55 protein-coding genes (2 of these 55 cut by a window edge) are annotated in these 55,673 nt (G+C 72.2%); 37 read left to right on the forward strand and 18 right to left on the reverse strand.

The features are described from left to right. On the reverse strand, positions 1-563 hold the 5' portion of the coding sequence (locus ACQPZ4_RS20595) for an alpha/beta fold hydrolase (RefSeq protein ID WP_433063480.1). The gene continues 220 nt to the left of window position 1, outside the view; 563 of the gene's 783 nt are visible here — the first part of the coding sequence; its start codon is at positions 561-563; its stop codon lies beyond the left edge, outside the window. Between the two features lie 138 nt (positions 564-701). On the opposite strand from ACQPZ4_RS20595, the gene ACQPZ4_RS20600 reads away from it, so the two are divergent. Next, a complete protein-coding gene (locus ACQPZ4_RS20600; protein WP_433063483.1) occupies positions 702-1,250 on the forward strand; it encodes a class I SAM-dependent methyltransferase in 549 nt (182 codons plus the stop codon). Here ACQPZ4_RS20600 and ACQPZ4_RS20605 read toward each other — a convergent pair. Beyond that, positions 1,240-3,723: a 2Fe-2S iron-sulfur cluster-binding protein gene (locus ACQPZ4_RS20605; RefSeq protein ID WP_433063486.1), complete on the reverse strand. Its 2,484-nt coding sequence runs from the start codon at positions 3,721-3,723 to the stop codon at positions 1,240-1,242. The two genes, ACQPZ4_RS20600 and ACQPZ4_RS20605, sit on opposite strands and share 11 nt — an antisense overlap. A gap of 142 nt (positions 3,724-3,865) precedes the next feature. On the opposite strand from ACQPZ4_RS20605, the gene ACQPZ4_RS20610 reads away from it, so the two are divergent. Then, on the forward strand, positions 3,866-4,117 hold the full coding sequence (locus ACQPZ4_RS20610) for a 2TM domain-containing protein (RefSeq protein ID WP_433063489.1): 252 nt from the start codon (positions 3,866-3,868) through the stop codon (positions 4,115-4,117). Here the strand turns inward: ACQPZ4_RS20610 and ACQPZ4_RS20615 are convergent. Both ACQPZ4_RS20615 and ACQPZ4_RS20620 read right to left on the reverse strand, forming a co-directional pair. Continuing rightward, positions 4,054-5,229, reverse strand: a complete 1,176-nt coding sequence (locus ACQPZ4_RS20615) for a PLP-dependent aminotransferase family protein (protein WP_433063491.1) — start codon at positions 5,227-5,229, stop codon at positions 4,054-4,056. The two genes, ACQPZ4_RS20610 and ACQPZ4_RS20615, sit on opposite strands and share 64 nt — an antisense overlap. A 3-nt stretch (positions 5,230-5,232) precedes the next feature. Next, on the reverse strand, positions 5,233-8,670 hold the full coding sequence (locus tag ACQPZ4_RS20620; RefSeq protein WP_433063494.1) for a BTAD domain-containing putative transcriptional regulator: 3,438 nt from the start codon (positions 8,668-8,670) through the stop codon (positions 5,233-5,235). A gap of 44 nt (positions 8,671-8,714) precedes the next feature. Here ACQPZ4_RS20620 and ACQPZ4_RS20625 point away from each other — a divergent pair, with 44 nt between their 5' ends. After that, on the forward strand, positions 8,715-10,169 hold the full coding sequence (locus ACQPZ4_RS20625) for an MFS transporter (protein WP_433063497.1): 1,455 nt from the start codon (positions 8,715-8,717) through the stop codon (positions 10,167-10,169). On the opposite strand, the gene ACQPZ4_RS20630 is transcribed toward ACQPZ4_RS20625, so the two are convergent. From ACQPZ4_RS20630 to ACQPZ4_RS20640, 3 genes are read right to left on the reverse strand one after another with little or no spacing between them, the layout of a single operon-like run. Then, positions 10,116-10,631, reverse strand: coding sequence for a flavin reductase family protein (locus ACQPZ4_RS20630; RefSeq protein ID WP_433063500.1), 516 nt, complete (start codon positions 10,629-10,631; stop codon positions 10,116-10,118). The two genes, ACQPZ4_RS20625 and ACQPZ4_RS20630, sit on opposite strands and share 54 nt — an antisense overlap. Then, complete coding sequence (locus ACQPZ4_RS20635) at positions 10,628-11,443, reverse strand: VOC family protein (protein WP_433063503.1); 816 nt, start codon at positions 11,441-11,443, stop codon at positions 10,628-10,630. The genes ACQPZ4_RS20630 and ACQPZ4_RS20635 overlap by 4 nt, the downstream gene beginning before the upstream one ends. After that, on the reverse strand, positions 11,440-12,165 hold the full coding sequence (locus tag ACQPZ4_RS20640; protein ID WP_433063506.1) for an enoyl-CoA hydratase/isomerase family protein: 726 nt from the start codon (positions 12,163-12,165) through the stop codon (positions 11,440-11,442). Before ACQPZ4_RS20640 ends, ACQPZ4_RS20635 begins: the two co-directional genes overlap by 4 nt. Positions 12,166-12,358: 193 nt before the next feature. On the opposite strand from ACQPZ4_RS20640, the gene ACQPZ4_RS20645 reads away from it, so the two are divergent. From ACQPZ4_RS20645 to ACQPZ4_RS20700, 12 genes are read left to right on the forward strand one after another with little or no spacing between them, the layout of a single operon-like run. Beyond that, positions 12,359-13,882: an ABC transporter substrate-binding protein gene (locus ACQPZ4_RS20645; protein WP_433063509.1), complete on the forward strand. Its 1,524-nt coding sequence runs from the start codon at positions 12,359-12,361 to the stop codon at positions 13,880-13,882. 15 nt (positions 13,883-13,897) lie between these two features. Next, a complete protein-coding gene (locus tag ACQPZ4_RS20650) occupies positions 13,898-14,743 on the forward strand; it encodes an ABC transporter ATP-binding protein (protein WP_433063512.1) in 846 nt (281 codons plus the stop codon). Then, complete coding sequence (locus tag ACQPZ4_RS20655) at positions 14,740-15,720, forward strand: ABC transporter permease (protein WP_433063515.1); 981 nt, start codon at positions 14,740-14,742, stop codon at positions 15,718-15,720. The genes ACQPZ4_RS20650 and ACQPZ4_RS20655 overlap by 4 nt, the downstream gene beginning before the upstream one ends. A 4-nt stretch (positions 15,721-15,724) precedes the next feature. After that, positions 15,725-16,600 (forward strand): ABC transporter permease, encoded by an 876-nt coding sequence (locus tag ACQPZ4_RS20660; RefSeq protein WP_433063518.1) that lies wholly within the window; start codon positions 15,725-15,727, stop codon positions 16,598-16,600. Next, complete coding sequence (locus ACQPZ4_RS20665; protein WP_433063521.1) at positions 16,597-17,388, forward strand: ABC transporter ATP-binding protein; 792 nt, start codon at positions 16,597-16,599, stop codon at positions 17,386-17,388. Before ACQPZ4_RS20660 ends, ACQPZ4_RS20665 begins: the two co-directional genes overlap by 4 nt. An 8-nt stretch (positions 17,389-17,396) precedes the next feature. Beyond that, a complete protein-coding gene (locus tag ACQPZ4_RS20670; RefSeq protein WP_433063524.1) occupies positions 17,397-18,767 on the forward strand; it encodes a zinc ribbon domain-containing protein in 1,371 nt (456 codons plus the stop codon). Then, a complete protein-coding gene (locus ACQPZ4_RS20675; RefSeq protein ID WP_433063527.1) occupies positions 18,757-19,941 on the forward strand; it encodes an acetyl-CoA acetyltransferase in 1,185 nt (394 codons plus the stop codon). Before ACQPZ4_RS20670 ends, ACQPZ4_RS20675 begins: the two co-directional genes overlap by 11 nt. Next, a complete protein-coding gene (locus ACQPZ4_RS20680; protein WP_433063530.1) occupies positions 19,938-20,834 on the forward strand; it encodes an SDR family NAD(P)-dependent oxidoreductase in 897 nt (298 codons plus the stop codon). The genes ACQPZ4_RS20675 and ACQPZ4_RS20680 overlap by 4 nt, the downstream gene beginning before the upstream one ends. Positions 20,835-20,849: 15 nt before the next feature. Further along, complete coding sequence (locus ACQPZ4_RS20685; protein WP_433063533.1) at positions 20,850-21,344, forward strand: VOC family protein; 495 nt, start codon at positions 20,850-20,852, stop codon at positions 21,342-21,344. Position 21,345: 1 nt separating this feature from the next. Continuing rightward, on the forward strand, positions 21,346-22,827 hold the full coding sequence (locus ACQPZ4_RS20690) for a class I adenylate-forming enzyme family protein (RefSeq protein WP_433063536.1): 1,482 nt from the start codon (positions 21,346-21,348) through the stop codon (positions 22,825-22,827). Beyond that, positions 22,824-24,356 carry a class I adenylate-forming enzyme family protein gene (locus tag ACQPZ4_RS20695; protein WP_433063539.1) on the forward strand — a complete coding sequence of 511 codons (1,533 nt, stop codon included), beginning with the start codon at positions 22,824-22,826 and terminating at the stop codon, positions 24,354-24,356. The genes ACQPZ4_RS20690 and ACQPZ4_RS20695 overlap by 4 nt, the downstream gene beginning before the upstream one ends. A 26-nt stretch (positions 24,357-24,382) precedes the next feature. Further along, entirely contained in the window at positions 24,383-24,994 is a 612-nt protein-coding gene (locus tag ACQPZ4_RS20700) for a YdeI/OmpD-associated family protein (protein ID WP_433063542.1), read from the forward strand. 68 nt (positions 24,995-25,062) lie between these two features. Here ACQPZ4_RS20700 and ACQPZ4_RS20705 read toward each other — a convergent pair whose 3' ends face one another. Together ACQPZ4_RS20705 and ACQPZ4_RS20710 are read right to left on the reverse strand one after the other, a co-directional pair. Continuing rightward, complete coding sequence (locus ACQPZ4_RS20705) at positions 25,063-25,737, reverse strand: hypothetical protein (protein ID WP_433063545.1); 675 nt, start codon at positions 25,735-25,737, stop codon at positions 25,063-25,065. Between the two features lie 61 nt (positions 25,738-25,798). Beyond that, positions 25,799-26,779, reverse strand: a complete 981-nt coding sequence (locus ACQPZ4_RS20710; RefSeq protein ID WP_433063548.1) for an MBL fold metallo-hydrolase — start codon at positions 26,777-26,779, stop codon at positions 25,799-25,801. A gap of 88 nt (positions 26,780-26,867) precedes the next feature. Between ACQPZ4_RS20710 and ACQPZ4_RS20715 the strand changes: the two genes are divergently transcribed. From ACQPZ4_RS20715 to ACQPZ4_RS20775, 13 genes are all read left to right on the forward strand, one after another. Further along, on the forward strand, positions 26,868-28,400 hold the full coding sequence (locus tag ACQPZ4_RS20715; RefSeq protein ID WP_433063551.1) for an AMP-binding protein: 1,533 nt from the start codon (positions 26,868-26,870) through the stop codon (positions 28,398-28,400). Next, complete coding sequence (locus ACQPZ4_RS20720) at positions 28,387-29,538, forward strand: acyl-CoA dehydrogenase family protein (RefSeq protein ID WP_433063554.1); 1,152 nt, start codon at positions 28,387-28,389, stop codon at positions 29,536-29,538. Before ACQPZ4_RS20715 ends, ACQPZ4_RS20720 begins: the two co-directional genes overlap by 14 nt. A gap of 13 nt (positions 29,539-29,551) precedes the next feature. Continuing rightward, complete coding sequence (locus ACQPZ4_RS20725) at positions 29,552-30,484, forward strand: acyl-CoA dehydrogenase family protein (RefSeq protein ID WP_433063557.1); 933 nt, start codon at positions 29,552-29,554, stop codon at positions 30,482-30,484. 72 nt (positions 30,485-30,556) lie between these two features. After that, on the forward strand, positions 30,557-31,618 hold the full coding sequence (locus ACQPZ4_RS20730) for an LLM class flavin-dependent oxidoreductase (protein WP_433063559.1): 1,062 nt from the start codon (positions 30,557-30,559) through the stop codon (positions 31,616-31,618). After that, positions 31,615-32,595 (forward strand): LLM class flavin-dependent oxidoreductase, encoded by a 981-nt coding sequence (locus tag ACQPZ4_RS20735; RefSeq protein WP_433063562.1) that lies wholly within the window; start codon positions 31,615-31,617, stop codon positions 32,593-32,595. The genes ACQPZ4_RS20730 and ACQPZ4_RS20735 overlap by 4 nt, the downstream gene beginning before the upstream one ends. Beyond that, positions 32,592-34,025 (forward strand): class I adenylate-forming enzyme family protein, encoded by a 1,434-nt coding sequence (locus ACQPZ4_RS20740; protein WP_433063566.1) that lies wholly within the window; start codon positions 32,592-32,594, stop codon positions 34,023-34,025. The genes ACQPZ4_RS20735 and ACQPZ4_RS20740 overlap by 4 nt, the downstream gene beginning before the upstream one ends. Then, a complete protein-coding gene (locus tag ACQPZ4_RS20745) occupies positions 34,022-35,011 on the forward strand; it encodes an LLM class flavin-dependent oxidoreductase (protein WP_433063569.1) in 990 nt (329 codons plus the stop codon). Before ACQPZ4_RS20740 ends, ACQPZ4_RS20745 begins: the two co-directional genes overlap by 4 nt. A gap of 10 nt (positions 35,012-35,021) precedes the next feature. Next, a complete protein-coding gene (locus tag ACQPZ4_RS20750; protein ID WP_433063572.1) occupies positions 35,022-36,002 on the forward strand; it encodes an enoyl-CoA hydratase/isomerase family protein in 981 nt (326 codons plus the stop codon). Next, positions 35,999-36,982 (forward strand): LLM class flavin-dependent oxidoreductase, encoded by a 984-nt coding sequence (locus tag ACQPZ4_RS20755; RefSeq protein ID WP_433063575.1) that lies wholly within the window; start codon positions 35,999-36,001, stop codon positions 36,980-36,982. Before ACQPZ4_RS20750 ends, ACQPZ4_RS20755 begins: the two co-directional genes overlap by 4 nt. Next, positions 36,979-37,302: a VOC family protein gene (locus ACQPZ4_RS20760; protein ID WP_433063577.1), complete on the forward strand. Its 324-nt coding sequence runs from the start codon at positions 36,979-36,981 to the stop codon at positions 37,300-37,302. Before ACQPZ4_RS20755 ends, ACQPZ4_RS20760 begins: the two co-directional genes overlap by 4 nt. After that, on the forward strand, positions 37,299-38,027 hold the full coding sequence (locus tag ACQPZ4_RS20765) for an enoyl-CoA hydratase/isomerase family protein (protein ID WP_433063580.1): 729 nt from the start codon (positions 37,299-37,301) through the stop codon (positions 38,025-38,027). The genes ACQPZ4_RS20760 and ACQPZ4_RS20765 overlap by 4 nt, the downstream gene beginning before the upstream one ends. Continuing rightward, positions 38,024-38,674: an NADPH-dependent F420 reductase gene (gene npdG / locus ACQPZ4_RS20770; protein ID WP_433063582.1), complete on the forward strand. Its 651-nt coding sequence runs from the start codon at positions 38,024-38,026 to the stop codon at positions 38,672-38,674. Before ACQPZ4_RS20765 ends, npdG begins: the two co-directional genes overlap by 4 nt. Before the next feature lie 14 nt (positions 38,675-38,688). Continuing rightward, positions 38,689-39,423, forward strand: coding sequence for an SDR family NAD(P)-dependent oxidoreductase (locus tag ACQPZ4_RS20775; protein ID WP_433063585.1), 735 nt, complete (start codon positions 38,689-38,691; stop codon positions 39,421-39,423). A 34-nt stretch (positions 39,424-39,457) separates the two neighbouring features. On the opposite strand, the gene ACQPZ4_RS20780 is transcribed toward ACQPZ4_RS20775, so the two are convergent. Together ACQPZ4_RS20780 and ACQPZ4_RS20785 are read right to left on the reverse strand one after the other, a co-directional pair. Next, a complete protein-coding gene (locus tag ACQPZ4_RS20780; RefSeq protein WP_433063588.1) occupies positions 39,458-40,054 on the reverse strand; it encodes a hypothetical protein in 597 nt (198 codons plus the stop codon). Between the two features lie 109 nt (positions 40,055-40,163). Then, entirely contained in the window at positions 40,164-40,661 is a 498-nt protein-coding gene (locus tag ACQPZ4_RS20785; protein WP_433063590.1) for a hypothetical protein, read from the reverse strand. Positions 40,662-40,738: 77 nt separating this feature from the next. Between ACQPZ4_RS20785 and ACQPZ4_RS20790 the strand changes: the two genes are divergently transcribed. Continuing rightward, the gene (locus ACQPZ4_RS20790) at positions 40,739-41,068 is read left to right on the forward strand and encodes a hypothetical protein (protein ID WP_433063592.1); all 330 of its coding nucleotides are present in this window, start codon (positions 40,739-40,741) and stop codon (positions 41,066-41,068) included. A 146-nt stretch (positions 41,069-41,214) separates the two neighbouring features. Here ACQPZ4_RS20790 and ACQPZ4_RS20795 read toward each other — a convergent pair whose 3' ends face one another. Both ACQPZ4_RS20795 and ACQPZ4_RS20800 read right to left on the reverse strand, forming a co-directional pair. Further along, positions 41,215-41,475 (reverse strand): hypothetical protein, encoded by a 261-nt coding sequence (locus ACQPZ4_RS20795; RefSeq protein ID WP_433063595.1) that lies wholly within the window; start codon positions 41,473-41,475, stop codon positions 41,215-41,217. Positions 41,476-41,710: 235 nt separating this feature from the next. After that, entirely contained in the window at positions 41,711-42,742 is a 1,032-nt protein-coding gene (locus tag ACQPZ4_RS20800) for a LacI family DNA-binding transcriptional regulator (protein ID WP_433063598.1), read from the reverse strand. A gap of 146 nt (positions 42,743-42,888) precedes the next feature. Between ACQPZ4_RS20800 and ACQPZ4_RS20805 the strand changes: the two genes are divergently transcribed. From ACQPZ4_RS20805 to ACQPZ4_RS20820, 4 genes are read left to right on the forward strand one after another with little or no spacing between them, the layout of a single operon-like run. Further along, positions 42,889-43,785 (forward strand): carbohydrate ABC transporter permease, encoded by an 897-nt coding sequence (locus tag ACQPZ4_RS20805; RefSeq protein WP_433063601.1) that lies wholly within the window; start codon positions 42,889-42,891, stop codon positions 43,783-43,785. Beyond that, on the forward strand, positions 43,782-44,621 hold the full coding sequence (locus ACQPZ4_RS20810; protein WP_433063604.1) for a carbohydrate ABC transporter permease: 840 nt from the start codon (positions 43,782-43,784) through the stop codon (positions 44,619-44,621). Before ACQPZ4_RS20805 ends, ACQPZ4_RS20810 begins: the two co-directional genes overlap by 4 nt. 15 nt (positions 44,622-44,636) lie before the next feature. Continuing rightward, a complete protein-coding gene (locus ACQPZ4_RS20815) occupies positions 44,637-45,926 on the forward strand; it encodes an ABC transporter substrate-binding protein (RefSeq protein WP_433063607.1) in 1,290 nt (429 codons plus the stop codon). Positions 45,927-45,947: 21 nt separating this feature from the next. Continuing rightward, on the forward strand, positions 45,948-47,570 hold the full coding sequence (locus ACQPZ4_RS20820) for a hypothetical protein (RefSeq protein WP_433063609.1): 1,623 nt from the start codon (positions 45,948-45,950) through the stop codon (positions 47,568-47,570). A 57-nt stretch (positions 47,571-47,627) separates the two neighbouring features. Here ACQPZ4_RS20820 and ACQPZ4_RS20825 read toward each other — a convergent pair whose 3' ends face one another. From ACQPZ4_RS20825 to ACQPZ4_RS20835, 3 genes are all read right to left on the reverse strand, one after another. Then, complete coding sequence (locus ACQPZ4_RS20825; RefSeq protein ID WP_433063612.1) at positions 47,628-48,533, reverse strand: hypothetical protein; 906 nt, start codon at positions 48,531-48,533, stop codon at positions 47,628-47,630. A 155-nt stretch (positions 48,534-48,688) separates the two neighbouring features. Continuing rightward, positions 48,689-49,363, reverse strand: a complete 675-nt coding sequence (locus tag ACQPZ4_RS20830) for a dienelactone hydrolase family protein (protein WP_433066588.1) — start codon at positions 49,361-49,363, stop codon at positions 48,689-48,691. 116 nt (positions 49,364-49,479) lie between these two features. Next, positions 49,480-50,658 carry an FAD-dependent monooxygenase gene (locus ACQPZ4_RS20835; RefSeq protein ID WP_433063615.1) on the reverse strand — a complete coding sequence of 393 codons (1,179 nt, stop codon included), beginning with the start codon at positions 50,656-50,658 and terminating at the stop codon, positions 49,480-49,482. 128 nt (positions 50,659-50,786) lie between these two features. Between ACQPZ4_RS20835 and ACQPZ4_RS20840 the strand changes: the two genes are divergently transcribed. Beyond that, entirely contained in the window at positions 50,787-51,326 is a 540-nt protein-coding gene (locus ACQPZ4_RS20840) for an ArsR/SmtB family transcription factor (protein ID WP_433063617.1), read from the forward strand. After that, complete coding sequence (locus tag ACQPZ4_RS20845) at positions 51,323-52,597, forward strand: MFS transporter (RefSeq protein WP_433063620.1); 1,275 nt, start codon at positions 51,323-51,325, stop codon at positions 52,595-52,597. Before ACQPZ4_RS20840 ends, ACQPZ4_RS20845 begins: the two co-directional genes overlap by 4 nt. Before the next feature lie 321 nt (positions 52,598-52,918). Here the strand turns inward: ACQPZ4_RS20845 and ACQPZ4_RS20850 are convergent, their stop codons facing one another. Continuing rightward, on the reverse strand, positions 52,919-53,338 hold the full coding sequence (locus tag ACQPZ4_RS20850) for a hypothetical protein (protein ID WP_433063623.1): 420 nt from the start codon (positions 53,336-53,338) through the stop codon (positions 52,919-52,921). Positions 53,339-53,933: 595 nt separating this feature from the next. Here ACQPZ4_RS20850 and ACQPZ4_RS20855 point away from each other — a divergent pair. Then, complete coding sequence (locus ACQPZ4_RS20855; protein ID WP_433063626.1) at positions 53,934-54,422, forward strand: hypothetical protein; 489 nt, start codon at positions 53,934-53,936, stop codon at positions 54,420-54,422. Positions 54,423-54,644: 222 nt separating this feature from the next. Here the strand turns inward: ACQPZ4_RS20855 and ACQPZ4_RS20860 are convergent, their stop codons facing one another. After that, positions 54,645-55,418 (reverse strand): hypothetical protein, encoded by a 774-nt coding sequence (locus tag ACQPZ4_RS20860; RefSeq protein ID WP_433063629.1) that lies wholly within the window; start codon positions 55,416-55,418, stop codon positions 54,645-54,647. 182 nt (positions 55,419-55,600) lie between these two features. Between ACQPZ4_RS20860 and ACQPZ4_RS20865 the strand changes: the two genes are divergently transcribed. Beyond that, positions 55,601-55,673 carry the beginning of a hypothetical protein gene (locus tag ACQPZ4_RS20865; RefSeq protein ID WP_433063632.1) on the forward strand. 554 nt of this gene lie beyond the right edge of the window, so 73 of the gene's 627 nt are visible here — the first part of the coding sequence; its start codon is at positions 55,601-55,603; the stop codon falls past the right edge of the window.

The following is a 55,673-nucleotide window of genomic DNA, read 5'->3' on the forward strand; positions in this document are numbered from 1 at the left end:
GCCGGCCGCTGCCCGGCCCACATCACCTCGGCGGTGCCCCGGTGCACGTCCCCGGCGAAGACCGGCGGGAACGCGTCGCGCTTGATGTAGGCGTCGATGAGGCCGTCGCCGTACGGGCGGAAGTCCAGCGCGGACTCGTCGAGCCGGCTGCCGGGGAACCGGGTCTGCATCCCCAGCAGGTTCTCGCCCTGGTCCGGGGCGAACGCGGCGACGTAGACGAGGGCCTTGACGTTCGGGTTGCCGGCGGCGGCGTTGGTGATGACGATCCCGCCGTACGAGTGGGCCGCGAGCACCACCGGCCCGCCGATCGTGGCGAGGATGCTCGCGAGGTACGCGGCATCGGAGGCGACCCCGCGCAGCGGGTTGGCCGGGGCGACGACGGGGTAGCCGTCGCGCAGCAGGCGCTCGGCGACGTCGTTCCAGCCGGACGCGTCGGCGAACGCGCCGTGCACGAGCACGACGGTGGGCTTGGGGCGGTGCGCCTCCGCGGCCGCCGGGTTCAGCATGGCGCCGGTGGCGATCGCGGCGGTTCCGGTCAGCACGGTGCGACGGGTTGGCATCATCAGGACCTCTCCTTGGAAGCTGTTGCCGCAGACCGTACGATCGCCCAGTTGACGCCCAGTGGACGCGGCGATTCAGTGCCCGTCCACTGCGCGGATCCAGCCTGAGCCATGTTTCTTTCGGAGTTTGTTCGCGATCCGATGACGGTCGCGGCCGTCGCACCCAGCGGTCCGGCCCTCGCCCGGCTGGCCACGGCGGCCGTGCCCCGCACCGGCGATCCGCTCGTCGTCGAGCTGGGCCCGGGCACCGGCGCCTTCACCGGCGTCATCCAGCGGCGCCTGGCGGGCCGCGGCCGCCACGTCGCCGTGGAGCTCAACGCCCGGTTCGCGCAGCACCTGGCCGACCGGCACCCCGCGGTCGAGGTGGTGATCGCAGATGCCCAAGACCTGGCGACGGTACTGTCCGAGCGCCGCCTCCCCCGCGCCGACGTCATCGTCAGCGGGCTGCCGTGGGCCGCGTTCGCCCGGGCGCAACAGCGCGACGTGCTGTCGGCCGTCGCCGCGACCCTGGCCCCGGACGGCGTGTTCACCACGTTCGCGTACGTCCACACCCGCTGGGCCGCCCCCGCCCGCCGGCTGCTGCGCGCGCTGCGGGCGGGGTTCGACGAGGTGCTGGTGACCAGGACGGTGTGGGCGAACCTCCCGCCCGCCCTGGTCTACTGCTGCCGGCGGCCGATCGTCACCGGCTGATCGTCAGGTCCCCGGTGGGCAGGGTCTGGCACGCCAGCCGCCACCCCGCGGCCAGCTCGCCGGCGGAGAACAGGCCGCGGCTGTCGGTCTCGTACCCGCCGGCCAGCACCCGCACCCGGCACGTCCCGCACGAGCCCTCCCCGCACGACTGCGGCAGGTCGACCCCGGCCGCGTTGGCCGCGTCGAGCACGGTCTGCCCGGGCCGGCACGGGAACGCGCGGTCGCCCGCCACGCCGATCGTGAACGTCGAGGCCCCGGCGGCCAGGGCGATCGCGTGCGCCCGCTCCCGGCGGGTCTGCGCGCTGCGGCCCGACACGAACGCCTCGGTGTGGATGGCCTCGCGCGGCACGCCCAGGTCGGTCAGGTGCCCGATCAGCTCCTGCATCATCCCCGCCGGCCCGCACAGGTGCACCCGGGTCGCGCCGGCGAACGGCCGCAGCGCCTCCAGCCCGATCCGGCCCGTCTCCTTGGTGACGAACTCGTGCACCCGCAGGCCGGGCAGCCGCTCCCGCAACGCCACCAGCTCCGCCGCGAACAGCACGTCCTCCGCGGTCCGGTAGCTCACCAGCAGGTCGATGCGCCCGGTCGCCCCGGCCAGCATGCCGAGCAACGGGGTGACGCCGACCCCGCCGCCGATCAGCAGCGTGTGCTCCGAGGGCTCCAGGGTGAACGCGCCGTGCGGGCCGCTGACCCGCAGCACATCGCCCGGTGCGAGGTCGGTGTGCAGGAAGCCGGAGCCGAGCCCGTCCGGCTCGTGCTTCACCGCGATCTCCAGCGCGTCCGGGCCGCTGCAGATGGAGTACGAGCGCTCGATCGGCTCGACGGCCACCGGCAGCTCCAGCTTCACGTACTGCCCGCCCGCGAACGTGAACGGCAGCGGGCCGCCGTCCAGCGATTCGAGCCGGATCCGCCGGACCTGCGGGGTCAGCGCCTCGACCGCCGCCACGCGCAGGAAACCCTCCCACGGCACGGCGGCGTCCCGGGCCGCCGGCCGCGCCCGCACGGTCCGCCACATGGTGCCGAGCTGCGACGGGCGCAGCACCGCGTTGGCCGCCATCAGCCCGCCGGCGAGGGCGCCGACCACCCCGGAGCCCCAGGCGTCCTGCCCGGCCACGAACAAGCCCTTCACGGGTGTACGGCAACCCGCCCGCGCCGACCGCAGCCGCTGCGGGGTCGCGGCGAGGCCGTAGAAGGAGCCGCGGGCGCTGTCCTGGTAGTGCTCGAACGACAGCGGCGTGCCCAGCTCGGCGAACGCCACCGCGGAGCGGAACCCGGGCCACTGGCGTTCGAGCCGGTCGAGCAGCCGCGCGGTCACCGCCGCCTTGAACTCCCGGTACCCGTCCTCCTTCGCGCCCCGCCACCGGTCCACGACGGCCGGGTCGACGAGTTCGAGGACCTCCACGGTGTGGTGGCGGGCGGCCGGGTTGTTCAGCGACGGGAACGACACGTACAGCGTGCCGTCGTACGCGTCGAGGCCCGGCATGAACCAGTGGTTCTCGCCGCGCACCCCGAACTCGGCGGGGGAGCGGTCCAGGCCGAGGAACAGCATGAGCGCCGACGGTTCGGCGGGCAGGTCGTTCAACCGTCCACTTTGGCCGATCAGCGCGTAGGTGTTGCGGACCCCGGCGGCGGAGACGACTGCGGCCGTTTTCACGCGATAGCGGCCGCCGGTGCCGGTGTCCTCGACGTCGACCCCGGTCACCCGGCCGCGCTCGACGAGCACCTCGTGGACGAGCTGGCGGGGACGGAGCTCGACACCGTACCGGCGCAGAATCTGCACGATGATCCGGCCGAGCTCTGCCGGGCCGCCGACGGGGTGTGCGGTGCCGTCCATGAAGAACGTCAGCGGCACGGCGGCGTGGTAGCCGAACGCGCTCGCGGTCGGAGGAATGCCGTAGAGGCCCCACCGGGCGGCCAGGATCGCGCGCAGGCGCGGATCGCGGACGCTGCGGGCCACCTGCTCGGCCGAGGACCGGAAGGTCGACGGGTAGAGCCGCTCGACGAGCGGCGCGCCGATCGCCCGGATGCCGGCCGGGAGCGAGGCGAGGACGTTGCGCGCCGCCAGCCCGGTCATCGCCCGGCGGACGGTCCGGAAAAAGCCGTCGATGGCGCCGGCCTCGTCCGGGAACCGCTCGACGAGCCGGGCCCGGAACCGCTCGGGCCCCGACGGGACGGCGAAGTCGAAGTCCGGGAAGTGCAGGATGTCGTACTCGTCGGGCAGCGGGGCCAGCTGCGCCCGCCCGTCGGTCATGAACTCCAGGAACGGCCCGGCGCTCGCGCTCATGTAGTGCAGTCCCGTCCCGAACCTGAAGCGCCCGGCCCGGGAGAACTCGTGCGTCATCCCGCCGAGCGTGTAGTGCTGCTCGAGCACCAGCACGCGCCTGTCCCCGAACTGCGCGATCGCGCGCGCGGCGGCCAGCCCGCCCATGCCCGAGCCGATGACGACGACGTCGGCTTCCTCGTGTTCAACCATGCCCGCAGGGTGACGAAGCGGAGTTGACGGCCACTGGACGGCCCGTGGATCCGCGGCTCACGCGCGTCCACTGCCCGTGCAGTGCGCCCTCCTAGCGTTTGCCGCACACCGCAGATGTGGTACCGAACGAGAGGCCGACGCCATGCACAAGAACACGAACGCCATGCGCTGGGGCGTGCGCATCCACGCCCTGTGCTACCTCGCCGCCAACCTGATCCAGGTTCTGGTCTGGTGGCTGTTCACCCCGGAGCTGCACTTCTGGCCGATCTGGTCGATCCTCGGCTGGGGGGTCGGCCTGGTGGTGCACGTCTGGGCGGTCCGCGCGGCCGTTCAGAAGACCGACGCCAGCCGGCCCACCGCCTCCACCAGCTCCGCCGGGGTGCGGTCGCTGTAGGCGAAGCGCAGGTGGCGCTCCGACGGGGACGGCCGGGTCCGGTCGGCCGCGAACGACACCCCTGGCTGGTACAGCACGCCGGCGGCGGCCGCCCGCCGGCACAGGGCCGCGGGGTCGAGGCGGTCGTCGGTGAGCCGCGGCCACAGGAACAGCCCGCCCTCGGGCTCATCGATCGCGAAGGCGCCCGGGAGCTGCTCGCGCAGCGCGCCGGCGAGCACCCGGGCGCGCTCGCGGTAGAGGGCGGCGGCCGCGCCGACCAGGTCGTCGTACCACCGATCGTCCGCCGTCACGAGCCGCTCGACGATCGCCTGGGTCACCGACGACGTGTGCACGTCGAGCCGCCCGCGCAGCCCGGTCACCGGCGCGACGAGGTGCTCGGGCAGGACCAGCCAGCCGACCCGCCAGCCGGGCCCGAGCGTCTTGGTGAAGGAGTTGACGTGGATCGCCCGGTCCGAGTCGTGGAACGCCGCCGTGCCCTGGTCGCGGCCGGCGAAGCGGAGCTCGCGGTACGGGTCGTCGACGAGCACGTAGAACCCGTGCCGCTCGGCCAGCCGCATCAGCTCGGCCCGCTTCGCGGCGGACAGGCTCACCTGGGCCGGGTTGTGGAAGTCGGGCACGGTGTAGGCGGCCGCGATGTGCTCCCCGGCGGCGAGGCGCGCGGCGAGGTGCTCGACGTCGAATCCGTCCGCCCGCACCGGGACCGGCAGGATCCGCGTGGTCGCGACCTCCAGGGCCCACAGGAAGCCGGGAAACACCGGGTCGTCGACGGCGACGGTCGCGCCGCGCTCGACGACGGTGAGCACGGCGAGGGTGAGGCCGTGCATGCCGCCGTTGGTCAGCACGATGCGGGCCGGGTCGACGCCCTCCCGCGCCGCGATCCACTCCCGCAGGCGGGGGAGGCCTTGGCCTTGGGAGTACTGCAGGGCGGCGGTCGCGGCCGCGGGGTCCGACCACAGCGCCGCCGAGGCCTTCGCGATCGCCTCGACCGGCAGCGCCTCGGGCGCGGGCACGCCGCTGGTCAGGCTGATCGCCGCGACCGCGGGGGCATTGAGGCTGGCGTCGACGAACGCCTTCGGGGGCGCCAGGCCGCGGGCCAGTTCGGAGAGCGTCACGCTTCACTCCTTCTCGAGCTCGGCCAGGAACCGCTCCGCGCGGGCGGCGAACAGGTGCGACCCGACGGCGGCGGAGCGCTCGCGGGCCTGCTCGGCGGCCTGGCGGACCGCGCCGGCGGGCTCGCCGCGGGCCTGGGCCAGCCGCGCCCGGACCAGCAGCAGCAGCCCCTCCGCGTAGCGCTGGCCGTGGTCCCACAGGGCCGCGTCGGCGCGGGCGAGCGCGTCGGCGGCCCGGTCCGGCATCCCGGCGGCGAGCCACATCTCGGCGATCAGGCCGTACTGGTACGCGACGCCCCACTGCGGAGGGTCGAGCAGGCTCGCGGCCAGCAGCTCCTCCGCCTCGGCCGCCGCCCCGGCCGGGTCGTCGCCGGTCAGGGCGCGGGCCCAGCACCAGTTCTGCCGGATGTAGTGGTCGATCTGCGAGCGCAGCCGGTCCAGGCCGGCGGCGACCCAGCGCTCCCCGGCCCGGCGGGCCCGCCCGGCGTCCCCGGCCATCGAGGCGATCATCGTCGTGTAGTAGACCCAGACCGAGGCCGCGTACGGGTCGCCCGGCGCGTCCCACGAGTCGACGAAGGCCAGCGCGGTCTCGACGTCGCCGTGCAGGGCGGTGGTCACGGCGCGCCAGCCGGGCCCCTCGCCGGGGATGGCACCGTCGCGCCGCAGCGGGGTGTCCGCGGAGGTGGAGGAGTCGTCCTCGGCGGTGAAGGACCGGTGCGCCTCGCCGATGTTGCCGATGTCCCACTGGTGCAGGCCCCACGCCTGGCGGCCGTACCGCCGGATGGCCGGATCGCTCGACGCCTCGCCCCGCTCGTGCATGCGCTTGGCGAGCCGGCCGCGCTCGCGCTCCATCGCCGTGTACGCGCCCATCACGCGGATGAACAGGAAGTCGGCCGCCTCGGCGTCCCGGCCCAGGGCCATGGCCAGGTACTCGGCCCGCTCCAGCAGGTCGAAGATCGAGGCGTCGTAGCCCGCCTGGCGCCGCAGCACGATCGCGAGCAGGGTGAGGGCGTCCAGCTCCAGCTCGGTCCGGCCGGTCGTGCGGGCGACCTGGACCGCCGAGCGCAGGTGCCGGTCCGCCGACTCGAACGCGAGCCGGTTCGCGGCGCGGCGCCCGGCCCGGATCAGCGCCCCGGCGGTCCGCTCCGGGTCGGCGAGCGGCCCCGCGGCCCACAGGTGGAACGCGAGGCGCTCGGCCGCGGCCTCGTCGTCGGCGTGGACGGCCTCGAGGGCGTCGGCGACCCGCAGGTGCAGCCGCACCACCTTCGGCGCCGCCGTGGTCTCCGACACCGACTCGCGCACCAGGTCGTGCGCGAAGCGCAGCGCCGACGGGTCCGCGGGCCCCGCTTCGAGCAGCCCGAGGGCCTGCAGCGGTTCGAGCCGATCCAGACAGTCCGCCACCGGTACTCCGCTCGCCCGCGACAACAGCCGCAGGTCGACGTCCCGGCCGATGAGCGCGGCCACCTGCAGCAGGTCGCGGGCGCGCTCGTCGAGGCCGGCCATCCGGTCGCGGACCACGTCGCGCACGGTCGACGGCACCCGGGCCGGGGCGTCCGCGTCGCCGCCGCGCAGCGCGCCGGCCTCGTCGAGCAGCCGGGACAGCTCGCGCACGAAGAACGGGTTGCCGGCGGTGCGGGCGTGGATGGCCCGCGCCACCCCGGCGTCCGGGTCGAGCCCGGCCTCGCGGCGGACCAGCTCGGTGACGTCGGCCAGGCCGAGCGGGCCGAGCCGGAACCGCCGGTGGCCCGGCACCCGGCTCGCCTTGGCCAGCACCTGGGCGAGCTGCTCGTGCGGCGCCGGCGCCCGGTCCCGCAGCGCGCCGACGATCGCGGCGCCGGCCGGCAGCCGGGTCGCCAGGTGCTGGAACAGCTGCAGCGAGGCCGCGTCGGCCCACTGCAGGTCGTCGAGGATCAGCACGGTGGGCCGCTGCGCCGAGGCCTGCCCGACGAGCGCGACCACCTGCTCGAACAACCGGAACCGGGCGTTGCTGTCCGATCCGCCCCGCACGGCGCTGCCGTCCGATCCGCCCCGCCCGGCGTCGTCGCGGGGTTCTTGTGGCAGTCCGAGTCGGGTGTTGCTGTCCGATCCGTCCCGCACGCGTTCGTTGCCGGGCTCCAGGAGCAGCCCGAGTCCGCGGGAGTCCAGGAGCAGCCCGAGCTCGCCGGCCAGCCGCTGCTCGCGGGCCGCGGCCGGCAGCGCCTCGACGAGCCTTCCCAGCGCCTGCTCCCACGGCCACATCGCCGGCGTGCCGTCGCCCTCCAGGCAGGTGCCCCACACGGTGAGCGCCCCGAGCCGGGCGGCGAGCGCGGCCGCCTCCTCGAGCAGGCGGGTCTTGCCGACACCTGGCTCGCCCTCGACCACGGCGACGGCGGTCCGGCCCGCGACCGCACCCTCCACCGCCTGGCGCAGCATCGCCAGCTCCTCGACCCGGCCGACCAGCGCCGGCCCCGCGCCCGCCCACACCTCGCCGTTGGCCGCCGCGACGGCGACAGTCGCCGCGCCGCGGGTGTCGGCGCCGCGGGTGTCGGCGCCGCTGGTGGCGTGGGCGGCGGTGGTGGTGGCGCCGTGGGCGGTAGTGGCGTGGCCGGTGGCGTCGTGGGCGGCGGTGGTGGCGGTAGCGCCGTGGGTGGCGGTGGTGGCGGCGCCGGTAGTGGCGCCGGCCGCGGGGTCCGGTCCTGCCGCCGTCTGGGCGAGGACGCGGCGGTGGGCGGCCTCCAGTGCCGCGCCCGGGTCGATGCCGAGCTCGTCGGCGAGGCGGCCGCGGACCGTGCGGTACACCGACAGCGCCTCCGCCTGCAGCCCGGCCGCCCCGAGCGCCGCGACCAGCCCGGCCTGCACCGGCTCGTGGAACGGCGCCATCGACGCGGCCAGCCGCAGTGCCGGCAGCACCGGTTCGGGCCGGCCGGTCGCCACGGCGAGCTCGGCCGCGGCGGTGCAGGCGGCGTAGAACTCGTCGTCGAGCGCGGCGAACACGGTGGCCGCCCCGGTGCCGCCGGCGACGCCGTTGCCGGCCGGGCCGCGCCACAGGGCGAGCGCCTCGGCGTAGTGCCCGAGCGCCGTCTCCCGGTGCGGCTCGGCCCCGGCCACGGCGGCGAGCCGCCGGAAGGTGAGCAGGTCCAGCCGGTCGGGCTCGGCGGTGAACACGTAGGCGTTGCCGCGCCGGTGCAGGAACGACCCGTTCTCGCGGGCCGGCAGCAGCGGTTCGAGCGTGCGGCGCAGCGCCCCGACGTACTTGTGGATGACGTTGAGCGCGCTGGCCGGGGCGTCGTCGCCCCAGATGAGGTCGATCAGCTCGCCGGTGCTCGTCGGGCGGCCGGCCCGGGCCAGCAGCAGGGCGAGCAGGTACGCCTGCTGGCGGGGGCCAGGGTCCAGCTCGGCGCCGTCCCGCCACAGCCGGAGCGGGCCGAGCACCTCGAGGTACACCGTGGATCCGCCGACCGGCACGCCCCTATCATCCATGACACTCGGCGAAGTCCCGGAGGCCGCCCATGACGACCGCTCGACTGCCCCTGCGCGCCCTCGCCCCGTTCGCCGCCGGGTCCGTCGGCATGGGGATCTGGGTCACCGTGCCGGGCCTGTTCCTGTTGTACTTCCTGACCGACGTCCTCGCCGTCCCCCCGCTCGCGGCCGGCCTGGTCCTGCTGGTGCCGAACATCGTCGACGTCGTGCTGCACCCGTGGGTCGGCTGGCTCTCCGACGCCGACCGGTCCGCCCGCGGCCACCGGCTCCGGCTGATGCTGGTCGGCTGCCTCGTCGTGCTCACGTTCGTGGCCATGTTCGCGGTGCCGTGGGGCCTGCACGGGATTCCGGCCGCGGTGTGGGTCGCGGTGGTGTTCGTCGCCGGGAACCTGCTCTACGCCTGCTATCAGGTGGCGTACCTCGCGACGCCCGCCGACCTCGGCATCGGCTACCACGAGCGAACCCGCCTGATGGGCTACCGCAACGTGGTCATCACGGTCGGCGTGCTGGTCAGCGGGGTCCTCGCGCCGCTGCTGGCGGGCGAGGACCCGGGCGTCGGCGACTACGCGCGGATGGCCCTGGTCTTCGGGGCGGTCATGCTGCTGGCGATGCTGGCCGGCATCGGCGGCGTCGCACGGCTGAACAGGGTCGCGCCAGGTCCGCGGTCCGCGCCCGGGCCCGGCGGCGGCGAGCGCACCGCGCCCGGGCCCGGCGGCGGCGAGCGCACCGCGCCCGGGCCCGGCGGCGGCGAGCGCACCGCGCCCGGGCATCGCGGCGGCCTGCTCATCGCGCTGCGGGACCGGCAGTTCCGGTGGCTGGCCGGGTCGTATCTCACCGTCGCGATCACGATGAACCTGGTGCTGGCGGGGATGCCGTACTTCGCGGAGTACGTGCTGGGCCGGGCCGCGCTGACCTCGCTGCTCATCGGCGCGTTCATGGCCCCGGCGGTCCTCGCCACGCCGCTGTGGGTGCTGGTCGCCCGGCGGATCGGCAAGCAGCGCGGCCTGCTCGCCGCCCAGGCCGCGTTCGTGGCCGGGTCGCTGGTGCTGGCGCTGGGGAAGGCGGCCGGCCTGCCGGTGCTGATCGGGGCGGTGGCCGTGCTGGGTGTGGCGTTCGCGGCGATGCAGCTGATGCCGCTGTCGATGGTGCCCGACGTCATCGCCGCGAACGGGTCGGGCGGGGCCGCGCGGGCCGGGAGCTACACGGGGCTGTGGACCGCGGCGGAGGCGACCGGGGGTGCGCTGGGGCCGTACGCGTACTCGGCCTGCCTGGCCGTCGGCGGGTTCGTGGCCACCGCGGCCGGCGAGCAGGTCACCCAGTCCGCCGGGGCGATCGCCGCGGTCCGCTACGGGTTCACGCTCGTGCCGGCCGTGCTCATGGCCGCGGCGATCCTGCTGCAGCGGCGGTACACGCTGGACGGCACGGCGCAGTCACTCGGCGACGGGGCCGTTCGGGGCGACGAACCGGCCGCGGTAGAAGGATAGGGCCGGCACCTTCGAGGGCTTCAGATGCACGTGGTCCACGTCCAGCAGGATGATGACGTGGTCACCGCTGGTGATCACCTCGTCCTTGCGCCCGGCGAGCACGGCGGGGGTGCCAGGCAGGAGCGGTACACCATCGGGGCCTGGAACCCAGGCGACCCCGCCGAGCTTCTCGGTGCCGGTCAGGCCCGAGGTGGCGAAGCGGCGGGCCACGTCCTCCTGGTCCTGGCCCAGGATGTGGATCGCGATGCGCTCGGAGTCCATCAGGACCCGGAAGCTCGACGACGACGTGGCCAGGCAGAACAGCACCTTCGGCGGGGTCAGCGAGACCGAGGTGAACGAGTTCACGGTCAGCGCGGCCGTCGCGCCGTCGGGGGTCACCGCGGTCACGGCGGTGACGCCGGTGGGGAAGTGCCCGCACACCTGGCGGAACTCGGCCGAGTCGAAGAGGGGCTCAGTCATCATCGTTGCACCGCCGGGTCGGAGGGGTGATCGGGGCGGAGCCCGCCTTCGAGCTCGATGAGGCACAGCGTGTGGCCGCCGGGGTCCTTGACCAGGTGCAGGCGCCCGTGCGGGCTGTCGACCGGGCCGACCGTGGCCGTGCCGCCGAGCGCGGTGACGCGGGCGAGGGCCGCGTCGAGGGAGGCGACGGAGAAGTACGTGACCCACTTGGACGGCAGCTGGTTCGGCCACTCGTTGTCCAGCTCCAGCACGCCCGCGACCGGGACGTCGCCGAGCATGAGCACGGTGTACGGCCGGGCGGTGGGGGAGTCGTCGCGCTGCTGGGCGGTGTAGCCGAACAGGGTCCGGTAGTACTCGACCGAGCGCTCGGGCTCGCCGGTGTCCAGCTCGTTCCAGCACAGCGCGCCGGCCGAGTTGACCGCCTGTACGCCGGCCCGGGACTCGCCCTGGTAGAGGCCGAAGACCGCGCCGAACGGGTCGATGACGGCGGCGCCGGTGCCGGCGGCCGGGAGGTACCGGGGGCGGGTGACCAGCTCGCCGCCGAGCTCGACGGCCTGGCCGGCGGAGCGCTCGATGTCGTCGACGGCGAAGTAGGTGATCCAGCCGCGCGGTCGGCCGCCGTGCAGGGCGTTGGCGTCCGAAATGCCCGCCACGTCCCGGCCGTCGACGCTGCACATCCGGTACGTCGCGCTGCCCAGCTGCTCGTGCCGGACCTCCCAGCCCAGCAGGGCGGCGTAGAACTGCTCGGCCTTGTCCGGATCGGGGGTGCACAGCTCGACCCAGACGGCCTCGCCGGCGGAGAAGCGGTGACTCATGCGCGGAGCTCCCCGGAGGTGATGGTGGCGGCGGAGATCTGATAGGCCCGCTCGGGGCTGCCGGTGGCCAGGCTCGCCTCGACCACCCCGACCACGCCGCGCAGGGTGTCCCCGGGTACCGCGGCCAGCCCCGCCACCACCGCGTCCACCTCGGCGTCGAGGTCGTCGTCGGGGACCACCCGGGCCACGAGGCCCCAGCCCAGCAGCTGCTCGGCGGTGGCCTCGGTGACCCCGGTGAGCAGCGCGTAGGCGTGCGGGCGGGGCAGCCGGTGGGCGATGGTGAAGCCGACGCCGGCGGGCGCGAAGCCGAAGCGGACCTCGGGCAGCGACAGCCGGGCATTTTGTCCGGCGATGGGCAGATGGAGCGCGGCGAGGAGCCCGGCGCCGAAGCCGATGACCCGGCCCCGGACCGCGGCGACGACCGGGACGGGCAGGTCGCGGACCCGCCCGAGCTGGGCGTCGCTGTCGCGCAGGCCGTCCGCGACCGACTCGGTGGTGGCCGCGCCGAGCCCCGCGAACGAGGCCGTGTCCCAGCCGCCGCAGAAGTGCCGCCCGGCCATGTCCAGGCGCACGACCGCGCAGGCCGGCTCGGCGGCCGCGGCCTCCAGGGTCGCGACCAGCTCGCGCAGGGCGGCGTCGTCGAAGGAATTGCCGCGCCCGGCGTTGTCGAAGCGCACCCGGGCGACGCGGCCGTCGTGTTCGCGGGTCAGTGAGATGGGCACGTGGCGGATCATACATACCAGTCGGTATGAAGACAACGCAGGCCTCTGACCGGCGCTTTGTCATACCGGCGTCATGAGCGGGATACCGATTCGACCTGTTGACTTGATACCGGCTGGTCGGTACTTTGTGGCGAGCGTCACGGGCTCGATTCGCAGTGACACATCAGCCTCATCGCTGTGAAGGACATCCATAATGATGAAGCACCCCCGACGGTCGTTATCGCTGCTCACCACGGTTGCCGTGGCGGCGTTCGGCCTGGCCGCCTGTGGCGGAACGTCAGACTCCGGCGCGAGCGGTGACACCCCGAACACCGCCCCGATCCGCGCCCTGTTGGCCGCTCAGCCGGCCACCCTCGACCCCATCGTCGGCGCGCGCTCCGCCCAGATCGTCTGGGCCACGATGCTCGAGCCGCTCATCAACACCGACGCGTCGCTGAAGCCGATCGACACCGGCATCGTGACGAGCTGGACCCGCACCGACCCGACGACCTGGACCTTCAAGGTCCGCGAAGGCGTCTCGTTCAGCAACGGCGAGAAGGCCGACGCGGCCGCCGTGGCCAACACCCTGACGCTGACCCGCGACGCGCCGTCGTCGCAGCTCAAGTCGTACTTCGCCAACGTCGCCAGCGTCGAGGCGCCGGACGCGACCACGGTCGTGATGAAGACCAAGACCCCGCAGTACAACTACCCCGACCTGTTCACCACCGTGTACCTGGTGCCGCCGGCCTACTACAAGGAGAAGGGCTCGGAGGGCTTCGCCGCCGCTCCGATCGGCACCGGACCCTACGTGTGGGACGGCGCCCACGCCGGGCGGGACATGTCGGTCAAGAAGAACGACAACTACTGGGGCCCGAACAAGGCGCAGAACTCCGGCATCACGTTCACGTGGGCCAACGAGGCGTCGCAGCGGCTGGCCCTGATCCAGAGCAAGAGCGTCGACGTCTCCTTCGACCTGCCGCCCGCGCAGGCGACCGAGGCCAAGAAGGCCGGCGTCAACGTGACGAGCACCGAGACCGCGATCAAGATCATCGCGTTCCTGGACTCGACCCAGGCGCCCTTCAACGACCCGAAGCTGCGGGAGGCGGCCGCCCTGGCCATCGACCGGGACGCGATCGTCAAGGGCATCTTCGACGGCCAGGCCGTCGCCGACGCCGGCCTGCTCAACGTCACGCCGGGCCAGAAGCCGGCCTCCAGCGTGACCGCGGACCCGGCCAAGGCCAAGGAGCTCGTGGGCGCCGCGGGGCCGACCGTGCAGATCACCTACCCGGCGGCGCAGTACACCAACATCGCCGAGGTCTCCCAGGCCGTCGGCGGGGCGCTGGAGAAGGCCGGGTTCAAGGTGAACTACGTGCCGATCGACTACGGCACGCTGGTCAAGCGGGTCGTCGGCCACCAGGTTCCCGGCATCGCGATCTTCGCCGGCGTCCCGAACGTGGCCTCGCCGGACTACTTCGTCAGCGGCTTCATGCGGACGAAGTCGATCACCGGCAACTGCGCCGACCCGCAGATCGACGACCTGGCCACCAAGGCGCTGCAGCAGAACGACGCGGCGGCCGCGGCCCCGATCTACGAGCAGCTCAACACGATCGGCGTGGTCGACAAGCACTGCTACGTCCCGCTGTACCGCCAGATCTTCAACTACGCGACCGGCCCGACGGTCAAGGGCGTGGTGTTCGGCCCCCTGAACACCGTCGACTTCACCAAGACGACCCACTGACGGAACCACGGGAACATGCCTGAGGCAGCGAAGACGGAGGTGGCGGGCGCTGTTGCCCGCCACCCCGGCACCCCCGAGACGGACGCACCCGTCCTGGTGGTCGACGACCTGGTCGTCGAGCACCGCAACCGCACGACCGGCGAGATCTTCCGGGCCGTGGACCACGTGTCGCTGCGCATCGACGCCGGCGAGAGCGTGGCGGTCGTGGGGGAGTCCGGCTCCGGCAAGACGACGCTCGCCCTCGCCGCGACCGGGCTCGGCCCGCGCGGGGAGGGCGACATCCGCCTGCTCGGGCACTCGCTGTCCAAGGTCGGCCGCAAGCAGCTGCGCCGGCTGCGGCCCGAGGTCCAGGTGGTCTTCCAGGACCCGCACGGCTCGCTCGACCCGCGCCAGTCGGTGCGCTCGGGCCTGCGGGAGCTGCGGGCGCTGCAGCCCGAGCGGACCGCCTGGATCACCGACGACGACCTGCTCGGCCGGGTCCGGCTCGCCCCCGAGCTGCTGGAGCGGTATCCGCACCAGCTCTCCGGAGGCCAGGCCCAGCGGGTGTGCATCGCCCGCGCCCTGCTCATGCGGCCCCGGCTCATCGTCGCCGACGAGCCGACCTCGGGCCTGGACGTCTCCGTGCAGGCCGACGTGCTGGCCCTGCTCAAGGAGATCCGCACGGCGACCGGCGCCGCGCTGCTCATGATCAGCCACGACCTGGCCGTCGTGCGCTCGGTGTGCGAGACGGTGCACGTGATGTACCGCGGCCAGGTCGTCGAGTCCGGCCCGTGCGAGCGGGTCTTCGCCGAACCCGAGAACGACTACACGCGCGAGCTGCTGGCCGCCATGCCCGGCGCGAAATGGAGGGCCCGCCGATGAGCTCGACCACCGTGCAGCCTGCACAGAAGGCCTCTCCTCCGAAGGCCCCGTCGCGAAGGGCCGGCACGGTCCGGCGCGTCGCCGGCCGCGTCGGGGCCCTGCTCGCGTCGCTGCTCATCGCGCTGACCGGGGCGTTCCTGCTCGGCCGGCTCTCCGGCGACCCGACGGCCACGATCCTCGGCCCGATGGCCCCGGAGGAGCAGCGCATCGAGCTGCGCCACGAGCTCGGCCTGGACCGGCCGCTGCTCGTGCAGTGGCTGGACTACATGAAGGGCGTCTTCACCGGCGACCTCGGCAACTCGCTGCAGTTCTACCAGCCCAACACCACCATGATCATGGATCGGCTGCCGTTCACGCTGCAGCTGGTCGCGGCCGGCATGGCCCTGGCCGTGCTCGTCGGCGTCCCGCTCGGCGTGCTCGCCGCGACCCGCGAGGGCACCTGGTGGGACCGGGCCGCCTCCACGCTGGCCCTGCTCGGCCAGTCGGTGCCGGTGTTCTGGTTCGGCATGATGCTCGTGGTGCTCTTCGCGGTGAAGCTCGGCTGGCTGCCGGCCGGGCAGTCCGGCACCCCGGCACACCTGGTGCTGCCGGCGCTGACCATGTCGGTGTACCCGATGGCCCAGATCGCCCGCCTCACGAGAGCCTCGATGAGCGACGCGCTCGCCGAGCCCTTCATCGACTCGGCCCGCGCCCGCGGCATCCTGCCCAGCCGGGTCGTGTGGCGGCACGCGTTCAAGAACGCGCTGATGCCGATCCTCACCATCGTCGTGCTGCAGACCGGCATCCTGCTCTCCGGGGCGGTCGCCGTCGAGTACGTCTACTCCTGGCCCGGCCTCGGCCAGCTCGCCCTGCAGGCCATCCAGTTCCGCGACTTCCCGCTCGTGCAGGCGATCGTCGTCTTCGGCGCGCTCGTCTTCGTCGTGCTGAACCTGCTCGTGGACGTCATCCATTCCCTCGTCGACCCCCGGGTGAGGTGACAGCGTGACCGAGGTCGCCATCGCGCCCGCGAGCACCATCACGAAGAAGACCCGGCGGCGGACGTCCGCGTTCTGGCTGGCGGTGCCGATCGCCGTCATCGCCGTGGCCGTGTTCGTCCTGCCGCTGACCGGCCTGCTGCCCGACGGCGGCCAGAACCTCGACGCGACCCGCCGCCCGCCCGGCTGGCTCGGCGGCGGCACCTGGTCGCACCCGCTCGGCACCGACAAGCTCGGCCAGGACGTGCTCACCCAGTTCGTCTCCGCGGGCCGGCTGACCATCGTCATCGGCCTCGTCGGCGCGCTCGTCGCGATCGGGCCCGGCACCCTGCTGGGGCTGCTCGCCGGGTACTTCCGCGGCTGGGTCGACCGGGTCATCTCCATCCTCATCGACGCGCAGCTGGCCCTGCCGTTCATCCTCATCGCGCTCGCGATCATCTCGAACCGGGGCAGCTCCCTGCCGGTGCTGTTCCTCGTGCTGTCGCTGACCGGCTGGGCCATCTGCGCCCGGGTCACCCGCTCGGCCACGCTGGCTATCCGGGAGCGGCAGTTCGTGCTCGGGCTGCGCGCCGCCGGGGCGTCGGAGGGCCGGATCGTCTTCCGGCACATCCTGCCCAACCTGGCCGGCACCATCGTCGCGCTCGGCACGCTCCAGGTCGGCACCGCGATCCTCGTCGAGAGCGCGCTGAGCTTCCTCGGGCTGGGCGTCGTCCCGCCGATGATCAGCTGGGGGTCGCTGCTGGCCTCCGGGCAGAACGAGCTCAGCCAGGCCTGGTGGATCGCGTTCTTCCCGGGCCTGGCCATCACGGTCCTCGTCGTGCTGGTCAACCTGCTCGGCGACGCGCTGCTCACCCACCACGACCCGAGGAAGAGGCGCCGATGACCGGCCTGCTGGACGTCACCGGGCTCTCCATCACCGCGACGGTCGGCGCCGGCGACGTGCCGCTGCTGCAGGACGTCGACCTGAGCATCGGCCGCGGCGAGATCGTCGGCGTGGTGGGGGAGTCCGGCAGCGGCAAGACCACGCTCGCCCGCTCCGTCGTCGGCCTGCTGGAGCGCAACGTGCGCGTCGAGCGCGGCGCGATCGAACTGTCGGGCGAGCGGATCGTGGCGCCGGGCACGGACCGTACCGGAAAAGTCCGTGGCACTGCGGTTGGGATGGTGTTCCAGGACGCCTCGCGCTCGCTGAACCCGCTCATGAAGGTGCGCACCCACCTCGCCGAGGTGCTGCACCGCCACGTCCCCGGCATCACCCGGGCCGACGTCGAGCGGCGCTCGGTCGAGGTGCTGGAACAGATGCGGATCACCGACACCGCCCGGGTCCTGGCCAGCTACCCGCACCAGCTCTCCGGAGGCCTGCGCCAGCGGGTGGCCATCGGGCTCGCCGTCGTCACCCGCCCGTCGCTGGTCATCGCCGACGAGTGCACCACCGCCCTGGACGTCACCACCCAGACCAAGGTCGTCGGGCTGTTCCGCACCCTCGTCGACGAGCTCGGCATCGGGCTGCTGTTCGTCACCCACGACCTCATGCTCGCCAGCGACCTCTGCGACCGCATCGCCGTGATGAGCGCCGGGCGGGTCGTCGAACAGGGCGACGTCAACCACGTGCTCGACCACCCGGAGCAGGAGTACACCCGGCGCCTGCTCGCCGCCATCCCCTCCTGGAGCTGACACCCACCATGGCAGGCATCGACGCCTACGCGGCCTACCTCCCGGCGTACGCGCTCACCCACAACACCCTCGACGGCCCACCGCGCTCGCGCGGCATCGCCCGGTCCGTCGCGGGCTTCGACGAGGACGTCATCACCATGGCCGTCGAGGCCCTGCGGCAGCTGTCCGATCCTTCCGGAGACCGCCTGCTGCTGGCCACGACCAGCGCCCCGTACGAGGCGAAGACCTCGGCCGGTGTGGTCCACGAGGCCCTGGGCCTGGACGCGGGCGTCGCCGCGCTCGACCTGCGCGGCCACCGCTCCGGCGCCACGGCCCTCGACCTCGTCACCCGGGCCGGCGGGTACGCCGCCCTGGCCGACCTGCGCACCACCAGGCCCGGCGCCCCCGACGAGCTGGCCCAGGGCGACGCCGCGGCCGCCTTCACCGGCGGCGGCGAACGGGCGGCGGAACTGCTCGCCCGGGCCGGGCACACCACCGAGCTCCTCGAACGCTGGCGGCTGCCCGGCGAGCGGCACGACCGGGTGTGGGACGAGCGGTTCACGGCCGACATCCTCGCCGCGGCCGGCCTCGACGCCGCGCGGCGCGCCCTGACCGCGGCCGGGCTCGACGCGGCCGACCACGTCGTCGTCTCCTCGTCCAACGCCCGCGCGGCCGCGGCCCTGCGCCGCGCGCTCGGCGGGTCCGGCGAGGACGGCAAGCTGGAGAAGGCCACCGGGTTCACCGGCGCCGCCCACCCCGGCCTGCTGCTCGCCGACGCCCTCGACCGGGCCGAGCCGGGGCAGAGCATCCTGCTGGTCTCGGCGACCGAGGGCGCCGACGCGTTCGTGTTCCGGGCCGGCGCCGGCGTGCGGGAGGCCCGCTCCGGCCCGTCCGTGCGGGCGCAGCTCGAGGCGCGGGAGGAGCTCGGCTACGGGCGGTACCTGCGCTGGCGCGGCCTGCTCGACGTGCAGGGCCCGGCCCGCCCGGCGGCCCCCGCGCCCGCGGCACCGCCGATGGTCCGCCGCGCGGGCTGGAAGTACCGCCTCGAAGGCAGCCAGTGCGGCGCCTGCGGGAAGGTCACCACCCCGCCCAGCCGGGTCTGCGCCGCGTGCGGGATCGCCGGCGACGGCACCGCCAAGGTCTCCCTGCGCGACAGGACCGCGACGGTCGTCTCGGTCACCCGCGACCACCTCACCACGATGCCCGAGCCGGACGTCGCGATCGTGGTCGTGGACTTCGACGGCGGCGGACGGCTCAGCGCCTACGCCACCCCCGGCACCGGCGCGATCGCCGTCGGCACCGCGATGGAGCCGACGTTCCGTCGCATGTGGACGACCGACGGCATCCACAACTACTTCTGGAAGCTGCGACCCGCAAAGGACAGCACCGATGGCGAGTAGGCGCATGGCCCACGACGTCGCGATCGTCGCGATGGGCTGCACCCCGTTCCGCGACCACTGGAACTCCTCGGCCGACGACCTGCTCGTCGACGCCGTGCAGGAGTGCGTCGGCAACCTGGCGGACGCCGGGCTCGACGACATCGACGCGTTCTGGGTCGGCACCCAGGGCTCGGGCATGTCCGGGCAGACGTTGGCCCGGCCGCTGCGGCTGGTCGGCAAGCCCGTCACCCGGGTCGAGAACTACTGCGCCACCGGCTCCGAGGCGTTCCGCAACGCGGCCTTCGCGGTCGCCTCCGGGGCGTACGACATGGTGATGGCGACCGGCGTGGAGAAGCTCAAGGACGCCTCGCAGTCCGGGCTGTCCGCGGTGTACCCGCCGGCCGACGGCACCGACGTCGACTGGACCGCCCCGGCCGGCTTCTCGCTGCTGGCCCCGGCCTACCAGGAGGCGTACGGCGTCGACGACCGCGGCCTGCGCGGCGCCCTGACCCGGGTGGCGATGAAGAACCACGCCAACGGCGCGCTCAACCCGCGGGCCCAGTTCCGCAAGGCGGTCACCGCCGAACAGGTCGAGGGCGGCCCGCGCATCGCCGGCCCGCTCGGCGTCATGGACTGCTCCGGCGTCTCCGACGGCGCCGCCGCGGCGATCCTGGTGCGGGCCGAGGACGCGTACCGGTACACCGACAAGCCGATCTTCCTGCGCGGCATGGGCTTCGTGGCCGGCTCCGGGGCGGGCCTGGCCACCGACGGCTACGACTTCACCACCTTCCCCGAGGTCGTCGCGGCCGCCGGGCAGGCCTACGAGCAGGCCGGCGTCACCGACCCGGCGAGCCAGATCTCCCTCGCCGAGGTGCACGACTGCTTCACCCCGACCGAGGTCGTACTCATGGAGGACCTCGGCTTCTCCGAGCGCGGCAAGGCCTGGCGGGACATCCTCGACGGCCGGTACGACCTGGGCGGGGCGCTGCCGGTCAACACCGACGGCGGGCTGAAGTCGTTCGGCCACCCGATCGGCGCGACCGGGCTGCGGATGATGTTCGAGTGCTTCACCCAGCTGCGCGGCGAGGCGGGGGAGCGGCAGGTGCCCGGCGCCCGGCTCGCCGTCGCCCAGAACCTCGGCGGCCAGCCCGGCTCCTGCGTCGCCTTCGTTGCCGTGCTGGGGAGTGAGCGATGAGCGTCAGGCTCGACGATCGGGTGGTCATCGTGACGGGCGCGGGCAACGGCATCGGCCGCGCCCACGCGCTGTCCCTGGCCGAGCACGGCGCCAAGGTCGTGGTCAACGATCTCGGCGGGGCCCTCGACGGGTCCGGCAGCGGTGGCGCGGCCGAGCGCGTCGTGGAAGAGATTCGAGCTGCCGGCGGTACCGCCGAAGCCTCCACCGACTCGATCGCCACCCCCGACGGCGGGGCCTCGCTGGTGCGCCGGGCCATGGACGCCTTCGGCCGCGTGGACGCCGTCATCCACAACGCCGGCATCCTGCGCGACCGCACCCTGGCCAAGCTCTCCGACGACGACGTCCAGTCCGTCATCGACGTGCACCTCACCGGCGCGTTCAACGTGCTGCGCCCGGCCTGGCCGCTGATGGCCGGGCAGGGCTACGGCCGCATCGTGCTCACCAGCTCCTCGTCGGGCCTGCTGGGCAACTTCGGCCAGGCCAACTACGGCGCGGCCAAGGCCGGCCTGGTCGGGCTCATGCACGTGCTGTCCCTGGAGGGCGCCCGCCGCGGCATCCTGGTCAACACCATCGCCCCGACCGCGGCCACCCGGATGACCGACGGGCTGCTCGGCGAGCTGGCCGACCGGTTCGACCCGCGCCACGTCGCCGCCGTGGGCACGTTCCTCGCCTCCGAGCAGTGCGAGCTCAACCGGCACATCCTGACCGTCGGCGGGGGCCGGGTCGGGCGGATCTTCCTCGGCGTCACCCCCGGCTGGTACTCCGGCCGCGAGCCCGCCTCGCCCGACGACATCCTCGCCAACCTCGACGACATCTGCCGCTTGGACGACTTCATCGTCCCGACGTCGGGTGCCGACGAGATCGAGCTGATCCAAAAAGCGCTGTCCCAGTAAGAAGGGTTCTTGTTCATGCCCGTCTCCGAAGTGCACCACGTGGCCATGACGGTCTCCGACGTCGAGCGGGCCGCGGACTTCTACGAGCAGGCCCTCGGCTACCGCCGCACCCTGCGCAGCGATGTCGGCGGGCCCGGGATCGAGGTCTCGCTCGGGCTTCCGGCCGGGACGACCGGGAAGGTGCAGTACATGCAGGGCCCGACCCGCGTCGGGCAGCTCGAGCTCATCGAGTGGAGCGGCACCAAGACCCGCACGGCGACCGCCGGGCACCTGGAGCTGGGGACGTTCCTGCTCAGCTTCGAGGTGCCGGTCGACGAGATCGAGGACCTGCACCGGCGCATCGAGGGCCTCGGCGCCGAGATGCTGGGCAAGCCCAACCGGGTGCTGCTGGAGAACTACGGGTACATCACCGCGTTCGCCTGCCGCGACCTCGACGGCAACCTGCTCGAGTTCGTGTCGCTGCCCAGCCGCGAGGAGATCCTCGCCTACCGGGCCGAGAACGGCAGCTGACATGGCGACCAGCAACTTCGCCGAGGTGCTGCGGGTCCAGGCGCTGCGCCGGTCCGGGCGGGAGGCCCTGGTCGACGGCGAGCGGCGGTGGACCTACGCCGAGCTCGACGCCGACGTCGACCGGCACGCGGCCGCCCTGCTCGCGGCCGGGATCACGCCGGCCGACCTGGTCGGGATCCTGGCCCGCAACACGGCCACGTACGTGCTCGAACTGCTGGCGCTGGCCCGGATCGGGGCGATCGCGGTGCCGCTGAACTGGCGGCTGCACGCGGCCGAGCAGTCCTACGTCGTATCCCAGGCCGGCATCGCGGTCGTGCTGCACGACGACGACTTCGCCGGCATCGCCGAGGCGCTGCCCGGCCTGCGGGTGCTCGTCGGCCCGCGGCGGCTCGAGGAGCTGCTCGCCGGGCAGCCGCTCGGCGTGCGCGTCCCCGACGCCGAGAAGGCGGCCGGGGACGTGCACCGGTTGCTGTACACCTCGGGGACCACCGCGCATCCGAAGGGCGTCATCCACACGTGCGGCAACGTCGCCGCCAACCACCGCGCCCAGGTCCTCGAGCTGGAGCTCACCCAGCACGACCGGATCCTCATCTCGGCGCCGCTGTTCCACGTCTCCGGCCTGGAGGCGCCCGGCCTGGCGATCTTCGTGGCCGGCGCGACGATGGTGCTCACCCCGACGTTCAAGGCGCCGGACATCGCCGCGATCGCCACCGCCGAGCGGATCACCGGGATGGTGCTCGCGGCCCAGATCCTGTTCGGCATGCTCGACCTCGATCCGGCGCCGGACCTCGGGTCGCTGCGGTACCTGCTCTTCGCCGGCGTCGCGCCGAGCGTGCGGCGCAAGGTGAAGGCGCGGCTGCCGCACGTGCGGCTCATCGACACGTTCGGCATGACCGAGTGCTGCAACGGCGTGACGTACATGGACGCCGCCCACGAGGAGCCGAAGATGGGCGCGCTCGGGGCCCCGTTCCCGGGTGTCCACATCCGCATCGTCGACCAGCACTTCCGCGAGGTCGCGCCGGGTGTGGAGGGCGAGCTCATCGTGCGCGGGGAGAAGATCTCGCCCGGGTACTGGCGGGACGAGGAGACCACCAAGCGCACCCGCCGCGACGGCTGGTTCCTGACCGGCGACGTGGGCCGGATCGACGAGGACGGGTACCTCTGGTTCGTCGACCGCCGCACCGATCTCATCAAGTCCGGCGGGGAGAACATCGCCAGCGCCGAGGTCGAGCGGGTCATCGCCCAGCACCCGGACGTCGCCGAGGTCGCCGTCATCGGGGTGGCCGACCCGCAGTGGGACGAGGTGCCGAAGGCGTTCGTCATCCTGCATCCCGGCGCCCGCTCCACCGGCGAGGACATCCGGGCGCACTGCCTGGCGAACCTGGCCAAGTTCAAGGTGCCGAAGTACGTGCAGCTCGTGGAGTCGCTGCCGCGCAACGACTCCGGCAAGGTGCTCAAGAAGAGCCTGCGGGAGACGGCATGACCGCGAACATCGCCGCGATGCTGGCCGGCAACGCGCGCCGTTTCGCCGACGAGGACGCCCTGGTCTTCGAGGGGCGGCGCTGGACCCACAAGCAGCTCGACGACGACGTGAACGCGTTGGCGGCGGGGCTGTTGTCCTTGGGCGTGCAGCGGTCGAGCCGGGTCGCCATCATCGCCAACAATGTCCCCGAGTTCCTGATCCTCTCCCTCGCGCTTTCGAAGCTCGGGGCCGTTTTCGTACCGCTGAACTATCGGCTGACCCCGTCCGAACTCGCGCACCTGCTCGGCCACGCGCATGTCGATGCGGTCGCTACGGTGCCGGAGTTCGCGTCGCTGACGGCGGCCGCATTGGTGGACCTTCCTGCTGTTCGGCGTTTGGCGTTGGAGCCGATCGACGACGGTTGGGTCGATTTGCGTGGGCTTTTGTCCGGATTTATCGGACACAAAGTGGACGATTCGGATTTGTCGGATGACGCGCTGCAGCGGATCATCTACACCAGCGGGACGACCAGCCTGCCCAAGGGCGTCATGCTCACCCACGGCAACGTGAACATGAACATGCACGCCCAGATCGTCGAGCTCGGCCTGCGGGCCGGCGACCGCATCCTCAACTTCGCCCCGCTGTACCACGTCGGCGGCACCGACCTGCCCGGCTACGGCATCTGGCACGTCGGCGGCTGCATGGTGCTGCAGCGCCGCTTCGACCCGGCCGCCGTCCTGCGCGCGATCGAGTCCGAGCGCATCACCGGCATGGTGATGGCCGCGACCATGCTCGACATGGTCCGCCGGGCGAGCGAGGCCGAGGCGGCCGACCTGTCCTCGGTACGCTGGCTCATCTACTCGCAGGTGACCACCGCGCTGTTCGGCGTGGCCCGCGGGCTCTTCCCCAACGCGCGCCTCATCGAGGGGTACGGCCTGACCGAGACCTGCAGCGGCCTGACCTACCTCGACCAGGCGCACATGGAGTCCAAACAGGGCTCGGTCGGCATCCCGGTGCCGTGGGTCCAGGTCCGCGTGGTCGACGCCTTCGACGCCGACGTCCCGGTGGGCGTCGACGGCGAGGTGGTCGCCCGCGGCCCGAAGGTCAGCCCCGGCTACCTCGACGACCCCGACGCCACGGCGACCGCATTCCGCAACGGCTGGTTCCACACCGGCGACGTCGGCTGCTTCGACGAGGACGGCTACCTGTACATCCGCGACCGCCTCAAGGACATGATCCGCAGCGGCGGCGAGAACATGTCCAGCGCCGAGATCGAGAACGTCCTGGCCGACCACCCGCTCGTGCTGGCCGCCTCGGTGGTGGGCGCCCCCGACCCGAAGTGGCAGGAGGTCCCGGTCGCCTTCGTCATCGGCCGCCCCGGGCTCACGCCGGAGGCCCTGATCGAGCACGCCCGCGAACGCCTCGGCAAGTTCAAGCTCCCGAAGGAGATCTACATCGTCGAGGAGTTCCCGACCAACCCGTCGGGCAAGGTCCTCAAGCGCACGCTCCGCGATCTGCGCCCGACGATGACTCCGGACTGGAAGTACTGAGCTTCACCGGGTATTAGCCTGCAGCGGTGACGGGAGCACAGCTGGACGAGCTGGTCGTGGCCGATGATGCGGCGCTGCGGGCGTGGCTGCTGGACAACCACGACGCCTCGCCGGGCGTGTGGCTCGCCCTGGGCCGGAAGGGCGGCTCCGTCACCACGCTGACCTGGGAGCAGGCGGTCGACGAGGCACTGTGCTTCGGCTGGATCGACGGGCAGGCCCGCAAGCGCGACGCGGAGAGTTCCTGGCGGCGGTTCACCCCGCGCCGACCGCGCAGCGTCTGGTCGCAGCGCAATGTGGCCAATGTGGCCCGGTTGGAGGCGGCCGGGCTGATGCTGCCCGCCGGCCGCGCCGTGGTGGAGGCCGCGAAGGCCGACGGCCGGTGGGCGGCCGCGTATGCGGCGTCGTCCGAGGCGGAGGTGCCGGCCGACCTGTACGCCGCGATCGCCGCGGTGCCGGCGGCGCAGGCCATGTTCGACGTGCTCACCAAGGCCAACCGCTTCTCGCTGATCACCCGCGTCAACGCCGTGAAACGGGCCGGGACGCGGACCCAGAAGATCGCCGAGTTCGTGGCGATGCTGGCCCGCCACGAGACGATCCACCCCCAGCGCGCCAGACCGGCGAACCCCCCGACGTCGTGACGGACACGCACGCCTTCCACGCCGTCGACGAGCAACAGGCGGTTCCGGGCGCGTTGCGCCGGGCCGGGTCAGGCCGCGCAGGTGAGCATGGCGTTGCCGAAGACGCCGGTGACCGGGGACAGGCCGGCGTCCGGGGTGGTGTTCTGCAGCGAGAGCCGGATGGTCGCGTCCGGCTGAATGGTCACCTCGACCTGCCGGCTGACCCCCCGCGCGAACGCCTGCCCCGACAGCACCGTCTCCCCGTCGACGTCCACCTCGAGGGACGCCCGCAGCTTCTCGTACTGGCTGTTCGGCACCCCGACCACGGCGCTGAAGTGGGTGCACCCCTGCGTGGCGTCGAGCGCGTACTCGAGATAGTTCACGCCTCCGTCGGCACACGGCGCGGCCGAGAGCGAAACGCTGCGATCCAGCCGATGGTCCCCGATGACGAACGAACCCTCCCACGCGCTGGCACACCCGTGCGTGCGGGCGGGTTCCAGCTCGTCGAGGTACCGCAGCGCCCGCCCCACATCGGAAGAACTGGACGGCGTGGCGGACGGCGCCTCGCTGACCGCCATGGGCGCCGCCAGTGGCATGCTGGGCCCCTCGGCGGAAGGCGAGGCCTGCGCGGACGGCTCGGCCCCGGACCGCCCCGACACCACCAAGACGACCAGCGCCACGACCGTCACGCCGAGCGCCACGACCGCGACCACGAGCCCCGTCACCATGCGCCCCCGCGACCGCACCGGCGGTTGATCCGTCACATGCGGAGCGTATTCATCGCATACACGGAACGGCATCGACCACTCAGGCGACCCAGTCCGGCTAGCGTTGTCCGTGAATGTGGCGCAGCAGGGCGAGGGTGTGCATCAGGGCGAAGCGGCGGGTGCCCGGCCCCAGCTCGTCCCACGGCTTCTTCCAGGTCAGGTGCGGCGCGATCGTCCACGCCGCGGCGTTCTCGGAAGCCAGGGCGCGCACCTGCTCGACCTCGTCCGCGTGGAACGCGTGCAGCGCGGCAGCGCGCGCCGCCACGTCCTCGTACGGGAACTGGTGCGCCGGGCACGCGACGGAAGCGCCCAGCGTGCCGATGCGGGTCAGCGTGGCGAGCAGGTCCCCGGCCGGGTCGTCGGACGGCCGGCTCACGATCGCCAGCTGCGTCGGTCCCTCGGCCATCATGGTGTCGCCGGTGAACAGGACGCCGCGGGAGTCCAGGAAGACCGTGTGGCCGTAGGTGTGGCCGGGGGCGGGTACGGCGCGGATCGTCACGTCGCCGAAGTCCAGCTCCTGCTCGCCGGCCAGCTCGACGTCGAGCTGCAGGTCCTCGCGGTGCTTGGCCACGCCCAGGGCCTCGGTGTACATCGCGTCCGTGACCGAGGACGGGGCGCCGGTCAGGTCCAGGCTGCGGCGCAGCTGCTCCAGGAAGCCGCCGCGCTCCGCCGCCACGCGGGCGAAGTCGTCGGCGCGGCCCATCGCGATCGTCGCGCCCGAGGCGGCGCGGACGCGGTCGGCGAAGCCCACGTGGTCGGGATGGTTGTGGGTCAGCAGGACGGCGCGGATGGACTCCACCCGGTGCCCGATGACCGCCAGGGAGGCCTGGAACGCGGTCCAGCACGAGGAGTGCGCGTAGCCCGCGTCGATCAGCACCGGGCCGTCGCGGGTCTCGGCCAGGAAGACCGTGATCGAGCGCAGGGCGTGGCCGTTCAGCGGGATCGGCACGGCCCACACACCCGGGACGACCTGGGCGGGTTCCGGCACTTCGCGGGCGCGCCAGCTCGCCTCGTGCGCCTCGATCGCGGGTATGGACATCGTCGGACGGCTCCCTTACTGTTGGCGCCAACATACCGGATGGTCGGAATCTAATCCACCGGCGAACGAACACAGCAGGAGGAGTCCGATGAGCGAGGAGCGGACCGGCTTCCGGCTCTGGGCCGCCGCCGAGCCGGACCTGTGCGCGATCGTGACCGCCGACGACCGGCGGATCACCTACGGCGAGCTCTACGCCGAGGTCAATCGCATCTCGCACGGGCTGCGCGAGCGCGACGGGCTCGAGGTCGGCGACACCGTCGCGGCCGTGATGACCAACAGCCCGGGCTTCGTCGCCCTGTACCTCGCCGCGATGCAGTCCGGCCTGTACCTGGTGACCCTCAACTACCACCTCACGGCGCCCGAGGTCGAGTACATCCTGGCCGACAGCGGGGCCAAGGTCGTGGTCGCCTCCGAGCGGGTCGAGGAGATCGCGATCGCCGCCGCCGGGCCCGGGACGAAGGTCTACGTCGACGGCGAGTCGAACAGCGCGCCATCGTTGACAACCCTCACCGACGGCATGCCCGCGACCAGCCCGGACGAGACGCCGGCGGGTTCGCTCATGATGTACACCTCCGGGACGACAGGCCGGCCGAAGGGCGTCAAGCGGCCGCTGAGCGGGATCGACGCCGACACCGGGGCGCTGGCCTATGTGTGGCTGTTCAACGAGTTCGGCATGCAGCGGCCCGCGTTCGCCTCGTGGCTGGTCTCCGCGCCGCTGTACCACTCGGCCAACATCACGCCGGCCATGGGCGCGCTGCACGCCGGCGGGACGATGGTGCTGATGGACGGCTGGACCGCCGAGGGCTTCCTGGCCCGGGTCGACCAGCAGCGCGTCACCGGCACCAGCATGGTGCCCACCCACTTCTACCGGCTGCTGCAGCTGCCGGCGGAGGTGCGCGACCGGTACGAGATCTCGTCCCTGCGCTACGTCCTGCACGGGGCGGCGCCGTGCCCGCGCGAGATCAAGCAGCGGATCATGGACTGGTTCGGGCCGGTCGTCTACGAGTACTACGGCAGCACCGAGGTCGGCACCACGATCGCGCGGCCGAAGGAGTGGCTCGCCCACCCCGGCACCGTCGGGCGCCCGGCGTCCATCTCCACCCTGCGCATCCTCGACGCCGACGGGCACGAGGTGCCGGTGGGGGAGACCGGGATCGTGTACATGCGGCAGGGCGAGGACAAGGTCGAGTACCACAACGACCCGGGCAAGACCGACGGCGCCCGCCGCGACGGCCTGATGACGGTCTGGGACGTCGGGCACGTCGACGCCGACGGCTTCCTCTACATCACCGGGCGGGCCGCGGAGCTGATCCTGGTCGGCGGCGTGAACGTCTACCCGGCCGAGATCGAGGCCGAGCTGGTCGCGCACGAGTGGGTGGCCGACGCCGCCGTGATCGGCGCGCCCGACCCCGAGTTCGGCGAGGTGCCGCAGGCGCACATCGTGCTGCGCGACGGCGCCCCCGAGCCCGACGCGGCCGTGGCGGGCATCCGCGCGCACCTGGAGCAGCGGCTGGCCAAGCCGAAGCGCCCGGTGTCGTACGTCGTGAGCCCCGCCCTGCCCCGCGACCCCAACGGCAAGCTGTACAAGGCACGGCTGGAGGTAACGCATGGACTTCGATGACAGCGAGGCCGATCTGGCGTTCCGGCGCGAGGTCGGCGGCTGGCTCGACGAGGCCCTCGCCGACGTGCCCGACCAGGAGGAGCTGGACCAGGCCGAGCGCGAGTCGTGGTCGCGGGTCTGGCAGGACCGGCTCTGCGCCGGCGGCTGGGCCGGGCTCTCCTGGCCGGTGGAGCACGGCGGGCGGGGCCTGGACGCGCTCGCCCAGGCCATCTTCAACGAGGAGGCCGCGGTGCGCGGGGCGCCGTACCCGCTCAACGGCGTCGGCATGATGCTGGCCGGGCCGACGATCATCGCGCACGGTACCGCCGAGCAGCAGGCCCGCCACCTGCCGGGCATTCTGCGCGGGGAGACGTACTGGTGCCAGGGCTTCAGCGAGCCCGAGTCCGGCTCGGACCTGGCCAGCCTGCGCACCGCCGCGCGCAAGGTCGACGGCGGCTGGCTGGTCAACGGCTCGAAGATCTGGACGTCGAACGCCCACAACGCGTCGAAGTGCCTGCTGCTGGCCCGCACCGATCCGGACGCGCCCAAGCACGCGGGCATCTCCTACCTGCTGGCGCCGATGGACCGGTTCACCGTCCGCTCGCTGGTGATGATCAACGGCGACACCGAGTTCAACGAGATGTTCCTCGACGACGTGTTCGTGCCGGACGAGGACGTGCTCGGCGGCGTCGGCAACGGCTGGAAGGTCGCGCTCACCACCCTCGCCTTCGAGCGGGGCAGCATGGCGCTGAACCTGTGGGTCTGGGCCCGCCAGGCCGTCGACCGGATCGTCGACCTCGCGATCGAGCGGGGGCTGGACGGCGACGCCGCGTTCCTGGACACCGTCGGGCAGCTGCAGTGCGACGCGGAGGCGGTACGGATCGGCTCCATGCGCATGATCGGCGAGAGCCGGGCCGGCGGCGTGCCGGGACCTGAGACGTCGGCGCTCAAGAGCCTCTGGGCCGGCACGGTGCAGCGGGCCAACCGGCTCGCCGTGCAGCTCGACGAGGCCGGCGGGGTGCTGCTCGACGGCGCCGGGGCGGCCGCCCGGATGCGCCGCTACCTGCGCTCGCGCGCCCACACCATCGAGGGCGGCACCGAGGAAGTCCAGAAGTCCATCCTCGCGGAGCGGGTCCTCGGCCTGCCCCGCTCCCGTTGAGCGGAGCCGCCCGATGCGAGCCACCTTCACCCAGGAACAGCTGGAGATCGCCAAGACGGTCCGCGCCATCGTCGAGGACGCGGACTTCACCGCCCGCGACGCGCTGAGCGCCCCGTGGCGGGCCCCCTCGTGCGACGCGCCGCTGCTCGCCGACTTCGGTCTGCTCGGCGTGCCCGAGGCGGCCGGCGGCGTCGGCTCCGCCCTGATCGACCTGATGGTCGCGGTCGAGGCGCTCGGCGAGTCGCTGGTGCCGAGCCGCTTCCCGTTCCACGCGGCGGCGGTGCAGCTGCTCAGTGACTCGCAGGTCCCGGCCGAGGTGCTGGAGGGCCGCCGGGTCCTCACCCCGGTGCTGGACCCCTTCGCCGCGTACGCCGAGCAGGCCGACGGCTTCGCCGCGCCCGGCGGGCTGGTCGACGCCACGGTGACGCCACGGCGCTCCTTCGACCCGTCGGTGCCGCTGTCCGAGGTGGCTTACCGCAAGAGCGACACACAGCATGCTGAAGGCGTGCGGCGCGCCACGCTCGTGCTGGCCGCGCAGCTGTGCGGGGTCGCCCAGGGCGCCATCGACAAGGCCGCCGAGCAGGCCCGCACCCGCCGCCAGTTCGGCCGGATCATCGGGTCGTTCCAGGGCGTGGCGTTCCAGCTCGCCGAGGCGGCCGTGGCCCGCAAGGCGGCGTGGGACCTGACGCTGTACGCGGCCTGGGCCGTCGAGCACGGCCGGCCCGACGCGGCGATCCAGGTGCACGCGGCCAAGGCGGCGGCCGGGCACGCGGCGGTCTTCGCGGCCGAGCGCTGCATCCAGGTGCACGGCGGCATGGGCATCACCATGGAGGCGGACCCGCACCTGTTCCTGCGCCGCGCGTTCGTGCTGGACGCGCTGGGCGGCAGCGGGTCGTCGCACCGCCGCCGCACGGGCGAGCTCCGCGTCCAGTCGCGCCGCCCGTAGCAACCAAGGTCTTGCAGGTCAAAGCTTCAGAGCAGTAACATACCGGCTGGTCGGAATAGTTTGGGAGACGTCGTGAAGTTCGGCATCATGAACCTGTTCCCGGTGGGCGACGGCGTGTCCGACCACCAGGTGCTGCGGGAGACCCTCGAGGAGATCGGGCTGGCCGACGAGCTCGGCTTCGACTCCGTGTGGCTCGCGGAGCACCACTTCTCGAAGTACGGCATCCTCGGCAGCCCCGTGCACTTCGGCATGGCGGTGGCCGAGCGCACCAAGCGGATCACCATCGGCACCGCGGTGCTGGTGCTGCCGCTGCACGACCCGCTGCGCCTGGCCGAGGACATCGCCGCGCTCGACGTGCTCAGCGGCGGCCGCGTCTCCATCGGCGTCGGGCGGGGCTACCAGCCGCAGGAGTTCGCCGGCTTCGGCGTCCCGCTGGCCGAGTCCAAGGAGCGCTACCAGGAGACCCTCGAGGTGCTGCGGCTGGCGCTGTCGCAGGAGAACTTCTCGTACCACGGCAAGTTCTTCACCTATGACGGCATCACGACCTATCCGCGGCCGTTCACCCCCGGCGGCCCGCCGATCCTGCAGGGCACCGTCTCCCCGGACAGCTTCCGTGAGCGCGGCGCCGTCGGCGAGTCCATCATCACCTCGCCGAACTTCACGCCGCTGGGCATCATGCAGAAGAACTACAACCTGTACCGCGACGCGATGACCGAGAATGGGTTCGACATGTCGGGCTACGACGTGCCGTTCATGCAGCAGGTCTGGGTCGGCGAGGGCGAGGACGGGCTGCGCGAGGCGGCCACGGCGGCGATGAACTACTACAAGTCCGTCGGCAAGGTCATCCCCGGCTCGGAGGAGGCCCTCGAGCAGGAGAAGAAGTACTACGCGGCCGTGGCCAAGAACATCGACCTGCTCACCCTGGAGCAGACGCTGACCCACGGCGGCAACTTCGGCTCCGCCGACCGGGTCATCGAGACCATCGAGATGCTGCGCGAGCAGCTCGGCATCAACCACTACATCGGCTGGCTGCGCATCCCCTCGCTGGACCGCAAGGCCGCACTCAAGTCGATGGAGCAGTTCGCCACCAAGGTCATCCCGCATTTCCGCAAGGCCGAGGCGGTCGTCGGGTGAGGGTCAGCTGCTTCCTGAGCGCCCAGTTCGACCCGGCCGCCGACCCGTCGGCCGGCATCGACGACGTCATGACCCAGGCCGCGGCGGCCGAAGCGGCCGGCTTCCACGCCGTGTACCTCGGCCACCACTACCTGGCCAAGTCCGCGTTCATCCAGCCGCTGCCCCTCGCGGGGTTCGTCGCGCACGCCACCACCCGGGTCCGGATCGGCTTCGCCGTGCTGCTGGCCCCGCTGCTCAACCCGATCGCGCTCGCCGAGGACCTCGCCAGCCTCGACGTGCTCAGCAAGGGCCGGCTCACCGTCGGCATCGGGGCCGGCTACCGCAAGCGCGAGACGACCGCGTTCGGCGTGGCCTGGGACGACCGGCTGCGGCGGCTGCGCGAATACGTGCCGCTGCTGCGGGCGCTGTGGCGCGGCGAGACCCTCGACGCGTCCGGCAGCTGGGGCGAGGTGCCCGGCGCCTCCCTCGCGCTGCGCCCGGTCCAGCCCGGCGGCCCTCCACTGTGGATCGGCGCGTTCGCCGAGCCCGCCATCCGCCGCGCGGCCCGCCTCGACTGCCCCTGGCTGATCGGCCCGAAGGGCAACGACGAGGAACTGCAAAGGCTGCTGCAGGTGTACCGGACTGAGGCGGCAGAACACGGCCACCAGCCCCAGCGCGAGCAGCCGATGAGCCGCGAGGGCTACATCGGCGACACGTTCGACGCCGCCGCGGCCGCCGTCCGCCCCGACCTGCAGCGCCAGTACGCCGGCTACAAGTCGTGGGACGACGCCCAGAACATCGACATCGAGAAGTACCTCGCCGAGGACTGCCTGGTCGGCACGGCCGACGACATCGTGGCCAAGCTCCAGCGGTGGGAGTCCGAGCTCGGCATCACCGAGGTGTCGCTGCGCCTGCAGTTCGTCGGGGCCGGCCAGGAGGAGACCATGGAGCAGATCGCGCGCTTCGGCGCCGAGGTCATCCCGCGGGTGACGTCATGATCAACCTCGCTGGGCTGATCGAGGGCCGCGGCGACCGCACCGGCCTGTACGGCGAGGACGGCCGCAGCTGGACGTTCGCGCAGATCGACCGGATCGCCGGCGGCGTCGCCGAGGACCTGCGCGAGCACGGGATCGGCCCCGGGGACCGGGTCGCCTGCTACCTCACCAACGGCCCGGAGATCGCGTTCTTCCTATTCGGCGCCTGGAAGCTCGGCGCCGTCCCGGTCACGATCAGCAGCCTCTACAACGCCGACGAGCTGGCCGAGTCGGTGGCCAAGACCGAGCCCCTGCTGCTCGTCGAGCACGGCACGCTGAGCTTCACCCGGGAGGCCGACGTCCCCGCCGCCGCGGTGGACGCCGACACCGAGGCCTGCATCCTGTTCACCGGCGGCACCACCACCGGCCGGCCCAAGGCGGTCTCCGTCACCCACGGCGGCACCCGCGCCTCCCTGGCCCGGCTGGCCAAGGTCTCCACCGGCACCGAGGCCGAGCTCTCGGCCGCCCCGGACGCCAAGCCCAACCTCATCGCGCTGCCGCTGTTCCACAGCGGCGGGCAGCACTCGCTGCTGTTCGCGTTCCACGTCGGCCGGGCCGCGGTCGTCTGGGAGCGCTTCGGCGTCGACCGGCTCGCCGCGCTCATGGAGCGGTTCCGCTTCGACAACTTCTTCTTCCTGCCCACCATGGTCTTCGACATCGTGCACGCCGAGCGCGACCTCCCGTTCGCGGGCGTGAAGTCGGTGCTCGTGGCCGGGCAGGCGATCTCCTGGCCGGTGCGCAAGGCGTTCGAGGAGCGCTACCACGTGCCGATCCTGGTCAACTACGGCTCGACCGAGGCCGGCCACATCGCCGGCTGGACCGGCCGGGACATGAAGGCCGGGCTGTGGAAGCCGGGCTCGGCGGGCAAGGTGTACCCCGGCGTCGAGCTGGAGATCCGCGCCGGCGACGGCACCGCGCTCCCGGTCGGCCAGGAGGGCGAGGTCGTCGTGCGCTCCGAGCTCACCAAGGGGTACGTCGACGACGCCGCCGCCTCCGCCGAGCTGGTCCGCGACGGCTGGGTGCACACCGGCGACACCGGCTACGTCGACGCCGACGGGGTGCTGTTCCTGGTCGGCCGCAGCCGCGACATGATCAAGTGCGGCGGCTTCCAGGTCTGGCCCGAGGAGATCGAGGACGAGCTGCGCACGCACCCGCTCGTGCGCGACGTGCGCGTGCTCGGCCGGCCCGACGAGCGCCTCGGCGAGATCCCGGTCGCGCTCGTCGTGCGCGAGCCCGACGCCGCGGTGCCCGACGCCGAGCTGGCCGAGCGGATCACGGCGTTCGCCCGCGACCGGCTCGCGCACTTCAAGACCCCGCGCCGCGTCGAGTTCGTCGCCGCCCTCGAGCGCAGCGCCGCCGGCAAGGTCAGCCGAACGAAGGAGACGAGCGCATGAAGTTCGGCATCATGGCCTCGCACCAGTACCCGTTCGACGAGGACCTCGGCACGCACCTGAACGAGCTGTTCGGGACCGTCGAACTCGCCGCCGAGCTGGGCTACGACTCGGTCTGGACGATCAACCACTTCCAGTCCAACCTGGCCACCCCGCAGCCCATCTCGATGATGGCGGCGCTGATTCCGCGTACCGGCACCATGCAGATCGGCACCGGCATCCTGCTGCTGCCGCTGTTCCACCCGGTGCACGTGGCCGAGGAGTTCGCCACCCTCGACCACCTCTCGGGCGGACGGGTCATCCTCGGCGTCGGGGCCGGCTACCGGGAGAACGAGCTCGCCGCGTTCGGCGTCGCCCCCGAGACCCGGTTCCGGCGGATGGACGAGAGCCTGCGGGTCATCCGCGCGCTGTGGTCCGGCAAGCCGGTCACCCACGAGGGCGAGTACTTCCCGCTGCAGGACGCCTCGATCGGCGTCCGCCCGCTGACCCCCGGCGGCCCGCCCATCTGGGTCGGCGCCGGCGGCAAGAAGGCCGTGCGGCGGGCGGCCCGGCTCGGCGACGCCTGGTACGCGCCCGGCAACGCCCCGAGCAAGAGGTTCCTGCCCGAGCACCTCGCGGTCTACGACGCCGCCCTCGCCGAGTACGGCAAGGACGCCGCGACCGTCGAGCGGCCGGTCGGCGTCGAGCTGTACTGCGCGCCGACCACCGAGCAGGCCGTCGCCGAGGGGCTGCCGCACGCCCGCAGCGAGTACGCCACCTACGCGGAGTACCCGGCCCTGCGCTGGCAGCGGGACCGCTTCGACGAGCTCGTGCTCAACACCCTGCTGCTCGGCTCGCCCGAGATGCTCATCGAGCGCATCGGCTACCTGCGCGACCTGGGCTTCAACCACCTCATCTTCCGGCCCGGCTGGATGGGCCTGCCGGCCGAACGGGTGCGCGCGTCGCTGCGCCTGTTCGCCAAGGAAGTCTTCCCCGCCTTCGACCACTAAGGACTACGCCGTGAAGAAGACCGAAGCCGAGCTGCTGGAAAACCAGTGGGACGTCGAGAACATGGAAGTCGACCCCGAGGTGCTCGCGAAGTACGTGCGCTACGACGTCGACGAGGCCCGCGCCGTCGCCACCATCACCTTCGACCGCCCGGAGCGGCTCAACGCGATCCCCGTCGCCGCCTTCGAGCGCGTCGGTGACCTGGTGCGCGAGGCCGAGACCGACGACCGGGTGAAGGTCATCGTGTTCAAGGGCGAGGGCGAGCACTTCGGCACCGGTGCCGACGCCGCGGAGCTGGGGCACTACATCGGGTACAAGTCCGGCACCGACAAGGCCTCGCGCCGCCGCCCGGCCCAGCGCCAGCGGATCCTGCCCGACCGCAACGTGCTCAGCTCCGGCTTCACCCGCCCGATCATCGAGTCGCTCAAGGCCACGATCTGCCAGGTCCAGGGGTACTGCTACGGCGGCCACTTCCAGATCGCGCTGTCCGCCGACATCGTCATCGCGACCCCCGACGCGCGGTTCACCCACCCGGCGTTCCGCTACCTCGGCCCGGGCCCGCAGGACATGTACCACTGGATCGAGAAGGTCGGCCTGACGACCATGAAGGACGTCATGCTCACCATGCGCGCGATCGGCGCCGAGGAGGGCGAGCGCAAGGGCCTCGTCACCAAGGTGGTGGAGCGCGACGAGCTGCAGCAGTGGGTCGACGACTACGCCGACGCGATCGCCGTCATGCCGCTCGACTCGCTGATGATGGGCAAGTCGATGATGCAGATCGTGATGGAGGCCCGCGGCAAGGGCCTCGGCGCGATGACCGGCTGGGTCGGGCACGGCTGGGCGACCAACGTGAGCTTCGAGGACGGCGACTGGAACTTCCTCAAGGAGCGCCGCGAGAAGGGCATCGCGCAGGCCCTCGCCGACCGCGACCGGCTCGTCGCCCCCTACTTCCGGCTGTCGCAGTCGCGCTCCAAAGAGGACGACGGCAAGTGAAGTTCGGGATCCTGCTGGACCACCAGTACGAGCCCGGCGACGACATCGGCCGGCGCACCGGCGAGCTCGTCGAGTACGTCCAGCACGTGCGCGACCTCGGCTTCGACTCGGTCTTCGGCATCCACCACTACCTGTCGTCGCTGTCCACACCGCAGCCGCTGCCGCTGCTGTCCCGGCTCATCGAGCACTCCGGCACCATGGAGCTGGGCACCGGCATCCTCATCCTGCCGCTGGGCCACCCGGTGCACTGGGCCGAGGAGATCGCCACCATCGACCAGATGTCCGGCGGCCGGTTCGTGCTCGGCATCGGCTCCGGCTACCGCGAGGACGAGTTCGCCGCGTTCGGCGTCGAGCGCCGCACGCGGGTGTCGCGCATGAACGAGGCCCTGGAGGTCATGCAGCGGCTGTGGACCGGGGAGAACGTGAAGTACCAGGGCCAGCATTTCAATCTGGACGGGGTGCGCTGCTCGGTGCTGCCGGCCCAGCGCCCGCACCCGCCGGTGTGGGTGGGCGCCAACGGCCCGATCGGCATCGCCCGGATCGCCAAGCAGGGGCTGCCCTGGCTCGCCCCGTCCAACGTGCGGCGCAACTGGGCGGTCGGGAACCTCAAGGACTACCGCGAGGCGCGCGCGGCGGCCGGCTTCTCCGAGGACGGCGCGGTGTTCCCGATCCACCGGGACCTGTGCGTCGCCGACTCCTTCGACGACGCGTGGGCCATCGCGGGCGAGCCGGTGCGCCGCTCGTACGGCGAGTACGTCCAGTACGGCATGGACTACTTCGAGTCGCAGTGGGAGGGCATCAAGCACAAGGCCCTCTTCTTCGGCTCGCCCGACGACATCGCGGCGAAGATCGCGGATTTCGCGGCCGGGGGGTACAACCATTTCGTGTTCCGGGCCCAGTGGCTCGGGCTGCCCATCGAGCGCTCGATGGAGATCGTCGAGCGCTTCGCCCGCGAGATCATGCCGAGGTTCCGCTCATGAAGATCGGTCACATCATCGTCCCCGCCGGGGATCTCGACGCCCAGCTCGCCTTCTACGGCGCGCTCGGGTTGACCACGAAGTTCCGCGACGGCGACCGCTACGCGGCGCTCACCGACGGTTCGGTGACCATCGGCCTGGCCGACGCGTCCCAGCAGCCGGTGCCGGGTCAGGTCGTGCTCACGGTTCAGGTCGACGACCTCGACGCTTTGTTGGTCGATCGGCCGGAAATTCCGGTGGAGGTCGGTCCCCACGAGCGCCGGGCCGTGCTCACCGACCCGGCCGGCAACCCGGTCGTCCTGTACGAGCGGCTGCCGTCGTGAGTGACGGCGTCGCCGTCGTGCGGCTGGGTGGTCCCGCGCTCACCCTCGCCGTCAAGACTGCCCTGCTGCGCGACCTGCGCGCGGCGGCAGAGGACGACGGCGTGCGGGCGGTCGTGCTCACCGGCCCGGCCGGGGTGTTCAGCCGCGGCCAGGACCTGCGCGAGCTGGCGGCGGCGCTGCGGGAGAACCCGGCCGCGGCCGGCGACACCGTCGAGGCCCACTACAACCCGATCACGCTGCTGCTGGCCACCATGCCCAAGCCGGTGATCGCGGCGGTCACCGGCACCTGCGTCGGGGCCGGCCTCGGCTTCGCGCTCGCCTGCGACCTGCAGGTCTGGTCGCACGCCGCGATCCTGTCCACGGCGTTCACCAAGGTCGGCCTGACCTGCGACTCCGGCCTGTCGTTCACCCTGCCCCGGGCCGTCGGCCATGCCCGGGCCTCCCAGCTGGTCCTGCTGGCCGAGCCGTTCACGGTCGAGCAGGCGACCGGCTGGGGCTTCGCCGGCGACGTGGTCGACCCGGCCGAGGTCGAGCCGCGCGCCCTGGAGCTCGCCGCCCGCCTCGCCGCCGGGCCCGCTGCTGCTCTGGCCGCCTCGAAGCGGCTCCTCGCCGGCCCGCTCGAGGACGCCCTGCGCGCGGAGGCGAAGGAGCAGGTCGCCCTGGGTCAGACCGCCGAGCACGCCGCCCTGGTCGATGCCTTCCTCTCCCGATCGGGGTCCCGATGACGCTTGACGGCAAGACGATCGCGGTGCTCGGTGGCACCGGCCCGCAGGGGCGCGGCCTGGCCCGCCGGTTCGCCGCCGCCGGTCTCGACGTGGTGCTCGGCTCCCGCTCGGCCGAGCGCGCCGAGGCGACCGCGGCTGCGCTGCCCGGCCGGGTGCGTGGCCTGGCCAACCTCGACGCGGCCGGGGCGGGGGACCTCGTGATCGTCGCCGTGCCCTGGGAGGGCCACGCCGAGTTGCTGCGCGAGGTCGCCCCGAAGCTGACCGGCAAGATCGTGGTCGACTGCGTGAACCCGCTCGGCTTCGACAAGCAGGGCGCGTACGCCCTCACGGTGCCCGAGGGCTCGGCCGCCCAGCAGGCCGCGGCGATCCTGCCCTGGTCGACGGTGGTCGGCGCGTTCCACAACGTCTCCGCGGTGGTGCTGGAGGACCCGGAGGCCGAGACCGTCGACACCGACGTGCTCGTGCTCGGCGACGACCGCGCCGCGACCGACCTGGTGCAGGAGTTGGCCGCCACAATTCCGGGGGTTCGGGGCCTGTACGGCGGCCGCCTGCGCAATGCTCATCAGGTCGAGGCCCTGACCGCTAACCTGATCTCCGTCAACCGCCGTTACAAGGCCCACGCGGGCCTGCGCATCACCGACGTCTAAGGAATATTGGGCACATGGAACTCGCCGGCACCGCCGCCATCGTCACCGGAGCCGCCTCGGGTCTGGGGGCCGCCACCGCGGCCGCCCTGGCCGCCCGCGGGGCGCGGGTCTACGGCTTCGACCTGCAGGAGTCCACCAAGGACGGGGTCATCGTCGACGTGACCGACCCCGAGTCCGTCGCCGCCGGCGTGGCCCGCGCGGCCGCCGGCCCGGAGCCGCTGCGCACGGTCGTCAACTGCGCCGGGATCGCCCCGTCGGAGCGCATCCTGGGCCGCAAGGGCCCGCACGACCTGGCCCGCTACGCCAAGGTCATCCAGGTCAACCTCATCGGCACCTTCAACGTCCTCACCCTGGCGGCGGAGCAGATCGCCAAGACCGAGCCCGGCGAGCACGGCCAGCGCGGCGTCGTGGTGAACACCGCGTCCGTGGCCGCCTTCGAAGGCCAGATCGGCCAGGCCGCGTACTCGTCCTCCAAGGGCGGCATCGCCGGGCTGACCCTGCCGGCCGCCCGCGACCTCGCCCAGCACGGCATCCGGGTGATGACGATCGCGCCCGGCATCATGCAGACCCCGATGATGGAGACCGTCTCCGAGGAGTACCGAGCCGGCCTCGCCGCGGGCGTCCCGTTCCCGGCCCGCTTCGGTACTGCGGACGAGTACGCGAAGCTGGTCCTGTCCATCGTGGACAACGACTACCTCAACGGCGACGTCATCCGCCTCGACGGCGCGCTGAGGATGGCGCCCCGCTGAGGTTCTTGGATCGGCGGGCCGAACCGGCGCCGGCTCACCCTGACCCGGGCATCAGCCGTTCGATCGTCCAGGGGCCGAACAGCGAGTCCCAGGGCGTCGCTTCGGCATCGTCGCCGTCGGTGAAGTCGACGCCGGGATCGGCCGCGCTGACCGCCGCCCACAACGCGAGCACCGGATCGTCCGGCAGCACGAGGCCCAGCCCGGCGGCCAGCGCGACCTGGAGCTCGCCGAGGTCGGGATGCCGTCGCTGCTCGCCGTCGGCCAGCCAGGCCTGCGCCCGGCGCATCTCATCCAGCCGGCCGCCGCCGGAGAACCCGAGCAGGTCGCGCCAGTTCGGTACGGCCACCATCGTCGCCAACGCATCCGCCAGGCTCGGTCCGACCGGCCCGGCACTGCCTTCCGACGTCGCGAACAGCACCCGCCGCACCGGCGCCGGCGCGCCCACCAGAAGGTACCGTCCCCCGGTCCCATCCACGGCGATCGCCTCCAGGCCCTCGCCCGACGACAACCGGGCCGCGAAGGCACCGGCGTAGGCCAGGTCCTCGACGTCGAAGTCGATCAGCTCCCGAAGGATGTCGGAGAGGTCCGGCGTCTCCGCCAGCAACTGCAGCACCACCGCATCGTCGGGCACCGGCCGAGGGTACCGGCCGTCGCCGACCTCGCGCCCGGATCGCGGTGCGGGCTTCACTCGCCGGGCGGCGTTCAACCTGCGGTAGATGAGGAGGACCAGTCGCGTGCAGTCACCAATAGCGGAACGTGTCTCCCTCGCCCTGCGTCTGCAGCCCGAACGCCTTGAGGGACTTGTCTCGGTCGTTGCGTGAGACGAACAGCCGGAACTGGGTCGACGCGGCTTCGGAAAGCTCCCGGGCCATGGCTCCGATGATCGTTGCGAGGTCGGTTCCCAGCAGATCGGCGGCATGGTTGACCGCTGCCAGCGGATACAGATGAGCATGCGGATCGCTGAGCCGGCCGGCGACCATGCCCAGCCCGGCCAGGCCCTGGCGGAGCGGCTCGACGGACTGGGTACGGACCGCGACGGCGGCCGAGCGCTCAGGGAAGGTACACAACGCACCGAGCGCGACCCCGTTCAGCTCGTCGGCCATCGCCTGCCGTTCGGACGGCGACGCCGTCCGGTACGACGCAATCACCGCGATGATCACGTCGTCGAGGGGATGCGGGATACGCCGGACGCGGTGGCCGCGGAATTGCCGATCATTGAGTCGCGCGGCAACTGTCACATCGGGACTGTACGGACACCGCACAACGCGCGGACCCAGTCGTCGGAGGCGGCCACCTGTGCTGCAAGACTGCTTGCGTGGATCAGTACGTGGGACCAGCCCAACTCGAGTGGTGGGCCAACCCCTCCACCTGCCTGGCCACCTTCGACGTCACCGTGGCGCTCGACCCCGCCGCGGCGGAGCACGCCACGATCGGCACCGGCCGCGTCCTGCTCGACGCAGACGCAGAAGCAGAAGCGTTTGCCTGGCTCTGCGATCTCGATCCCGTGTTCCTCCTGTGCATTCCCGACGGCCCGGAAGCGACGGTCATCCTTCAACCGGCCTCCGACCAGCAGAACTTCACGATCTCGCACTACGAGGGACCGCCCGAACGAGAGATCACGGCAACATGCACACCAACGCCGTGACGCCGGCGTCGGGAATCGGGAAGATGCCGGCCACGGCGACAAGGCTGGTGGCGTTCACGCGGGATGACGGTATCGGGACCAGCGGCGCCTCTCGAGCGAGAGTCGGGTTGCCGCCACGCTGGGGGAAGGCCGGACGCAAGTCGTACCTAGAGGCTCGACAGGGCCTCGAGGACGCGGTCCAGTACCTGCTCCGGCGGTGCGCTCTCGTCCAGCTCCGCACTCAGCCAGCTCGTCGTGATCGGGTCGAGATCCCCCGAGCCGGCCGCGAAGGCGGCGAAGGCGGGGACAGCCGGCCCGGCCGGGCCGGTGGGTGCGGCCGGTCGCGGCCCGGGGGCATGGCGGCGCGGCAGGATCTGCCGGCGGCGGATCGACGCCTTCGACAGTTCGGCGAGCGACGTCGCAGTCACCGGTGCGGCGTGCTTCAAGGCGACCTCCTGTACTCGGTTCGGCCCTTCCACCAGCTCGTACGCGCGGCCACCGGCAAGCGGTTCAGCAGTGCCGGGGGCCTCAGGCAGATGTAAGGCGTACCAAAGAAGATCGAAAGGGAACCCTTTCGGGGCCGCAGATGCGGGCACCTGACGGGGTTCGAGCGCAGCGCCGAGGTGCACGGGGCCGGTCGCCGCGCATCGACGGTGGCGTGGGTCAGCTCCGGTTGGTCGAGGCGCGGACCTTGAGTTCGCACGCCACGCGGATCAGTTCGTGCTCCTGGGGCTCGCCGTTGATGGCGGCGAGCAACCGCTGACCCGCCACGCGGCCCATCTCCAGCAGGGGGAGCGCCACGGTGGTCAGGGGCGGGCGCTGGTGGACCGCGAGGGAGCGGTCGTCGAATCCGACCACCGCGACCGCGCCCGGGATGTCCAGGCCCCGGTCGTGGATCGCCGCGAGGGCGCCCGTGGCCAGGTCGTCGCTCGCGCAGAAGACCGCGTCCGGCGGGTCGGGCAGGGCCAGCATCGCCGCCGTCAGCTCGTAGCCGTCCTCGGGGGACCAGGACGCTGCATGCCGTACCAACGCTGGGTCTGGCTCTTGACCGGCCGCGCGCAGGGCCGCGGTGAAGCCGTCCAGCCGGTCCGCCGTCGCCTCCCAGGAGGCCGGGCCGTTGATGAAGGCGATCCGGCGGCGGCCCAGGTGCAGGAGGTGCCGCGCGGCCAGGGCGGCGCCGCCGCGGTCGTCGGGCAGGATGCTCGGGACCGGTTCGGCCATGCCGTACTCGTAGAGGAAGACGTACGGGGTGTCCGGCAGCGGCAGGGCGGGGCCCGAGCGGGGGCGGACGCGGTTGCCGGACATGATGATGAGGCCGTCGACCTGCCGGTCCAGCAGGCGGCGCAGGTGTTTGCGCTCCTTCTCCGGGTCGCCGTAGCTGTTGGCCAGCAGTACCGACACGTCGTAGTCGGACGCGGCCTCCTCGACGCCGCGCATGAGCGCCGTGGTGAAGATGCCCTCGAGGTCGTCGGTCAGGATCGCGATGGTGTCGGTGGTCCGCGCGCGCAGGCCGCGGGCGACGGCGTTCACCCGGTAGCCGAGCCGGCCGATGGTGTCCAGGACGCGCTGGCGGACCTCCGGGCCCACGTCGGGGCGGTCGTTGAGCACCTTCGACACGGTCGCGGTGGACACCCCGGCGACGGAGGCCACGTCGCGCATGGTGACGCGGCCCGGTGAGCTGCGTGCGGCGGTCACTTCGCTCCTTAACCGATTTCGTTGAGCTTCGGCGAACGACACTGTAGCAGAAAGCCGAGCTGAGATACTTGACATGATCCGGACTCGGCGCTGTAACGTGCCCTCCACGAAAACGATTACGTAAACGGATCACGGAAGGAGCAGCGATGACCCAGCGACGGCGGAGCGGACCTCAGGCCCGCCGGCAGCGGCTCGGACTGCTGTTGGTGGCCCCGGCCGTGCTGCTCGTGCTCGGGCTGTTCGTGCTGCCGGTGATCGTCACCGCGGTCATGTCCTTCTACGACTGGTCGCTGCTGGGCGACCGGCGCTTCATCGGCCTGGCCAACTACCGGCGGCTGACCGGCGACACGACGTTCTGGCACAGCCTCGGGTTCACCACGCTGTACACCGTCATCGTCACCGCGGCCCTGCTCGTGGTCGGCTTCGTGCTCGCCTCCGCGGTCCGGCACCGCCGGCGCGGGGTCGGGCTGCTGCGCACCGCGTTCGTGATGCCGGTGGTCATCGGCTTCGCCACCGCCAGCTACATGACGCTGTGGCTGCTCGACGACCGCATCGGCATCGTGCCCGACCTGCTGCGCCGCACCGGCCTGGCCGACGGGCCGGTCTCGGTGTTCAGCAGCTTCCCGACCGCGCTGGCCGTCGTGGTCGTGCTCGTGGTCTGGAAGACCGTCGGGCTGACCATGCTGCTGCTGATGACCGGGATGCAGGCCATCTCCAAGGAGTTCTACGAGGCGGCCGAGGTCGACGGGGCCAGGCGGTTCCGGGTGTTCCGCTCGATCACGCTGCCGCTGCTGCGCCCGACCCTGGCGCTGGTGCTGATCCTCACCGTGATCGGCAGCTACCTGGCCTTCGACCAGTTCTTCATCCTCACCCAGGGCGGCCCGGACAACAGCACCATCCCGGTCGTCTACCTCATCTACCGGGCCGGGTTCATCGACTTCAACCTCGGCTATTCGGCCGCCATGTCGATCGCGCTGATGCTCATCCTGCTCGTCCTGACCACCGTGCAGCTGCTGCTGACCCGCTCCCGGGAGGACTCGTGACCCGGCGCCCGGCCTGGCTGCCCGCCGTACCGTTCTACGCCGTCTTCGGCCTGCTCGCCCTGCTGTTCGTGGCCCCGCTCGGCTGGCTGATCGTGGCCTCGTTCAAGACCGGTGCCGAGTTCTCGCAGACCCCGCCGACGTTCCTGCCGCACGACCCGAGCCTGGAGAACTACCGCCGGCTGCTCGACGCGGGCCTGTTCCGCAACGTGCTCAACAGTCTCCTGGTTACCGCCGGCAACGTCGTCGCCGCGAGCGCGCTGTCGGTGCTGGCGGGCTACGGGTTCGCCCGGTTCAAGTTCCGCTTCCGGGGGCTGCTGTTCCTGGTCGTGCTCTCCACGCTGATGATCCCGTTCCAGTCGATCGTGCCGTCGTTGTACGTCATCCTCGACGACCTGCACCTCACGAACTCGAAGTTCGGGCTGATGCTGGTGTACACCGTGTTCGCCCTGCCCTTCGGCATCTTCACCATGCGCGCCGCCTTCGCCTCGGTCCCGGCCGCGGTCGAGGAGGCGGCGATCTGCGACGGCGCCGGCACCCTGTCGACCCTGCGGCGGGTGTTGCTGCCGATCGTCGCCCCGGGCGTGGCGACCGTTGCGCTCTACGCGTTCTTCACGGCCTGGAACGAGTTCCTCGCCGCGCTCATCTTCACGACCAGGCAGCAGCAGTACACGCTGCCGGTCATTCTGGCCAACCTGCAGACCGGCGCCGGCGGCACGCTCAACTGGGGCGTGCTGGAGACCGGAGCGGTCTTCGCGGCGGTGCCCTGCATCGCCATCTTCCTGATCCTCCAGCGCTACTACGTCGCCGGTCTCACCGGCGGCGCCGTCAAGGGATAACCCTAGGAGTTATCGATGCCCCCCTCGATGCGCCGGCTCACACCGATCCTGGCCGCCTTCCTGACCCTCTCGCTCGCCGCCTGCTCCAACACCGACAGCGCCGACAACGCCCCCGCCACCTCGAACGACCTCACCGGCTCCGGCCCGGCCACGCTGTGGGTCCGCGCCGCCGACGAGCCGATGGACAAGGCCCTCGTCGCCGCCTGGAACGAGGCCAACCCCGAGCGCAAGATCACGATGCTGACCGTGCCGGACGCGCAGTACGTGCAGAAGTACGTCCAGGCCGTCCGCTCCGGCGACGCCCCCGACCTGGTCGCCGTGGACATCGCCAACGTCAAGTCGCTCACCAGCCAGAACCTGCTGACCGACATCACGTCGCTGGTGGACGCGCTGCCGTACAAGAGCGCCCTGGCCCCGGCCGCGGTGCAGATCAGCACCGTCGGCGGCAAGATCTACGCGCTGCCGCACCAGCTCGACGTGTCGATGCTGTACTACAACAAGGACCTGTTCACCAGGGCCGGACTCGACCCGGCGAAGCCGCCGGCGTCCCTGGACGAGCTCGTCGCCGACGCCCGGAAGATCACCGCGCTGGGCGGGGACACGTACGGGTTCACCTTCGCGGGCAACTGCGCGGGCTGCAACGCGTACACGCTGCTGCCGTACATCTGGGCCAGCGGCGGCGACATCATGAACGCCGAGGGCACTCAGGCCACGCTCGACGACCCCGCCGTCAAGGCCGCCCTCGACGCCCACAAGACCATGTGGGACGAGAAGCTCATGCCCGCCGCGGCCAAGGACGACAACGGCGCCACCTGGCTCAACGGGTTCCAGTCCGGCAAGATCGGCATGATCGCCCTGGGCAGCTTCGCGATCAGCGTCTACAAGGCCCAGGCCGGCCTGAACTTCGGCGTCACGAACATCCCGGGCTCGAAGGGCACCGCGTCCTTCCTCGGCGGCGACGTCGTCGGCATCGCCCGCGGGGCCAAGAACGCCAAGACCGCCTGGGACTTCATCGCCTGGAGCATGTCCGAGGACGTGCAGAAGTCCGTGGTGGCCAAGACCGGCCAGCTCACGGTGCGCTCCGACACCGCCGACAACGAGCTGACCAAGGCCGAGCCGCGCCTGCTGCAGGCCAACCAGCTCGTGGCCACGGCGAAGGTGCCGGCCACGGCGAAGTACAACTCGCTGTTCATCGACCCGACCGGCCCGTACCTGCAGTTCATCCGCGACTGGGTGTTCACCGGCGACCCCGCGAAGGCGATCTCCGACGGCAAGTCCGGCTTCAGCAGCCGCCTCGCGTCCTGAAATTGTTGAAGGGATAGGAACATGCACGACCTGAGCTTCCGGTGGCCGCACCCCCGCATCGCCACGTCGCTCGGCCCGATCAGCGTCCGGGTCCACACCGGCGAGAACGTGTACGGCCTGGACGCCCTCCAGATCACCCGGGACGGCACCGTGACCACGGCCGTCTCCGAGGGGCTGACGTGGGCCGGCGGGCAGGAGCGCGGCCCCGGCAGCGCGGTCGTGGAGGTCGACGATGCGGACGGCGTCGTGCGGGTCACGGTCCGCGCGACGCACCGCGACGGCGTGCGCTGCGTCGCCGTGGTCCTGCACGACCAGCCGACCGGCGACGTGACCGCCCTGCGCGAGGGCGACCTGCCGGTGCCGGTCACCGGGCGGGTCGTGCAGTACCCCAACGGCTGGTTCGACCTGGCCACCCCGCTGCTGGGCCTCAAGCGCCCGGACGGCTCGGTGACGGTCGCCCGCAGCCTCGATGCGCAGGTGCGGGCCAAGCGATTCGTGGTCATCCCGCACTTCGAGTCGCCTTCGGAATGCGACTTCGAGCTGATCGTGGATGCCGACGCCACCCAGCCGAGCGCTTCGCTCGCGGTGCCGGTGTGGGAGCTTCGGCGTACCAGCGACGTCTCTTTGGTTTTGCGGGAACACACGGCGCACGTCCGTGACGCCTATCAGCTGCCGGCGTGGGCCGAGCGGGACGACGTGCCGGACTGGCTGCGGCGCACCTCGCTCGTGGTCAGCCTCAACGGCATGCACTTCACGGGCCGGGTGTTCCTCGACTACGACGGCATGCTCGCGACCCTGCAGCGGCTCGGCGAGCAGATCGACCCGCAGCGCATCCTCGCCTACCTCCCGGGTTGGGAAGGGCGTTACTACCGCTGGTACGGCCGATTCGACGTCGACGAGCGCCTGGGCGGAGCCGCGGGGTTCCGCCGGCTCATCGACGGCGCCCACGCCCTCGGCGCCCGGATCATGCCGATGTTCGGCGCCAACGTGGCCGCCCGCGACCTGCCGGGCTTCGAGACCTGGGCGGCGCCCGGGCAGCTGCTCAACCCGAGCGGCCACATGCCGATCGGCTCGGTGGACTGGGACGCCTCCCGCCACTTCGACCACAGCTGGGGCGCCCTGATCAACCCGTCATACGAGCCGTGGCGGCGGCACCTGGCCGAGCAGATCGTCCGGCTGCACCACGAGTACGGCTTCGACGCGGCGTTCCTGGACATCTCGGCGATGTACAACAACGACCCGCGCGGCAGCACCACGGCCGGCCTGCAGGCCCTGGTCGACCTGCTCCGCGCGGGCAGCCCGGACCTGCTCATCGCGGGGGAGGCCTGGTTCGACGCCATCGGCGGGCACATCCCGCTCGTGCAGGCCGGGCACCGCGACACCGTCCCGACCTTGCACGACGAGCCGGACGCGGCCCTGTTCACCGGGACCAACCGCTCCTTCGGGCACGTGTGCCTGGGCGATCCCGCGTACGGCTCGACGGGCGTCCACGAGGCCGGTTACAACGCCCACTGGCGGCTGCCGGTGCGCGAGGGCGTCCTGCCCACGCTGACCGTCGTGGACGGGACGCTGGACGACGCTCCGGACCGGGTGGCCCTGATCCTGCAGGACGCCCGCGAGTACGCGGCGAAGTACCTGGCCTGAGCGGGTATTTCGCCCGCCGTCCCCGGGCGCCTGAGCACCGCCCGGGGGCGGCCTTTCCTACCTGTTCCGGTGGATCGTCCATTGTGGCCACGCGAGATCGGGCTCGAGGTCGGCGTACCCGCGGCGGCGTTCGAGCTGCTGCGCGTCGGCGTGGGTCATCATCATGCAGGTGCCCTCGTCGGTGAGGCACTCCACCTCGTCGCGGCGCAGGGGCCGACCGGCCTTCTCCTCGGCGGCGGTGAGGATGGCCACCAGCGCGGGAATGAACACGGGCCGAAGGTCGCCCCGCGTGTCCGCCGTACCGCCCTCGGCGCCCAGACGCCAGGTGCCGAACGGGTTGTGGCAGGCGTGGCCCGGCGGGTACCCGTCATCCGGCCAGCGCTCGACGCGGCGGCGCGGCGTGTCCCGGTCGGGCTGGAAGGTGTCGCCGCTGACCAGGACCGGATCCTCCGCCAGCCGGTACACGTTGAACACGCCGAGGAGCTGGTTGGCCTCGGACGGCGACGCCTCGACCCGCGCGTCGGGCAACCCGAACGCGTGCATGCCGCACGATCGCACCACACCGCCGTCCTGCAGCACCACAACGGCGCAGCGGTACAGCATGAAGGGGTCGCCCCCCTCGAGCGCCCGAATCCAGGCGGCGACCGGCCACTCCAGCTTCGACTGCTCGAGCCGCACACCCAGCGCGCCGGCGTCACCCAGCGCGGCGATCAGCAGCGCGATGTCCTGCGCGGCCGCATCGAGGTACACCGGCAGATCGAGGACCAGCGCGCTGCCGGCCTGGCCCAACGTGCCGTCGTTCGCCACCCACTCCGCCAGGGCGGCGAAGCCGAGGTTCGGCGAGGTGAGGGACAGGCCGTCCAGCGCCAGACCCGAGCGTCCGAGCGACTCCTGCCACTGGGCCATCGTCGCCGCGGTTCCGGGCACGAGGAGCCGCACACCGTACACATGATCGTCAGGCATGCCACGGAGGGTAGAGCCACAACCGGATCTGCTGCCAGTCGTGGCCGCCCCCAGCCGTCCTGCATGGTGTCGATCTTCCCGCCGAGGTCGGCCCGCTGGTCCTCCCCGGTGCAGGCCGGGCTGCCGGCTGGCCGTACCGCCAGCCACGCCCTCGATCAGAGGCTTTCGCTGAACAGGTCGGCAACCGCCCGCCACGCCCGTGTGGCGTGGGCGGGGTGGAAGCCCACGCCGGGCACGGTGGGGACGCGGTGGCCAGTGGGAGCGGCCCAGAAGGCGTGTTCGGCGCCGCCGTAGATGCAGGCCCGCCAATCGACGCCGGCCTCCTGGAGCGCGCCGCCGAACGTGAGCAGTTGCGCGGGAGTACAGATCGGATCCTCGGAACCGGTGCAGAGCAGGAAGGTTCCACCGGCGTTCGCCCAGTCCTCGGCCCGCGGGGCCGGCAGGCCGGGGTGGATGACGGCGACCGCCTTGAAGGACACGCCCGTCCTGGCGAGCTCCAGCACGATCCGGCCGCCGCCCCCGAATCCGAGCGCGGCGAGCCGGGTGTCGTCGGCGCCGGGCTCGGCGAGGAGGATGTCGAGCGCGGCTCGGCCGATGGACGACATGCGGGCGGGGTCGGCCAGCAGCGGCATGACCCGGTCCAGCATCGCCTGCGGCTCGCCGAAGAAGGTCCGGCCGCCGTGGTAGTCCAGGGCGAAGGTCAGGTAGCCGCGCTCGGCGAGGTCGTCGGCGCGGCCGCGTTGATAGTCGTCGAGCCCGACGCCGTCGTGTCCGAGCAGCACGGCCGGCCACGGCCCGGCGCCCGGCGGCCGGGCCAGGTGACCGGTCATCGTCAGTCCGTCGATGTCGTACGTGACTTCCCGCGTTGCGATCACCGGACCGACTGTAGGCCACGCCGTGGGCCTGGTTGACCTGGTTCGCTTTGAGCCGAACCGATGCCTGCGGCCTACCGCGCGGCCCTGGAGTCCGGCAGTCCCGCGTAGCCGGGCAGTTCGACGCCGTTGATCGCCCGCTGGACCAGCGCGGTGAGGGCCTCCATGTCGGGCTCCGGACCCGGCTCGGCGCCCGGTTCCGGGGCGGTGCGGGTGGCCACGTGCATCCGGCCGATCTCCTGGTTCGCCTCGACGTACGGGCGCATCAGGGCCTCGTAGGACGCGAACCCGGCCGTCGGGTCCCAGCCGGCGGCGGCGAGCTCACCGGCCAGCAGGTAGGCGCCGACCAGGGCCAGACCGGTACCCCCGCCGGAGAACGGCGACGAGCAGAACGCCGCGTCCCCGATCAGCCCGACCCGCCCGTCCGACCAGCGGTCCATCACCACCTGCGCGACCTGGTCCAGATAGAAGTCCGGGGTGCCCTCCAGGTGCGCGAGGATGCGCGGGGTCAACCAGCCCAGCCCGGCCATCTCCGTGCGCAGCAGTTGTTGCTGCGCCGCGACGTCGCGGAAGTCGACGTCGAGGTCGGCCGCGGGGAACCCGAGCATCGCCATCGCCCGGCCGGGATCCGGCAGCGGCCGCAGCCCGGCGGAGCGCCCGGTCCCCTCCTCCTGGTAGTCGATCATCCAGCGCTCGATGCCGAACTCGTTGGGCACGCTGTAGAAGGCCAGCACGAGGCCGAGGTGCCGGATGAATTGCTCGCGCGGCCCGAAGACCATGCCCCGCAGCGCCGAATGCAGCCCGTCGGCCCCGACCACGAGGTCGAAGCGGCGCCGGTCGCCGCCCGCGAAGACGACGTCGACCCCGTCGGCGTCCTGGCCGAGCTCGGCGATCCGGTCCCCGAAGCGGTACTCCACCTCGCCGCGGGTGTCGTCGTAGAGCACCTGCGACAGGTCGCCGCGCAGGATCTCGATCTCGGAGATGTACCCGTCGCCGCCGTCGTCGTCCGCGCTGTAGGACTCCAGGACCTTGCCGTCCGCGTCGACGGTGTGCGCGCCGGCGGTGTCGGTGCGGGCCGCCCGTACCGCCGCGTCCAGGCCCATCCGCCGGATGACCTCCCGGGCCACCCCGCGCGCGTCCACGGCCTGCCCGCCGGGGCGCAACTCGGGCGCCCGCTCGACGACCGTCACCTCGGCGCCGCGCCGGCTCAGCCAGTGGGCCAGCGCCGGCCCCGCGATGCTCGCTCCCGCCACCAACACCCTGCTCGTACCGCTCACAGCGCCCCCCTTTGGCTCGTCAGCGCCTGCGGCGATTATCGCACCCGCTGATCAACACGGCTGCCCTCTTGCGAAATGGTCAAGAATCGTTGACCATTGAGCGCATGCCTGCGGATGATCTCCCCGAGACGTTCCACGTCACCACCGACGAGCAGCTCCGTGCCGTCTCCAACCTCACGCGTCACCGGATCATGGCCGTGCTCCGCTTCGAGCCGGCCACGATCACGCAGATCGCCGAGCGGGTGGGCCTGGCGAAGGGCAGCTCCAGCTACCACGTGCGGCTGCTCGAACGGGCCGGCCTGGTGAAGGTGGTCCGGACGCGCAAGGTGCGAGGGGTCATCGAGCGGTACTACGCGATGGCCGCCCGGTCGATCGAGCTGCCCGATCCGGCCGAGGGAGGACCGGACGTGGTGATGCGACACGCCGTGGCGGACCTGGAGGCGTCGGCGGCGGATGGCGAGCGGCACGTGCGGATGGCGCATCTGCGGCTCACCGAGGAGCAGTTCGCGGAGCTGGGGGCGCGGATGCACGCACTGGCCGACGAGTACCGGAAGCTGTCCGACCCGGCACTGCCGGACGCGACGCTCGTCTTCGCGCTGTTCCACCCGGCCCGGCTCGGGCAGGCCGCCGGGGGCGCCGAATGAGTGCGGACGTTCGGACGTTGCCGGCCGGGTTCGGACGGCTGTGGACCGCGCAGACGATCTCCTCCCTCGGTGACGGGGTGACGCATGCGGCACTGCCACTGCTCGCGCTGACGCTGACCCGGGACCCGATGGCGCTCGCCGTCGTCACGGCCGCCGGGACCCTGCCGTGGCTGCTGTTCGGGGTACTCGGCGGCGCGCTGGTGGACCGCTGGGACCGCCGCCACACGATGTGGGTCACCGACGCCGCGCGGGCGCTGCTGCTCGCGATTCCGGCCGGGGCGGCCGCGCTGGACATGCTGAGCATTCCGCTGCTCGCGGTCGTCGCCTTCCTGCTCGGCCTCGGCAGCCTGTTCTTCGATACAGCCGCCACGTCCTACCTGCCGGACCTGCTGGGCCGCGACCCCGTGCTCCTGGAGCGGGCCAACTCCCGCCTCCGCGGAGCCCAGACCGCCATGTCCGGCTTCGCAGGACCGCCCGCGGGCAGCGCCCTGCTCGCGCTCGGGCGGGCGGTCCCACTGCTCGCCGACGCGGTGTCGTTCGCGCTCTGCGCACTGCTCGTACGGTCGCTTCCCGCCGTGCCCCGGCCCGCGACACCGGCCCGCGAGTCGCTGCTGCGGCAGGCGCGGGCCGGCGCCTCGTACGTCTTCCGGGACCGGCTGCTGCTCGGCCTCGCGCTGCGCCCGGCGGTCGGGAACATCGCCTTCGTCGCCGTCGAGACCGTCCTCGCCCTCTTCGCCCACGACCGCCTCGGCATCAACACCTACGGCTTCGGCCTGCTCCTGACGGCCGAGGCGACCGGCGGCCTGCTGGGCGCGGGCATCGCCTCACCCCTCGGCCGGCGACTCGGCACCGGCACCGCATTGACCGCCACGGCCGCGGTCGAGGGCCTCGCCATCCTGGGCCTCGCCACCGCCCCGAACGCGTACGTCGCCGGCCTCGCGCTCGCCGTCTGCGGAGCGGCGATGGGTGCCACGATGGTGCTCGCACCCTCCCTGCGGCAGGCGATCGTCCCCGCCCACCTGATGGGCCGGGTCGCATCCACCTCGCGCATGCTCGCCATGTGCGCCGCGCCGCTGGGCGCCTTCCTCGGCGGCTGGCTGGCCGCCACGTTCGACGTGCGCACCCCGCTCTTCGCCGCGGGCGGCCTCCTGCTCGCCATGACCGCGGTCACGGTGACCATGACCAGCAACCGCCGGGTCGAAGCCGCACTGCGCGCCGCAACCCCGGCCGCCGATCCAGACCGGCGGGAAAGCGCGCCGGCATTGACATAGGGGCAGCGGTGGCCGCCCCAGCCGTCCTGGTTCACGAGGCAGCAGCCGTGCCACCAGCGACCCAGTGGCCGCGCGATCCGGCTCGACCGGCTCGACCGCGTCCCGCAGCGAAACCGGACGCCGGCGCGCCAACCGGCGGTCGATCATGAATCTGGCCATTTCCCGGCTCTCGTTGCGGATACCGGCAAAGGCGCTGTCGTCGTCGACCACACCGGCGATCATCGCATTCGTGGGCGGAGCGTTTGCCGATGCCGCGAACGCGGGCGTGGGTGTGGTTGACGACGCGTTGCCGGCGGGGTCGGCGAACTGCTCGAGGAGCCGTCACGGCGCAAACGGATCCCAGTGCGTGGCGTAGCGAAGCAGGGACAGCGCGAGGTCGGGGTGGGCGGCCGCCCACTGCGTGTCGAACAGGAACAGCTGCTCGTAGCCGAAGAAGTCGTCGATGTAGCGGGCGCCTTGCGCGAGACGCTCGCCCACCGCGACGCGGGCCTCCGGTGGTGGCTCCGGCAGTTTCCGTTGCAGAATCTGCTCGTGGCTGGGCGCGGTCCACCTTCCGACGACCGACAGGTCATAGGATTCGAGGGCAACGTAGCGGTCCATGGCAGGACCGATGCCGTCGTCGTCCGGTCCGACGAGAGCGCGCAACAGGTCGGCGTCGAAGTGTTCCCGGGCCACCGGGTCGCCGATACCGCGCAGGTGGTCGGCGAGCCCGGGCAGGGCGACACCGGGGAAGACGGTCACTCCCCGCCGGTCCAGGTTCGTACTGTTGGATCGGATCGTCGGACTCGACCCAGAGGTGCTCCTCCAGGACCTCGCGCAGCTCGTCCAGGGTCTGTGGGCAGGGCAGATCGTGCTCCTCGATCGCCTCGAATATTGAGTCGAAACCGTAGGGGCCGCCACCGATCTCGGCGACGAGCAGCGCTTCCGGATCCTCGTGGCGCCAAGCGCGCTGAAACCAGCCGAGCACCGTCGTCTCCGGCACGTGGAACACCAGCTTGCTGAACGGAGAATCCACGCGCGACCGCTCCACGAACCACACGCCAGGATCCTAGGTGTACGGGCACGACTGAGGCCGAGGCCATCATGGCGCTCGCCCGGATCTGGGCCAATTCGGCTACGTCGACCCGAGCGGCCAGTTCTACATCCGAGCCGAACTGCTCCGCCTGATCGGGTTCCTCGGTCTCGAACGAACCGATGCCCCGGGCGAGGAATGGGTGCGCGCCCCACGCCTCGCCGCCGAATGCGCACGGTGGTCGTAACCACCGCGACGAAGCACGCGACCGCGTGAGGGATCCTGGCATGAACCTCTACGAACTCATGACGAGGGTGGCCTGCGATGAGCGAGCTCTACATCCGGGTGATCCCGATGGATCCGCAGTGGCAGCCGACGGAAGAGGCAGCCGCCCGAGCAGCGGACTACGTCGCTGCGCTGTTCGCCGGGCCGGGCGATCACGTCGAGTCGGTCAAGCCGGTGTTCTACGAGCGCACCACGCTGATCGACAGCGGGGAGTACCTGGAGGACGTCGTCTGCCCGCGGTGCGCCGCCTCGATCGGGGTGGACTGGTTCTGGGATCTGCTGATCGCGAGGAACGGTGGGCGAAGGATCGGTGAGCCGACCATCGACGAGCTGGGCGTCTCGGTGCCGTGCTGCGGAGCCGCGCTCACATTGCCTGAGTTGCGCTTCGACGGGCCGGTTGGATTCGCACGGTTCGAGGTGAGTGCAATGAACTGGACTCGGCATGCCTGGGATCTCAGCGACGAGGAGCTTGCCGCCGTCGGCAACATCCTGGGACATCAGGTGACGCAGGTTCCCGCCCATTACTGAGCCCGCCCGGGCGCAGGATGCAGCAAGCTCGCCATCGGTCACACGGCCGTGCGCAGTTGAGCCGACGGCGTGCGTTCAGAACTGATTCAGCTCGATCGCGAGGTGTTCAGGAGCCACAACGCCGGTCAGCGCCCAGGCCCAGCCGGGAAGAGCGAGCGCCTCCGCAAAGAAGACGTCGAGGGGCATGCCGAAGGACCAGAGGACTCAGTACGGTTCGGTCGTTCACCGCGCCGCCAGCCGCTCGCACTCCGCGAGCAGCTGCGCACGGCTCCGCGCTCCGCCGTACATCGACGCCTCGAGGATCTCGCTGAACCGCAGGCTGTCATGCTCGCGCGGGGAGAGGTCCCATTCGGCGCCGGGCGTCTCGCCGTGCTCGACGATTGAGATCCGGGTGGCCGCGCGGACATCGGCCAGGAAAGCGAGCCGGCGGTACGCTGCGAAAGCCTCGTCGTCCGGGTCGATCAGCGGCGGGATCTCCCGGCCGGGCGGGAAGCCGAGCGCGGCGATCAACGCGAGCACGCGATCCTCCATGAAGGGACTCTCGTCCCAGTCGCCGCCGACGACGGCGGCAAGTGTCGCCGGGTCCGGTGACCGCCCGGCCTCGTCTGCCCAGGCCTCGAACGCCTCGACGGCGAGGCGGGGAACGAGCGGTCCTGGCTGGCCCTCCCGATGCCGGTAGGAGCATGCATCGTGGCGATTGGGCAGGTGGATGGAGATGGCCGCGCCCTTCGGGGTACGTGCTTCGACGTGGGCGCACGAGCTCTCGGCGACGTACGCGGCCAACGCCGGGGCGTCGGTCGCGGCCGCGAGCTGCTGAACGCCGGCGGTGAACCGCGGCCGCTCACGGTAGAACGGGTACACGTCGACGCGCTGCCAGCCCTCATCCAGGTCATGCAGCACACGGAACTGCGACCCGAATGCCTGCCGCACCCCCGGGTACGCCGGGAGACGCTCTTCGCCTGGCCTGCCGATCAGGATCGTGCCGTACCAGCCCATGACGCGGCACTCTAGCCGGGCTTGTCCCGCTGCGCCGGAGCTCGATCGGTATCCGTGTGAGGGGCGCGGACAGCAGCATCGGCGCCGCCGCGAGCGTCGGCTGAATCGGTCTGCTGCAAGCGGAAGCAGTGGGTCGTTCGGCCAGTGGCGGGCCGGCCAATGATCATGATAATTTCCCCGCCGTGCGAGCGATGGTGGGAGTACTGGCGGTCGGCATGATCGCGTTGGCGGGTTGCAGCGACGAGCCGGCGGCCC

Source organism: Dactylosporangium sp. CS-033363 (assembly GCF_050942475.1).
GTDB lineage: Bacteria > Actinomycetota > Actinomycetes > Mycobacteriales > Micromonosporaceae > Dactylosporangium.

Bases quoted from the DNA above. Each gene is read 5' to 3' on its own strand.
- ACQPZ4_RS20600 (WP_433063483.1), top strand. From the start codon at position 702: ATGACGGTCGCGGCCGTCGCACCCAGCGGTCCGGCCCTCGCCCGGCTG.
- ACQPZ4_RS20605 (WP_433063486.1), bottom strand. From the start codon at position 3,723: ATGGTTGAACACGAGGAAGCCGACGTCGTCGTCATCGGCTCGGGCATG.
- ACQPZ4_RS20610 (WP_433063489.1), top strand. From the start codon at position 3,866: ATGCACAAGAACACGAACGCCATGCGCTGGGGCGTGCGCATCCACGCC.
- ACQPZ4_RS20625 (WP_433063497.1), top strand. From the start codon at position 8,715: ATGACGACCGCTCGACTGCCCCTGCGCGCCCTCGCCCCGTTCGCCGCC.
- ACQPZ4_RS20630 (WP_433063500.1), bottom strand. From the start codon at position 10,631: ATGATGACTGAGCCCCTCTTCGACTCGGCCGAGTTCCGCCAGGTGTGC.
- ACQPZ4_RS20635 (WP_433063503.1), bottom strand. From the start codon at position 11,443: ATGAGTCACCGCTTCTCCGCCGGCGAGGCCGTCTGGGTCGAGCTGTGC.
- ACQPZ4_RS20645 (WP_433063509.1), top strand. From the start codon at position 12,359: ATGATGAAGCACCCCCGACGGTCGTTATCGCTGCTCACCACGGTTGCC.
- ACQPZ4_RS20650 (WP_433063512.1), top strand. From the start codon at position 13,898: ATGCCTGAGGCAGCGAAGACGGAGGTGGCGGGCGCTGTTGCCCGCCAC.
- ACQPZ4_RS20655 (WP_433063515.1), top strand. From the start codon at position 14,740: ATGAGCTCGACCACCGTGCAGCCTGCACAGAAGGCCTCTCCTCCGAAG.
- ACQPZ4_RS20665 (WP_433063521.1), top strand. From the start codon at position 16,597: ATGACCGGCCTGCTGGACGTCACCGGGCTCTCCATCACCGCGACGGTC.
- ACQPZ4_RS20670 (WP_433063524.1), top strand. From the start codon at position 17,397: ATGGCAGGCATCGACGCCTACGCGGCCTACCTCCCGGCGTACGCGCTC.
- ACQPZ4_RS20675 (WP_433063527.1), top strand. From the start codon at position 18,757: ATGGCGAGTAGGCGCATGGCCCACGACGTCGCGATCGTCGCGATGGGC.
- ACQPZ4_RS20680 (WP_433063530.1), top strand. From the start codon at position 19,938: ATGAGCGTCAGGCTCGACGATCGGGTGGTCATCGTGACGGGCGCGGGC.
- ACQPZ4_RS20685 (WP_433063533.1), top strand. From the start codon at position 20,850: ATGCCCGTCTCCGAAGTGCACCACGTGGCCATGACGGTCTCCGACGTC.
- ACQPZ4_RS20690 (WP_433063536.1), top strand. From the start codon at position 21,346: ATGGCGACCAGCAACTTCGCCGAGGTGCTGCGGGTCCAGGCGCTGCGC.
- ACQPZ4_RS20695 (WP_433063539.1), top strand. From the start codon at position 22,824: ATGACCGCGAACATCGCCGCGATGCTGGCCGGCAACGCGCGCCGTTTC.
- ACQPZ4_RS20710 (WP_433063548.1), bottom strand. From the start codon at position 26,779: ATGTCCATACCCGCGATCGAGGCGCACGAGGCGAGCTGGCGCGCCCGC.
- ACQPZ4_RS20715 (WP_433063551.1), top strand. From the start codon at position 26,868: ATGAGCGAGGAGCGGACCGGCTTCCGGCTCTGGGCCGCCGCCGAGCCG.
- ACQPZ4_RS20720 (WP_433063554.1), top strand. From the start codon at position 28,387: ATGGACTTCGATGACAGCGAGGCCGATCTGGCGTTCCGGCGCGAGGTC.
- ACQPZ4_RS20725 (WP_433063557.1), top strand. From the start codon at position 29,552: ATGCGAGCCACCTTCACCCAGGAACAGCTGGAGATCGCCAAGACGGTC.
- ACQPZ4_RS20740 (WP_433063566.1), top strand. From the start codon at position 32,592: ATGATCAACCTCGCTGGGCTGATCGAGGGCCGCGGCGACCGCACCGGC.
- ACQPZ4_RS20745 (WP_433063569.1), top strand. From the start codon at position 34,022: ATGAAGTTCGGCATCATGGCCTCGCACCAGTACCCGTTCGACGAGGAC.
- ACQPZ4_RS20760 (WP_433063577.1), top strand. From the start codon at position 36,979: ATGAAGATCGGTCACATCATCGTCCCCGCCGGGGATCTCGACGCCCAG.
- npdG (WP_433063582.1), top strand. From the start codon at position 38,024: ATGACGCTTGACGGCAAGACGATCGCGGTGCTCGGTGGCACCGGCCCG.
- ACQPZ4_RS20775 (WP_433063585.1), top strand. From the start codon at position 38,689: ATGGAACTCGCCGGCACCGCCGCCATCGTCACCGGAGCCGCCTCGGGT.
- ACQPZ4_RS20805 (WP_433063601.1), top strand. From the start codon at position 42,889: ATGACCCAGCGACGGCGGAGCGGACCTCAGGCCCGCCGGCAGCGGCTC.
- ACQPZ4_RS20815 (WP_433063607.1), top strand. From the start codon at position 44,637: ATGCCCCCCTCGATGCGCCGGCTCACACCGATCCTGGCCGCCTTCCTG.
- ACQPZ4_RS20820 (WP_433063609.1), top strand. From the start codon at position 45,948: ATGCACGACCTGAGCTTCCGGTGGCCGCACCCCCGCATCGCCACGTCG.
- ACQPZ4_RS20825 (WP_433063612.1), bottom strand. From the start codon at position 48,533: ATGCCTGACGATCATGTGTACGGTGTGCGGCTCCTCGTGCCCGGAACC.
- ACQPZ4_RS20830 (WP_433066588.1), bottom strand. From the start codon at position 49,363: ATGACCGGTCACCTGGCCCGGCCGCCGGGCGCCGGGCCGTGGCCGGCC.
- ACQPZ4_RS20840 (WP_433063617.1), top strand. From the start codon at position 50,787: ATGCCTGCGGATGATCTCCCCGAGACGTTCCACGTCACCACCGACGAG.
- ACQPZ4_RS20845 (WP_433063620.1), top strand. From the start codon at position 51,323: ATGAGTGCGGACGTTCGGACGTTGCCGGCCGGGTTCGGACGGCTGTGG.
- ACQPZ4_RS20855 (WP_433063626.1), top strand. From the start codon at position 53,934: ATGAGCGAGCTCTACATCCGGGTGATCCCGATGGATCCGCAGTGGCAG.
- ACQPZ4_RS20860 (WP_433063629.1), bottom strand. From the start codon at position 55,418: ATGGGCTGGTACGGCACGATCCTGATCGGCAGGCCAGGCGAAGAGCGT.